General features: G+C 42.2%; 58 protein-coding genes, 1 pseudogene and 2 other annotated features (1 of these 61 running past the window's edge). Of the genes and pseudogenes, 49 read left to right on the top strand and 10 right to left on the bottom strand.

Annotated features, from left to right (window positions below; all coding sequences use genetic code 11):
* The 5 genes from BMZ78_RS10430 to BMZ78_RS10410 all read left to right on the top strand — a co-directional run.
* On the top strand, positions 1-1,029 hold the 3' portion of the coding sequence (locus BMZ78_RS10430) for a phosphotransferase (protein WP_093230150.1). The gene continues 21 nt to the left of window position 1, outside the view; the window shows 1,029 of its 1,050 coding nt (coding positions 22-1,050); its start codon lies beyond the left edge, outside the window; the stop codon is at positions 1,027-1,029.
* A gap of 817 nt (positions 1,030-1,846) precedes the next feature.
* Positions 1,847-2,075, top strand: a binding site (T-box leader).
* A gap of 40 nt (positions 2,076-2,115) precedes the next feature.
* Positions 2,116-4,770, top strand: a complete 2,655-nt coding sequence (locus BMZ78_RS10425) for a valine--tRNA ligase (RefSeq protein ID WP_093230258.1) — start codon at positions 2,116-2,118, stop codon at positions 4,768-4,770.
* A 129-nt stretch (positions 4,771-4,899) separates the two neighbouring features.
* Entirely contained in the window at positions 4,900-6,228 is a 1,329-nt protein-coding gene (locus BMZ78_RS10420) for a bifunctional folylpolyglutamate synthase/dihydrofolate synthase (protein WP_093230149.1), read from the top strand.
* A gap of 33 nt (positions 6,229-6,261) precedes the next feature.
* Complete coding sequence (gene murC, locus BMZ78_RS10415; protein ID WP_093230147.1) at positions 6,262-7,644, top strand: UDP-N-acetylmuramate--L-alanine ligase; 1,383 nt, start codon at positions 6,262-6,264, stop codon at positions 7,642-7,644.
* A 173-nt stretch (positions 7,645-7,817) separates the two neighbouring features.
* Complete coding sequence (locus tag BMZ78_RS10410) at positions 7,818-8,465, top strand: SCO family protein (RefSeq protein ID WP_245739818.1); 648 nt, start codon at positions 7,818-7,820, stop codon at positions 8,463-8,465.
* 98 nt (positions 8,466-8,563) lie between these two features.
* Here BMZ78_RS10410 and BMZ78_RS10405 read toward each other — a convergent pair whose 3' ends face one another.
* Both BMZ78_RS10405 and BMZ78_RS10400 read right to left on the bottom strand, forming a co-directional pair.
* Complete coding sequence (locus BMZ78_RS10405; RefSeq protein WP_093230146.1) at positions 8,564-9,784, bottom strand: ABC transporter permease; 1,221 nt, start codon at positions 9,782-9,784, stop codon at positions 8,564-8,566.
* A gap of 4 nt (positions 9,785-9,788) precedes the next feature.
* Positions 9,789-10,514 carry an ABC transporter ATP-binding protein gene (locus BMZ78_RS10400; protein WP_093230144.1) on the bottom strand — a complete coding sequence of 242 codons (726 nt, stop codon included), beginning with the start codon at positions 10,512-10,514 and terminating at the stop codon, positions 9,789-9,791.
* A gap of 312 nt (positions 10,515-10,826) precedes the next feature.
* On the opposite strand from BMZ78_RS10400, the gene pepF reads away from it, so the two are divergent.
* The 11 genes from pepF to minD all read left to right on the top strand — a co-directional run bounded on the left by pepF (position 10,827) and on the right by minD (position 21,917).
* Complete coding sequence (gene pepF / locus BMZ78_RS10395; protein WP_093230143.1) at positions 10,827-12,650, top strand: oligoendopeptidase F; 1,824 nt, start codon at positions 10,827-10,829, stop codon at positions 12,648-12,650.
* A 209-nt stretch (positions 12,651-12,859) separates the two neighbouring features.
* Positions 12,860-13,912 (top strand): type IV pilus twitching motility protein PilT, encoded by a 1,053-nt coding sequence (locus tag BMZ78_RS10390; RefSeq protein ID WP_245739817.1) that lies wholly within the window; start codon positions 12,860-12,862, stop codon positions 13,910-13,912.
* Positions 13,902-14,591: a prepilin peptidase gene (locus tag BMZ78_RS10385; RefSeq protein ID WP_175482408.1), complete on the top strand. Its 690-nt coding sequence runs from the start codon at positions 13,902-13,904 to the stop codon at positions 14,589-14,591. The genes BMZ78_RS10390 and BMZ78_RS10385 overlap by 11 nt, the downstream gene beginning before the upstream one ends.
* 10 nt (positions 14,592-14,601) lie before the next feature.
* A complete protein-coding gene (locus BMZ78_RS10380; RefSeq protein ID WP_139203308.1) occupies positions 14,602-15,591 on the top strand; it encodes a type IV pilus biogenesis protein PilM in 990 nt (329 codons plus the stop codon).
* Positions 15,591-16,226, top strand: a complete 636-nt coding sequence (locus BMZ78_RS10375) for a PilN domain-containing protein (protein WP_139203307.1) — start codon at positions 15,591-15,593, stop codon at positions 16,224-16,226. Before BMZ78_RS10380 ends, BMZ78_RS10375 begins: the two co-directional genes overlap by 1 nt.
* On the top strand, positions 16,223-17,122 hold the full coding sequence (locus tag BMZ78_RS10370; RefSeq protein ID WP_093230135.1) for a hypothetical protein: 900 nt from the start codon (positions 16,223-16,225) through the stop codon (positions 17,120-17,122). The genes BMZ78_RS10375 and BMZ78_RS10370 overlap by 4 nt, the downstream gene beginning before the upstream one ends.
* Positions 17,123-17,250: 128 nt before the next feature.
* Entirely contained in the window at positions 17,251-18,318 is a 1,068-nt protein-coding gene (locus BMZ78_RS10365) for a hypothetical protein (RefSeq protein WP_093230134.1), read from the top strand.
* A gap of 608 nt (positions 18,319-18,926) precedes the next feature.
* Positions 18,927-19,541 (top strand): Maf family protein, encoded by a 615-nt coding sequence (locus BMZ78_RS10360; protein ID WP_093230132.1) that lies wholly within the window; start codon positions 18,927-18,929, stop codon positions 19,539-19,541.
* A gap of 67 nt (positions 19,542-19,608) precedes the next feature.
* Positions 19,609-20,301, top strand: a complete 693-nt coding sequence (radC, locus tag BMZ78_RS10355) for a RadC family protein (protein WP_245739816.1) — start codon at positions 19,609-19,611, stop codon at positions 20,299-20,301.
* 111 nt (positions 20,302-20,412) lie between these two features.
* Positions 20,413-21,084: a septum site-determining protein MinC gene (locus BMZ78_RS10350; RefSeq protein WP_093230131.1), complete on the top strand. Its 672-nt coding sequence runs from the start codon at positions 20,413-20,415 to the stop codon at positions 21,082-21,084.
* Positions 21,085-21,122: 38 nt separating this feature from the next.
* On the top strand, positions 21,123-21,917 hold the full coding sequence (gene minD / locus BMZ78_RS10345; protein WP_093230129.1) for a septum site-determining protein MinD: 795 nt from the start codon (positions 21,123-21,125) through the stop codon (positions 21,915-21,917).
* A 10-nt stretch (positions 21,918-21,927) separates the two neighbouring features.
* Here minD and BMZ78_RS10340 read toward each other — a convergent pair whose 3' ends face one another.
* Entirely contained in the window at positions 21,928-23,253 is a 1,326-nt protein-coding gene (locus BMZ78_RS10340; RefSeq protein WP_093230127.1) for a polysaccharide deacetylase family protein, read from the bottom strand.
* Between the two features lie 456 nt (positions 23,254-23,709).
* Here BMZ78_RS10340 and BMZ78_RS10335 point away from each other — a divergent pair, with 456 nt between their 5' ends.
* From BMZ78_RS10335 to obgE, 7 genes are all read left to right on the top strand, one after another.
* Complete coding sequence (locus BMZ78_RS10335; protein ID WP_093230125.1) at positions 23,710-24,435, top strand: M23 family metallopeptidase; 726 nt, start codon at positions 23,710-23,712, stop codon at positions 24,433-24,435.
* Complete coding sequence (locus BMZ78_RS10330; protein ID WP_093230123.1) at positions 24,428-25,297, top strand: M50 family metallopeptidase; 870 nt, start codon at positions 24,428-24,430, stop codon at positions 25,295-25,297. The genes BMZ78_RS10335 and BMZ78_RS10330 overlap by 8 nt, the downstream gene beginning before the upstream one ends.
* 52 nt (positions 25,298-25,349) lie before the next feature.
* Positions 25,350-25,427 (top strand) — a sequence feature (ribosomal protein L21 leader region).
* Positions 25,428-25,438: 11 nt separating this feature from the next.
* Complete coding sequence (rplU, locus tag BMZ78_RS10325; RefSeq protein WP_093230122.1) at positions 25,439-25,750, top strand: 50S ribosomal protein L21; 312 nt, start codon at positions 25,439-25,441, stop codon at positions 25,748-25,750.
* Positions 25,750-26,088, top strand: a complete 339-nt coding sequence (locus tag BMZ78_RS10320) for a ribosomal-processing cysteine protease Prp (RefSeq protein ID WP_093230120.1) — start codon at positions 25,750-25,752, stop codon at positions 26,086-26,088. Before rplU ends, BMZ78_RS10320 begins: the two co-directional genes overlap by 1 nt.
* 21 nt (positions 26,089-26,109) lie before the next feature.
* Positions 26,110-26,418, top strand: coding sequence for a 50S ribosomal protein L27 (gene rpmA / locus BMZ78_RS10315; protein WP_093230118.1), 309 nt, complete (start codon positions 26,110-26,112; stop codon positions 26,416-26,418).
* A 171-nt stretch (positions 26,419-26,589) separates the two neighbouring features.
* The gene (locus tag BMZ78_RS10310) at positions 26,590-27,321 is read left to right on the top strand and encodes a Spo0B domain-containing protein (protein ID WP_175482406.1); all 732 of its coding nucleotides are present in this window, start codon (positions 26,590-26,592) and stop codon (positions 27,319-27,321) included.
* A 25-nt stretch (positions 27,322-27,346) separates the two neighbouring features.
* Positions 27,347-28,654 carry a GTPase ObgE gene (obgE, locus tag BMZ78_RS10305; protein WP_093230114.1) on the top strand — a complete coding sequence of 436 codons (1,308 nt, stop codon included), beginning with the start codon at positions 27,347-27,349 and terminating at the stop codon, positions 28,652-28,654.
* 88 nt (positions 28,655-28,742) lie between these two features.
* Here the strand turns inward: obgE and BMZ78_RS10300 are convergent, their stop codons facing one another.
* On the bottom strand, positions 28,743-29,213 hold the full coding sequence (locus tag BMZ78_RS10300) for a low molecular weight protein-tyrosine-phosphatase (protein WP_093230112.1): 471 nt from the start codon (positions 29,211-29,213) through the stop codon (positions 28,743-28,745).
* A 148-nt stretch (positions 29,214-29,361) separates the two neighbouring features.
* Here BMZ78_RS10300 and BMZ78_RS10295 point away from each other — a divergent pair, with 148 nt between their 5' ends.
* Together BMZ78_RS10295 and pheA are read left to right on the top strand one after the other, a co-directional pair.
* Positions 29,362-29,811 carry an ACT domain-containing protein gene (locus BMZ78_RS10295; protein WP_093230110.1) on the top strand — a complete coding sequence of 150 codons (450 nt, stop codon included), beginning with the start codon at positions 29,362-29,364 and terminating at the stop codon, positions 29,809-29,811.
* 21 nt (positions 29,812-29,832) lie between these two features.
* On the top strand, positions 29,833-30,711 hold the full coding sequence (gene pheA, locus BMZ78_RS10290; protein ID WP_093230108.1) for a prephenate dehydratase: 879 nt from the start codon (positions 29,833-29,835) through the stop codon (positions 30,709-30,711).
* Positions 30,712-31,083: 372 nt separating this feature from the next.
* Here pheA and BMZ78_RS10285 read toward each other — a convergent pair whose 3' ends face one another.
* From BMZ78_RS10285 to BMZ78_RS10275, 3 genes are read right to left on the bottom strand one after another with little or no spacing between them, the layout of a single operon-like run.
* Positions 31,084-32,067, bottom strand: coding sequence for an ABC transporter permease (locus BMZ78_RS10285; RefSeq protein ID WP_093230106.1), 984 nt, complete (start codon positions 32,065-32,067; stop codon positions 31,084-31,086).
* Positions 32,060-32,989 carry an ABC transporter ATP-binding protein gene (locus BMZ78_RS10280; protein ID WP_093230105.1) on the bottom strand — a complete coding sequence of 310 codons (930 nt, stop codon included), beginning with the start codon at positions 32,987-32,989 and terminating at the stop codon, positions 32,060-32,062. Before BMZ78_RS10280 ends, BMZ78_RS10285 begins: the two co-directional genes overlap by 8 nt.
* Entirely contained in the window at positions 32,979-33,785 is an 807-nt protein-coding gene (locus BMZ78_RS10275) for an SGNH/GDSL hydrolase family protein (protein ID WP_093230103.1), read from the bottom strand. The genes BMZ78_RS10280 and BMZ78_RS10275 overlap by 11 nt, the downstream gene beginning before the upstream one ends.
* Positions 33,786-33,930: 145 nt before the next feature.
* Here BMZ78_RS10275 and BMZ78_RS10270 point away from each other — a divergent pair, with 145 nt between their 5' ends.
* From BMZ78_RS10270 to BMZ78_RS10245, 6 genes are all read left to right on the top strand, one after another.
* Positions 33,931-34,617 (top strand): LysM peptidoglycan-binding domain-containing protein, encoded by a 687-nt coding sequence (locus BMZ78_RS10270; RefSeq protein WP_175482405.1) that lies wholly within the window; start codon positions 33,931-33,933, stop codon positions 34,615-34,617.
* 22 nt (positions 34,618-34,639) lie between these two features.
* A complete protein-coding gene (locus BMZ78_RS10265) occupies positions 34,640-35,587 on the top strand; it encodes a phosphotransferase (protein ID WP_093230099.1) in 948 nt (315 codons plus the stop codon).
* A gap of 69 nt (positions 35,588-35,656) precedes the next feature.
* Complete coding sequence (locus tag BMZ78_RS10260) at positions 35,657-36,511, top strand: nitrilase-related carbon-nitrogen hydrolase (protein ID WP_093230097.1); 855 nt, start codon at positions 35,657-35,659, stop codon at positions 36,509-36,511.
* Complete coding sequence (locus BMZ78_RS10255; RefSeq protein ID WP_245739815.1) at positions 36,512-37,360, top strand: NAD+ synthase; 849 nt, start codon at positions 36,512-36,514, stop codon at positions 37,358-37,360.
* 23 nt (positions 37,361-37,383) lie between these two features.
* Positions 37,384-38,136 (top strand): YebC/PmpR family DNA-binding transcriptional regulator, encoded by a 753-nt coding sequence (locus BMZ78_RS10250; RefSeq protein ID WP_093230095.1) that lies wholly within the window; start codon positions 37,384-37,386, stop codon positions 38,134-38,136.
* Positions 38,137-38,397: 261 nt separating this feature from the next.
* Positions 38,398-39,135, top strand: a complete 738-nt coding sequence (locus BMZ78_RS10245; RefSeq protein ID WP_175482404.1) for a sporulation protein — start codon at positions 38,398-38,400, stop codon at positions 39,133-39,135.
* Between the two features lie 437 nt (positions 39,136-39,572).
* On the opposite strand, the gene BMZ78_RS19365 is transcribed toward BMZ78_RS10245, so the two are convergent.
* The gene (locus tag BMZ78_RS19365; RefSeq protein ID WP_281244558.1) at positions 39,573-39,695 is read right to left on the bottom strand and encodes a hypothetical protein; all 123 of its coding nucleotides are present in this window, start codon (positions 39,693-39,695) and stop codon (positions 39,573-39,575) included.
* Positions 39,696-39,908: 213 nt separating this feature from the next.
* On the opposite strand from BMZ78_RS19365, the gene BMZ78_RS10235 reads away from it, so the two are divergent.
* From BMZ78_RS10235 to BMZ78_RS10185, 11 genes are all read left to right on the top strand, one after another.
* On the top strand, positions 39,909-40,763 hold the full coding sequence (locus tag BMZ78_RS10235) for a polysaccharide deacetylase family protein (RefSeq protein WP_093230089.1): 855 nt from the start codon (positions 39,909-39,911) through the stop codon (positions 40,761-40,763).
* Positions 40,764-40,909: 146 nt separating this feature from the next.
* On the top strand, positions 40,910-41,785 hold the full coding sequence (locus BMZ78_RS10230) for a YitT family protein (RefSeq protein WP_093230253.1): 876 nt from the start codon (positions 40,910-40,912) through the stop codon (positions 41,783-41,785).
* A gap of 131 nt (positions 41,786-41,916) precedes the next feature.
* Positions 41,917-42,465: a hypothetical protein gene (locus tag BMZ78_RS18795; protein WP_093230087.1), complete on the top strand. Its 549-nt coding sequence runs from the start codon at positions 41,917-41,919 to the stop codon at positions 42,463-42,465.
* A gap of 135 nt (positions 42,466-42,600) precedes the next feature.
* Positions 42,601-43,101 carry a crossover junction endodeoxyribonuclease RuvC gene (ruvC, locus tag BMZ78_RS10220; protein WP_093230085.1) on the top strand — a complete coding sequence of 167 codons (501 nt, stop codon included), beginning with the start codon at positions 42,601-42,603 and terminating at the stop codon, positions 43,099-43,101.
* Positions 43,098-43,715, top strand: coding sequence for a Holliday junction branch migration protein RuvA (gene ruvA / locus BMZ78_RS10215; RefSeq protein WP_093230083.1), 618 nt, complete (start codon positions 43,098-43,100; stop codon positions 43,713-43,715). The genes ruvC and ruvA overlap by 4 nt, the downstream gene beginning before the upstream one ends.
* Positions 43,716-43,727: 12 nt before the next feature.
* The gene (ruvB, locus tag BMZ78_RS10210) at positions 43,728-44,726 is read left to right on the top strand and encodes a Holliday junction branch migration DNA helicase RuvB (RefSeq protein WP_093230081.1); all 999 of its coding nucleotides are present in this window, start codon (positions 43,728-43,730) and stop codon (positions 44,724-44,726) included.
* Positions 44,723-44,941, top strand: a complete 219-nt coding sequence (locus BMZ78_RS10205) for a DUF2905 domain-containing protein (protein ID WP_093230079.1) — start codon at positions 44,723-44,725, stop codon at positions 44,939-44,941. The genes ruvB and BMZ78_RS10205 overlap by 4 nt, the downstream gene beginning before the upstream one ends.
* 67 nt (positions 44,942-45,008) lie before the next feature.
* Complete coding sequence (gene queA, locus BMZ78_RS10200; RefSeq protein WP_093230077.1) at positions 45,009-46,043, top strand: tRNA preQ1(34) S-adenosylmethionine ribosyltransferase-isomerase QueA; 1,035 nt, start codon at positions 45,009-45,011, stop codon at positions 46,041-46,043.
* Positions 46,044-46,135: 92 nt separating this feature from the next.
* The gene (gene tgt, locus BMZ78_RS10195) at positions 46,136-47,272 is read left to right on the top strand and encodes a tRNA guanosine(34) transglycosylase Tgt (RefSeq protein WP_093230075.1); all 1,137 of its coding nucleotides are present in this window, start codon (positions 46,136-46,138) and stop codon (positions 47,270-47,272) included.
* A gap of 23 nt (positions 47,273-47,295) precedes the next feature.
* Entirely contained in the window at positions 47,296-47,658 is a 363-nt protein-coding gene (yajC, locus tag BMZ78_RS10190) for a preprotein translocase subunit YajC (RefSeq protein ID WP_425263927.1), read from the top strand.
* Between the two features lie 102 nt (positions 47,659-47,760).
* The gene (locus tag BMZ78_RS10185) at positions 47,761-48,363 is read left to right on the top strand and encodes a lysophospholipid acyltransferase family protein (RefSeq protein WP_093230071.1); all 603 of its coding nucleotides are present in this window, start codon (positions 47,761-47,763) and stop codon (positions 48,361-48,363) included.
* A 52-nt stretch (positions 48,364-48,415) separates the two neighbouring features.
* On the opposite strand, the gene BMZ78_RS10180 is transcribed toward BMZ78_RS10185, so the two are convergent.
* Positions 48,416-48,808: a TIGR04086 family membrane protein gene (locus BMZ78_RS10180; protein WP_175482403.1), complete on the bottom strand. Its 393-nt coding sequence runs from the start codon at positions 48,806-48,808 to the stop codon at positions 48,416-48,418.
* A 160-nt stretch (positions 48,809-48,968) separates the two neighbouring features.
* On the opposite strand from BMZ78_RS10180, the pseudogene BMZ78_RS19480 reads away from it, so the two are divergent.
* Positions 48,969-49,703, top strand: a pseudogene (locus BMZ78_RS19480) (DUF421 domain-containing protein).
* Here BMZ78_RS19480 and spoVB read toward each other — a convergent pair.
* Entirely contained in the window at positions 49,700-51,277 is a 1,578-nt protein-coding gene (gene spoVB / locus BMZ78_RS10170; protein WP_093230068.1) for a stage V sporulation protein B, read from the bottom strand. The pseudogene BMZ78_RS19480 and the gene spoVB sit on opposite strands and share 4 nt — an antisense overlap.
* A gap of 148 nt (positions 51,278-51,425) precedes the next feature.
* Here spoVB and BMZ78_RS10165 point away from each other — a divergent pair, with 148 nt between their 5' ends.
* The 6 genes from BMZ78_RS10165 (at position 51,426) to BMZ78_RS18780 (ending at position 57,536) form a co-directional block, all read left to right on the top strand.
* Positions 51,426-51,719, top strand: a complete 294-nt coding sequence (locus BMZ78_RS10165) for a post-transcriptional regulator (RefSeq protein ID WP_093230066.1) — start codon at positions 51,426-51,428, stop codon at positions 51,717-51,719.
* 232 nt (positions 51,720-51,951) lie between these two features.
* Positions 51,952-53,184: a protein translocase subunit SecD gene (gene secD / locus BMZ78_RS18790; RefSeq protein ID WP_175482402.1), complete on the top strand. Its 1,233-nt coding sequence runs from the start codon at positions 51,952-51,954 to the stop codon at positions 53,182-53,184.
* Positions 53,174-54,091 carry a protein translocase subunit SecF gene (gene secF, locus BMZ78_RS18785; RefSeq protein WP_245739811.1) on the top strand — a complete coding sequence of 306 codons (918 nt, stop codon included), beginning with the start codon at positions 53,174-53,176 and terminating at the stop codon, positions 54,089-54,091. Before secD ends, secF begins: the two co-directional genes overlap by 11 nt.
* 138 nt (positions 54,092-54,229) lie before the next feature.
* Positions 54,230-56,635, top strand: coding sequence for a single-stranded-DNA-specific exonuclease RecJ (gene recJ, locus BMZ78_RS10155; RefSeq protein WP_093230064.1), 2,406 nt, complete (start codon positions 54,230-54,232; stop codon positions 56,633-56,635).
* The gene (locus tag BMZ78_RS10150) at positions 56,574-57,086 is read left to right on the top strand and encodes an adenine phosphoribosyltransferase (protein ID WP_093230063.1); all 513 of its coding nucleotides are present in this window, start codon (positions 56,574-56,576) and stop codon (positions 57,084-57,086) included. The genes recJ and BMZ78_RS10150 overlap by 62 nt, the downstream gene beginning before the upstream one ends.
* A 300-nt stretch (positions 57,087-57,386) precedes the next feature.
* On the top strand, positions 57,387-57,536 hold the full coding sequence (locus tag BMZ78_RS18780; protein WP_175482400.1) for a hypothetical protein: 150 nt from the start codon (positions 57,387-57,389) through the stop codon (positions 57,534-57,536).
* Positions 57,537-57,671: the final 135 nt, after the last annotated feature.

The raw sequence follows: 57,671 nt of genomic DNA, 5'->3' as shown, positions 1-57,671 counted from the left end.
GATCCCGAATTAACTCAAGTGATCAGTCAGTATGGTTGGAATCCAACTGCTGTACACCCTGTGGGCTCGATCTATCAGGTGGTAGAGCCGGATGGAACAGCTTATGCCTTGAAAAGAACTAAGAAATCAAAGGAAAAGCTGTTATTGCTTCATCAGTTTCTTGAACAGACTCGGGAAGCAGGGTGTCAGCATATACTTCCATGGATACAAACCCTGGCAGGAGAAGCCGTTGTTACGACAGATTCCAGAAATTGGTATGCTACCCCGTGGATTGATACAAAGGAAAAACAAACACTTACACCCAGCCAGTTAATCCGTTCATTGGGCATATTTCACCGATTAGCTGAGCCTGTGGTTCAACCTTATATCAAACTGGCAAACCATGTGACCGAAAAGCTGCCACGAGGTTGGCGTGGAAAAAAAGAAGAGATTTTTCAACTTGTTGAGCAGGAGGAACGCGGATTTCTTTCTCCATTTGAAAAAAATCTGATAAAAAATCGGAAGCAATTGGAACAGACCTTTCACTTTGCCATTAGTGGAATGGAGAAATTCCTGGAGCACGAATCTGGAAAAGCGCCACGTTATACGCTCTGTCATCGCCGGCTCCACTCCAGTAATATTTTACCTGGAGATGAAGGATTTTATTGGATTGATTTTGATCATGCTCAAGTAAATACACCCGTACGGGATGTAGCCATGTTTTTCCATCGATTGGTGTCTGATCAAGGAGATGTCGAGGAGCATGCCCGTCTGTTGCAGGAATATGAACAGGAAAACCCTTTGTTACCCAAAGAAAAAAGGTTGCTTGCCGTTTATTTGGCTTATCCAGAGCGGTTGGTGAAAATTGTAAAGGCATATATGCATGAACCCAAGTTGTCCTATGAATCCACTTATGTTCGACAATTGGATAAAGTATTCCGGCAGATCGATGTTTTGCAGGAATGGAGTAAAGAATTATGGGTGACGAAAGTTCGGAAACAGGTACAACAAGCGGCAACAAGACCAAAAAAGGGAAAATATAAAAGATAATCCAGAGACTCCTGTAAGATGAATCGAGGAATCTCTGGATTTGAGACCGCTCTACAAACCCGGTTTTACTTTTCCAGTTGAACGGCTTCTTGCTCGTATTGATTGGGCGGGAGTGAAACGGAAAAGGTAAACCGGCATATAAAGGATACTTTGTCAACAAGCTGGAATCCAGGAATCCCTGGATTTTTTATTTGTTTTTGTGATACCTCTGCAGGGCGATTTTTAGGATTTTGAGTGTAAGACCAATGCCAACTATACAAAAAAATGCTTTTAACATGAAAACCCCCTTTAATCTCATTTTTGGCTTAAGGCAATAAATTTGTTGTTAGTCAAAATATATGCACATAAAATAAAAAGGTTTGGGCCAGTGTGGATAAAATCAGGAATATCATAAGGGTTTCAAGAATCGTTCACTAGACAGATTGGTACAAAACAGGCAGAATAAGAATATGTTAAAATGAAAGTTGCAGGATGATTTAGGAAGGGGATTGGCAATTGGTGAAGACCTTGATTAGGAAAGTCTACCGTGGTATTTTCTTTATCATCTTTCTCAGCGTCATGATGTTGTGTACCGTTTTATTATTGGCATTTCTTGCGGATCCTCAAATGATGTATGATACCATCAAAAAAATCTTTGGCATTAATCATTGATTATTTTGATAGGTTTAGATAAAAATAAAAAAAGTGGTCTATATTATCAAATTTGATAAAAATGCGGCTGGCTTTCAAAAATGGGTACCCAATGGATAATGCCGCCCCCGAGATATTTGACTTCGCAAAATAACAAGTGTAGAATAATATAAATAAAATCGGATATGGGTTGGCTATGACAGGGAGGAGTAAGCAACGTACCACCTTCAGAGAGAGAAACCCTTGGCTGGAAGGTTTCTTAGGATCGGTGTTGCTGAAGGTCGCCCTGGAGCTGTTAGTCTGAAACGATCAGTAGTAAGGCTAACCGGATGGATCTCCGTTACGGAATAGAGGGCACTGTACATATGTACAGTGAACAAAGGTGGTACCGCGAAAGTAAGCCTTTCGTCCTTTGGGATGGAAGGTTTTTTTGTTGGAAAAAAAGGAGGTTTAGAAATGACAAGAGAAGAAAAGAGTCATTTGCCATCCGTTTATGATCCAAAGAAAACGGAAGAAAAATGGTATGATTTCTGGTTAGAGGGAAAGTTTTTTGAAGCAGGAAAAGACCCGAATAAAAAAACATATACGATTGTGATTCCGCCACCAAATGTGACAGGTAATCTTCATATCGGACATGCACTAAACAATACACTCCAGGACATTTTGGTTCGCTTTAAGCGTATGCAAGGTTATGATACCTTGTGGTTACCAGGAATGGACCATGCTGGAATTGCAACGCAAGCGCGGGTGGAAGCGAAACTGCGTGAAGAGGGAATTAGCCGTCATGATATGGGACGCGAAAAGTTTGTAGAAAAAGTCTGGGAATGGAAAGAAACATATGCCAAAAATATTGCCCATCAATGGAGAAAAATAGGGATATCGGTTGATTATTCAAGAGAACGCTTTACTCTGGATGAAGGGCTTTCCAATGCAGTCAGGGAAGTGTTTGTTCGTTTGTATGAAAAAGGCCTGATTTATCGGGGGAAATACATTATTAACTGGGATCCTGTCGCGCGGACCGCTTTGTCTGACATCGAAGTGATTTACAAAGAAGTAAAAGGTGCTCTGTACCATATGAATTATCCGCTCAAGGATGGTTCTGGGTTTATCCGGGTAGCAACCACACGTCCGGAAACGATGTTGGGAGATACTGCGGTAGCGGTACATCCGGAAGATGAACGATACAAACATCTCATTGGCAAAACGGTCATCTTGCCGATTGTGGGACGTGAGATCCCGATTATTGCCGATGAATATGTGGATCCGGAGTTTGGCAGCGGGGCAGTTAAAATTACGCCGGCTCATGACCCCAATGATTTTGAGATTGGCCAGCGTCACAACTTGCCACAAGTCGTTGTCATGGATGAAGCAGGTAAAATGAACGAAAACGCAGGTAAATACCAAGGAATGGACCGTTTTGACTGCCGGAAGCAAATTGTGAAGGATTTGCAGGAAGCAGGCGTATTGGTTGAGATTGAAGAACATGTGCATTCTGTTGGACATAGCGAACGTTCCGATGCTGTTGTAGAGCCCTATCTGTCCACGCAGTGGTTTGTCAAAATGAAACCACTTGCTGAAAAAGCCATTGAGATCCAAAAGAACGGTAAAGGGGTTCGTTTTGTTCCTGAACGCTTTGAAAAAATTTATCTCCATTGGATTGAAAATGTACGTGATTGGTGCATTTCACGTCAATTGTGGTGGGGACATCGCATTCCAGCCTGGTACTGTGACGATTGCGGCGAAATGACAGTTGCCCGTGAAGAACCCAAAACGTGTCCAAAATGCCAAAGCCAGCGTTTAAGACAGGATGAGGATGTGCTTGATACCTGGTTCAGTTCTGCACTGTGGCCATTTTCTACCTTGGGTTGGCCAGAAGAAACTGCGGATCTCAAGCGTTATTATCCAACCGATGTATTGGTTACAGGTTTTGATATCATTTATTTCTGGGTAGCTCGCATGATTTTCATGGCACTCGAGTTTGTCGAGGAAAAACCGTTCCAGGATGTGTTGATCCACGGGTTGGTAAGGGATGCTGAAGGCCGTAAGATGTCCAAGTCTTTGGGGAATGGCGTTGATCCGATGGAAGTGATTGAGAAATATGGTGCAGATGCCATGCGCTTTATGCTCTCAACTGGCTGTACTCCTGGAAATGACCAGCGCTTCCGCTGGGAACGTGTGGAGGCAGCCCAGCACTTTGCCAACAAGATTTGGAATGCTTCCCGTTTTGTCTTGATGAATCTGGAAGGTGTCACCCCAGAAGAGCTCAGCCTATCGGATAAAAAGCTGTCCGCTTCGGATCGCTGGATTTTACACCGCTTAAATGAGACCATTCGTGATGTGACGCAGCTGTTAGAGCGTTACGAATTTGGTGAAGTGGGTCGGATTTTGTATAATTTTATTTGGGATGAATTCTGCGATTGGTATATTGAGTTTGCAAAATTGCCACTGTATGGCGAAGATATGGAAGCAAAACGGACCACCCAAGCTGTATTGGTTCATGTACTGGATCAATCATTGCGTTTGCTTCATCCAATCATGCCATTCATTACAGAAGAAATATGGCAGCACCTGCCTGTTGCAGGCGAGAGTATTACCATCGCCAATTGGCCTACAGAAAATCCGGCCTATCATGCTCCAGAAGCTGTTCGAGATATGCAGATCCTGATTGAAATGATTCGTGCTGTACGGAATATCCGGGCCGAAATGGAAGTCGCTCCAAAACATCAAATTGAGTTATTTGTTCGTCCTGGCATGGATGTACTCCCTGCGATACAAAATAATGAAGCAGCGATCAAACGACTGTGCGGTGTGAAACAACTGCATGTAGATCCCGCAATGGAACGCCCTGAAAAAGCGATGACAGCAGTCGTCACAGGAGCGGAGTTATTCTTGCCGCTGGCGGGATTGGTCGATATTGAGCAAACCATTGCACGTTTACAAGCAGAATTAAAGAAATTGAATGCCGAAGTCGAACGAGTGGAAAAGAAACTGGCTAACCCCGGCTTTGTTGCTAAAGCACCGCAACATGTGGTTGAAGCGGAACGGAAAAAAGGAGAAGAATACAAGGCGAAAAGAGAAAAAGTATTGGCTAGACTTGCGGAAATGCAGTAAAGACAGGGTAGGCATCATACCTACCCTCTCTTTTTGTTATTGACAAAGCCCAAACTTCACAGGCAAAATGAACAAAGTATAGATCTTTGTATTTTCCACAGAGATCTTTATGAAGGGAAGCGAAGAAGGATGAGCAACACATCTGTATTTGGAAATGTGGAAGATGTTTTTCAATGGATGAAACAGAATTGTGTAGCAAGGATTCAACCTGGCTTGGAACGGATGGAATGGATGTTGGAAAGGCTGAACCATCCGGAGCGAAGATTGAAATTTATTCACATTGCTGGAACCAATGGGAAAGGTTCTACAGCGGCCATGATTTCGACTGTATTGGTGGAAGCCGGATATAAAACAGGCTTGTTTGTGTCTCCCTATGTCACAAAATGGAATGAACGCATTCAAGTGGATGGTGAACCCATTTCAGATGAATCCCTTGTAAAATGGGCCAATCATCTCTATCCGCTGTTCGTCGAAATGATGGAGGAAGGTCCTGGGGCACCTTCACCCTTTGAGTTTTGGACCTTGGTAGCACTCTGTTATTTTGCCTATGAAGCCATTCCATGGTTTATCGTTTGGGAAACAGGTTTGGGTGGCAAATGGGATGCAACGAATGTGGTCTTTCCATTGGTTTCTGTCATTACCCAAATTGGAATGGATCACAAAGAGTTTCTGGGAGATACCATCACTCATATTGCGCAAGAAAAAGCGGGCATCATCAAACCGGGTGTGCCTGTAGTTTGTGGTACCACTTGCCCTGAAGCAACACAGGTGATTGTGGATGAAGCAAAACAGAAAAAATGTCGACTGTATGTGATGAACGAAGATTTTCATATTGATCTCATTGAAAGAACCATGGACTCTCAAACATTCCGTTTTTCAAATATATATCGCTCTCTCGATGCTTTAAAAATCCCGCTTGCTGGTGAGCATCAACTGCAAAATGCCGCTACTGCCATTATGACTTTGGAAGTGCTCAGGCAATATTATGCAACAATCCTGGAGGATTTCCATTTTGAACTCGGATTGAGAAAGGTAAGCTGGCCTGGCCGTCTGGAGAAAATCAGTGAACAACCGTTCATCTTGCTGGATGGGGCACATAATCCGGATGGGATGAATGCACTGGTAAAAGCTGTTTCGGCATTTTATACATATGATCGTTGTTTGGCGATGGTCGCCATGATGCGAGATAAAGAGGTAGACGAAATGTTAAAGCCGTTATTGACCATAACGGATCAGATCCTTGTGACCGAAGTGGCAGATGCTCCACGTGCTTTACCGGCAAATGAATTGGCAGAGCGGATTAAACAGATGGCACCGGAAAAAAACGTTGAAGTCGTTTCTTCCGTAGAAAAAGGACTTCAATGTCTGAAAGAGTGGGCTGCAGCCAAAGATCTTGTATTGATTACAGGTTCTTTATATTTGGTTTCCGAGGCACGTTCCTTACTGGTTACAGAGTAAATTGAGACAACATGATAAAGGTTGGTGATTGTGATGGAACAAAAACAACATGTGCATTTTATTGGTATTGGTGGTTATGGCATGAGCGCTATTGCTCGTGTGTTACTGGATTTGGGTTATAAAGTCTCTGGCTCGGATGTGGCGCGGAATAAATTGGTGGAAAAACTGGAAGAGCGCGGAGCGATTGTGACCATTGGTCATGACCAGGCCAATATTGAAGGAGCCAAGGTGATTGTTTACTCTTCAAGTATTGCGCAAGATAACATAGAGTTGGTGGCGGCACGTGAAAAAGGAATCGAAACTTTACATCGTTCGCAAATGCTGGCTCGGCTTCTGAATAACAAAAAAGGGATTGCGGTTGCCGGAGCACATGGCAAAACGACGACTTCTTCGATGATTGCACAAACAATGGAGATTTGCGGAACAGATCCAACCTATATTATTGGCGGCGAAATCGTGAGCCTGAAGGGAAATGCCAAAGCAGGGCAAAGCGACTATGTCGTGGCAGAAGCGGATGAAAGTGATGGAACCTTCCTGGAGTATTTCCCTTATATAGCTGTAGTGACCAACATTGAGCCTGATCATCTGGAGAATTATGGTGGCGATTTTGCAAACCTGAAGCAGGCTTATCTCAAGTTTTTAAGTCAAGTTCGTCCGGATGGGGTGGCCATTTTATGTGCGGATGATCCGCATGTGCGTGATTTGATGAAAGAAACCAGTAAAAGATGCATTACATATGGATTGGATCACCCGGCCGATTATTGTGCGACAAACATCCGGTTTAATCAGCGCGAAACCTCTTTTACAGTCATGCGTGGAGAAGAAATTTTGGGGGATGTAACTTTACAAATACCCGGGCGTCATAATGTTTCCAATGCTTTAGCGGTTATCATTGCCTGTTTGGAAGTTGGTTTGACATTTGCAGATATTTCCAAAGCTTTATATGAATTTCAAAGTACCAAACGCCGTTTCCAGATCATTGGCGAAGTGGAAGATATACTCGTTGTGGATGATTATGCTCATCATCCAACAGAGATTCAGGCGACACTGAAAGCTGCCAAAGCGCTAAATCGGCGAATAGTTGCCGTTTTCCAGCCACAAAGGTACTCACGGACTCATCTTCTTTTTCATGAATTCAGTCAAGCTTTTGCTGATGCAGATGAAGTCATTATCAATACCATTTATGCGCCAGCGGGAGAGAAGCCGATTCCTGGTGTAAGTGCAGAAAAATTGGCAGAGTTGATTGTAAAAAACAGTAATCCCAATACCCGGTTTATTGATTCAAAAGAAGAAATTATTGATTACCTGTTAACACATACCAAACCTGGCGATTTGGTTTTGACAATGGGTGCTGGCGATATTTGGCGTGTTTCTCATGGACTGATCCCGGAATTGGAAAAAATGCGTGTGAAATAAAAAATTTTACAGGAGATTGATCGAACAGGGCAACCCAACATTCCTGTAGTACAGGGATGTTGGGTTTTGAAGTAAAGAAGAGAGGACGGATTTCTGTCACGACTTTGTGACAAAGCTTTTGTTTTTGTTTATTTGTGATATCTTAATAAAGAGATTGAAGGGAGGATCGACCCGTGCGAAAGAAATCGTCATTATGGTTGGCTTTACTTCTCATATCGAGTATACTCGCTGGCTGTGCTACTCAACCTTCTGGTGAGGCTTCAAATACACAAAGCAATACCGTAACGACTCCACAATCGAATGATGTATCAAGTTTGAACTGGAAAGTACCTGATTTCAAGTATACGGATCATAATGGGAAACCCTTTGGCTTGAGTGATCTGAAGGGGAAAGTATGGTTAGCTGATTTTATCTTTACACGTTGTCCCAATGTTTGTCCGCCCATGACCGCCAATATGGCCAATGTGCAAAAAGAGTTGAAAAAGGCGGGCGTGAATGTGCATCTGGTCTCTTTCACGGTGGATCCAGAATACGACAAGCCTGAGGTATTAAAAGCGTTTGCGGAAAAACATGGTGCTGATTTGTCTAACTGGTCTTTGCTAACGGGTTACAAGTTCATGGACATTCAGAAAATGGCCAAGGATACCTTTAAAGGAAGTATTGATCAAGTAAAAGGTCCTTCACCGGATGTTGTCTTGTTTAACCATCCAACCCAGTTTTATTTAATCGATCAGACTGGAAAAGTCGTTAAATTCTACGACGGATTGAAGCCAGACATGAAGCAGATGATTCAAGATATACAAAAGCTGCAGAAAAAATAGGGAAAGCAAAGTACCAATGCTGTTACAGAAAGGTATCTTTTGAAAATCGCTGCCTGAAATTGGATGCTTGTTCAGGCAGCGATTTTTTGTTCAAGGGGTTATGATTTCTCCCTGATTTGCTTGGGAATGTAGACATAGCTTAGGAAATAACCAAGCAAGCAGCCTGCAGTTCCGATTAGCAGGAGATAGAGAACAGGAACGACAGTCATAGCTCCGACCATTACCATCATAAGAGTAAAAGAAGCAAGCAAGAGCCAGCACATCCGGGAAAAACAGCTGATTCGTTCTTCTTGGGTAATGGGGTAGAGCTGGGTAATCAGTGGATATCGTTGTAATAAAGCGATTTGTGGCAGTTGGATGGCGATGAGCCAGATACTGAATAATAGGGTTGCGAGAATTATCCATAAGTTTGGTAAAAATAGAATGATCACCGTAGCCCAAAGTAAAATGCGTAGATAAATGGCAAAAAGATCGCCATGCCGGAAAAATGTGCGCCAATAGAGATAAGAAAAAGCTTTCTGTCTGGGAGCCAATTTTTCCAAAAACCAGGTGAGCCATTTTCTCTCTTTCACTGGAAAGCGAATATGAGGAAGATCGACGAACCATCCGGCGATGGAGTAATATTTCATTAACGTTTTACGCTCCCGCTCGCTAAGCAGCATCCACGGATAGGGATAACCGGATATCATGGAACGAAGATAAAACAGATGCAGGATTGGGACCACAAAAGAAAACAGGCTGATCCATTCATGTTTGGTCAGCAGGAAAAAAGAGATCCATCCATTGATTAACCAGCGAAAGAAAAGCAAAGTATGTACATATCGAGAGGATTGAAATGAAGTGAGTCGGTCTTCCAGCCAGCTAATATAGCTGTTCCACACCTGTAATAAACAGAGCAGGATAATGGTGATCCCAAATGATGTGGTGTTTCCCAAACGTAACTGGTAAAGAGGGAATAGGATAAAGCCCACCAAGAGCAGTCTGATTAGATGAATACTCGTACTATAAATGAAGCTGTACCGGAAATAGTTCTTCATCTTTGTTTCCAAAGGCAATAAAAAAGTAAGATCAGCTGGCTGAATCCATGTGCGCAGGCGGCTAAAGGTTAGAGGTAAAGAGAGAAGAAATGCAATGGCATAGGAAATGGGAACATCTTTTGGCAGCCATAGTAAAAAGCGTGAGTAAGCGATGGACAGGAAGATCACCATGGCTCCAACCACAATCGGTGTTCCGCCGCCTCCGATAATCAATGAGATGATACGGATCGCTTGTCGCCACGAAGAGGACATCCGTTGAATGAAGAGTTGTTCTGTTTTCATTTGTTCAATCCTTTACCACTTGGATAAATAGCTCTTCCAGAGAAGCATTTGGCAGCCCAATCTGTTTTCGCATGTCCTCCAGTGTTCCGTAAAGGGCGACTCTTCCTTCATGAAGTAAAACGAAGCGATCGCAATACTTTTCAGCCATGGTAAGAATATGTGTTGACATCAGAATGGCTGTCCCTGCTTTTTTTCGCTGTAGCAGTAAATCGAGCAAGGCCTGGATGGCCAGAGGGTCAAGCCCGACAAAAGGTTCGTCTACAATCAAGAGAGAAGGTTCAACCAAAAAAGCACACAATAGCATGATCTTTTGTTGCATGCCTTTGGAAAAGGTGTGTGGAAACCATTTGGCAACTTTTTTCATACGAAATACATCCAGCAAGTACTCGGCTCTTTGTTTAAACTCTTCGGGTGGAATCTGATAAGCCCGTGCAGTTAATTCCAAATGTTCCCACAAGGTCAGTTCCTCATAAAACTGGGGAACTTCAGGAATATAGGCAAGATGGGAACGGAATTGTACAGGATTTTCCTGTAAGGTCGACCCCTGGACGGTAACTGATCCACTTTGAGGGGTTAATAATCCAAGAATATGCTTGATGGTGGTACTTTTACCTGCACCATTTACGCCAATCAAGCCGACAATTTCCGCAGGCTGCACTTCCAGGGAAATTTGGTGGATAACAGGTTGATGCCTGGAATAACCGCCTGTTAGATCTTTCACTACCAGCATATTTTGCTACTCCTTTCTCCTTCTCCATTGTGTTTGATTATGGAGAGGATTGCAAGTGATCGGCTATCGATTTACGGGAAAACATCGATCCAGGTTGAATCATGAGATGAGAAATGAAAAATGGCTGATTTGTTTCTTCAATAAACAGAAAAGCTTATAATAAATAATAAGGACGTTGGAAACGAAGGATTCCTTTTCCATTCTCTTTGCAGTTTAAGATTTCTGCCATCAGAGGTTTAGGCTGATATACGATGGGCTGGCGCTCATTGGAACAGTATGATCGTGATCACTTTGAATGAAAGAGGCGAGATCATGGCAAGCAAAAAAGCTGTCAAAAAATTACCAACCCGTTCGGAGATTCCGGCTGAATACACTTGGCGATTGGAGGACATATTTGCAACAGACGAAGAGTGGGAAAAAGAATTTGAAGCGGTAAAAAACGGTGTGCCAGAATTGCAATCTTATCAGGGGAAATTGGGGCAATCAGCTGATCAGTTGCTTGCTGCCCTCAAGTGTAGCGATGAGATTTTTCAGCGGATCGAGAAATTGTATACTTACGCCCATATGCGTTTTGACCAGGACACCACCAATGCGTTTTATCAAAGCATGAGAAGTCGCATTATCAGCCTGTATACGGAAGCGAGAAGCGCAAAGGCGTATCTGGTACCTGAAATTTTGGCCATCGACGAACAAAAACTCAAATCCTTCCTTGAAGAAAATCCGGAACTGAAAGTATATGAATATGCATTACAAGTGATTAATGAAAAAAGAGAGCATGTTTTATCTCCTGATGAGGAAGCATTGTTGGCTGGTGCTTCAGAGATAATGGATGCATCCAGACACACAGCTGGACTGTTAAGCAATGCGGATCTTAAATTTCCAACGATTATCGATGAAGACGGAAATGAAGTAGAGTTGACACAAGGGCGTTATATCCAGTTCCTTCGCAGTCATGATCGCCGTGTGCGCAAAGACGCATTTTTGGCCATGTATGGCACATACGGCCAGTTTGTTAATACATTTGCCAGTACCTTGAGTGCGACAGTGAAAAAGCATAATTACATGGCGAAAATACGGAAATACAATTCTGCACGGCATGCTTCACTCAGTGAAAAACAAATTCCTGAAGTTGTGTATGATCAATTGGTGGAAACGATCAATGAACATCTGCATCTGCTGCACCGTTATATGGAAATGCGAAAACGGGCCATGGGCTTGACGGAATTACATATGTATGATGTTTATGCCACATTGGTCGAAGATGTCAAAATGAAAATCACTTATGATGAAGCAAAAGACATCTTACTTCAAGGGTTATCCCCCATGGGTGAAGATTATCTGTCCATTGTTCGAGAAGGGCTCCAGAATCGTTGGGTCGATGTCTATGAAAACAAAGGAAAGCGAAGTGGAGCTTACTCTTCAGGTGCATATGGTACGAATCCGTATATTTTGATGAATTGGCAGGATAATCTGGATAATTTATTTACCCTGGCTCACGAATTTGGTCATTCAGTTCATAGTTATTATACGAGGAAAACGCAACCTTACGTATACGGTGATTATTCGATTTTTGTAGCGGAAGTGGCTTCTACCTGCAATGAATTGTTATTGAATGATTACCTGTTGAAAACAACCAATGACAGGAAAAAACGCATATATTTGATCACACATCAATTAGAGGATTTTCGTGCGACGGTGTTTCGTCAAACCATGTTTGCAGAATTTGAACATCTCATCCATCAAAAAGCGCAGCAAGGTGAGGCATTGACTGCTGAACAGCTCACTTCCTGGTACTATGCATTAAATCAGAAGTATTTTGGAAAACATGTTGTTTCTGACCAGGAGATTGGAATAGAATGGACCAGAATTCCGCATTTTTACTACAACTATTATGTGTATCAGTATGCCACAGGCTTTAGTGCAGCCGCAGCATTGTCAAAGCAGATCCTGACGGAAGGAAAACCCGCTGTTGATCGTTATATTGATTTCCTCAAAGCAGGTAGCTCGGCCAGTCCGATTGATGTACTGAAAAAAGCCGGAGTGGATATGACTTCCCCCGAACCGATTCGTGCAGCACTCCAGGTATTTGAAGAAAATCTGGATGAACTGGAAAAGCTCTTGTTTGAAAAAGAATAAATGCACAAGAAAGGGGTTCGTTTCCAGTTGAACGTCTTCGCCCAAACTCCCGCGACTGGAAAGCAGAATCTTTGTTGTACAATCTGGCGGTTTCGTTATGAAATCGCCTTTTTTTTCTGGATTCATTAATGTAAAAATATTGTAAAATAAAGCGTGTTGGAGATTCGATAAGATATACTAGAAAGTAAATAATTGTTGGGGGAATGTTTTTGTATATATTCAATTTGATTGAAATGGCTTATCGTGCCAAGGCTTCCGATCTTCATCTGTCAAGCGGAAAGCCCCCTTATATGCGTGTCCAGGGGCGGCTTATGCCCATGGATTATACGTTCATATCTGTACAAGAAATGGAACTGTTTCTTGCACAAATTTTAAAGCAAAAGGAACGGGAAGATGTACAGCGAGGGAAGGAAACCGATTTAAGCCTGGTACACCCAGAAGGGATCCGATTGCGTTTGCACATCTATTCTCAACAAGGGTTACCGAGTATATCGATTCGGTTATTCCCAAAAGAGATACCGCTTCCGCAGGATTTAAGGCTTCCACCCATTCTGCTGGACCTCATTTGCGAAGAACATGGATTGATATTGGTTACAGGTCCTACCGGGAGCGGAAAAACGACGACTTTGGCCTCTCTCATTCATTATTTGAACCAGCAAGAGACGCTCCGCATTATTACATTGGAAGATCCTGTTGAATATATACATACCCCTATATGTTCCATGATTGAACAGCGAGAAATTGGTTTGGATACAGACAGTTTTTTGGCCGGGATCCGTTCAGCTTTACGGCAGGATCCAGATGTCATTTTGATCGGCGAATTACGAGACCGTGAAACCATGCAGGCTGCCATTCGTGCAGCTGAAGCGGGAAGACTCGTATTGGCAACTGTGCATACAAGTCGAGCTGTATCAGCTATTTACCGCCTGATTGATGCGTTTCCACCTGTCCAACAATCTCAAATCCGTTCCCAATTGGCTCTGAATTTACTGGCAGTTACCTCCCAACGCTTGCTTCCGTTAAGCCATTCTCCTTATGAACGAATTGCTGCTGTAGAAGTACTGATCAATACTTCGGCTGTCAGTCATTTGATTCGAACAGACCAGCTGCACCAGATCGAGTCGGTCATGCAGGCTGGAAGAAATTATGGCATGCAGTCCCTTGAAATGGCTTATCAGCAGTTGCAAGAAGAAGGGTGGATTGATCCAGGCATTGTTGTTGGAAAGAAGAGCAAAGCAGGGTTGGAATTGCATGAGCGGTAATGTACAGGAATGGATTTATATTTTGATCAGTATGGGCTTGGCGTATCATTCACCCTCGATCGTTGAGAAGGCTTTACATTGGAAAATGAAACAGCTGTCTCAAGATCCATGCTTCTTGATCCCAAAAACAAAAAGAATCCATCTGTCCGTTTGTTTCATTACAGGCATTGCTGCTTATTTTTGTTATGAAGCTTATGCTTATTCACCTGAGAAATGGCTTGGTCTTTTTTTTATCTGGATTTTGGTCATGGTCTCGTTGACCGATATATGGTCCGGTTTGATCCTCAATCTATTTACTTATAGCGGTTTTGCCTTTTTTTTCTGTTTTCGCCTGTTTGTTCACGATGAGCGGATTGATCATTATCTAATGGCCGCTTTCTTGGCTGGAATAGGCAGCTGCCTCCTCAGTTGGTTGACAAAAAGTTTGGGTTATGGAGATGTGAAGCTGCTTGTCATGGGCGGGATAGTCACTGGATGGCCAAATGTCTTGATTGCTTTTTGGCTTGCTACCCTGGTGGCCAGTCTGTATATTGGTTGGCAATGGTTTTGGGGACGTCCAGTGAGCAGAAAAACGGAAATCCGGTTTGGCCCTCATTTGTCTTTCGGCTTATTTATCGCTTATCTTTGGGGTGAAAAAATCCGTATTCTCTATTTTTCATACATTTATTCACTTGTATAAAAAGGAGTTGATGAATTACTTGTTTCAGAGGAGGTTTCTAGGGATCGAAATTCAAGATCATTATTTTAAAATGATCGAGCTGCATAAACGGAAGACGTCACCTGTGGTTCAACATGTGATCACACATTCAATACCTTGGGAAACCAGTGGGGCAGATCACCTCCTTGATCGGGAAAAATTTATCTGGCTTTTGAATCGATTGAAAGAAGAACAGCATATATCAGCACGAACCGTTCATCTGGTCATGGATAGTCAGTTTATCAGTGTATATAAGCAGCCTGTGCCAATCCGGATCAAAGATCATGAATTGAGATCATGGCTAAAGAGAAATGTGGTCTCCAAGTTAACAGAGAAAGAAGTTATTTTCGATTTTTTTCCAATGCGCTCAGACAGTCTCGCCGAACGTAAAGTGATGCTGTTCATGGTCTCAAAAGAATTCATCGTTTCCATTGAAGAAATATTGGCCTGGTCTGGCCTGGAATTGGTCGCTGTCCATTTTTCTTCCCTTTCTCTTAATGATTGGCTTCAATTTGTGCGAAATGATTTACCTTTTCACTTTTGTACCTTCCGTTTTTCGACAAACGGTTTGGAATTGTGCTGGTTTAGGAATGGTCAGCTGGAAGGCATGAAATATCTAACTTTTCCACTTGTTTCATTTTGCAATCGTGTGATCTATCCACAATCGGATCTGTTAGAGCCTATTTTGACAGAACCGAGTGAAATTGCCCGTTTTGGAGAAGCGATGTTGGCCAGGGTTGATCAGGAGATGGAGCGTTGGTTTCAGGAATATCACTGGCTTCCAGACGAATGGATTTTAACGGGGGAAGGAGTCGATTTGGAGCTGTTGCGGGAATGGCTATATGGCCATATTCCAGCTAAAATTTCGGTCGATCAGTTGCCGGATTATATGCTTTCTCGAAAACTGCGAAAGGTTTCCAGCAAACGTTTGGGAGCTTCCTTATCGATATTAATCGGGTCATTACTTAGCGGGAGGAAATAATGATGAAGATTAATTTGATGGAGCCCGCTCCCCCTTTCCGGCGATACTATCATTGGTGGGTTAGTGGAATTATTCTCTTTCATGTTCTTTTGATGATTGGAGCAGGTTGGTTATATTGGGAGCAATCAAGTCAGATTAAAAGATTGGAAAAACAGATTCAATTTCTTGAACCAATGGAAAAAGATATCAGGAAAAAAGTGGAACAGGAACAAAAGTTTCGCAAGCAGCATGGAGCTGTGTTGGATTATAAACAGGCAGTTGAAAAGTTGCAATCGGAAAATGTAGATTGGGATTTGGCTTTACAAGCGGTTGAATCTGCATTAACACCTGAGGCGAAAATTTTTAATCTGAAAGCAAAAGAACACACACTGTCAGGTATGGCCGTATTTATATCAGAGCAAAATATCAGTATTTTTGAGGGGAAAATGAAACAGAGTCCATATGTGAAGCAGTTTGTGATGGACAGCGTAGAAAAAGCTTCGAATGTAAAAGAGGTGCGTATAAAGCCGGAGACAGCAACAGTGGTTCGTTTTCATTTTACATTTAACCCGGTAAAAGTAGAGAAATCGAAAACAAGCAAAGAGAAGAATTCAAAAACATCAAATTCAGTCAATCAGAAGGGAGGAGGGGCATGAATCGTTCTTCTTCCCCTTGGTGGAAACAGCCACTCTGGTGGAAATCGAAAGAGTTTTTGTGGTCTCTGTTTGCTGGTTGTTTTGTAGTCGTTGGTGGAATTAGCGGACCTTTGCTCTATCTCAATCATGTGGAGTTAAGGGATGCAAAACAACGGTTAAATAATATGAAAACATATGTCACCGAACATGAATCAACGGTAAAACTCGTACAGCAAGGATTGCGCCCTCCTTCAGAAGAAGAGCTCCAGGCATTAAAGGCGAAAGTTCCGACAGAAATTAATGTTTCACGTGTAGTGAACGCTTTGCGTGGAAAAGCCTCTGCCGCTGGAGTGAAATGGAAGGGCATTCGTTTTGCAGCAAAGGAGAGCGAACTGAATCAATTAAAAGACGAACTGAAAATTTCGGATATCGAATCCATTGCCGATTTAAAAACGAGTTTGGAACACTATTTATACAATAAAAAAACCGAACCGAAAAAGTCTCTGCCACCCCATATGTCTGTGATCTATTCGGATGTATATATCGATGCGAATCCTGGCCAATTAAAATCCTGGTTTCAGGCCATCAAGGATTTGGACAGGATTATACATATTCGCGAATGGGAAAATCTGATATTGAATCAGGAGGAAAATAAATTAGGAAATACGCGTGTGCGCTTGATGTTATATGTATATCTGGATCCAAAGCTTCAACTTTCCCCTTCCATGGTTGGCAATACGGATGGTGGAACTCCCGTAACGCCACAGACAAAGATTGAAATTCTACCAAAACCGACCAAGAAAGAAGATCTGCTCCAACAACTGAATCCCAATGGGACGCATAAGGAAAAAAACGGAACGATTAATCAGGATAAAAGTACCCATACAAATGGAAATAGCGAAAACAACGGGTCGTAATGGATGAATGGAAACGGCACTTGGTAAAGGGAGGTGCCGTTTCTTTTTTTACTAAGGGAATGGTTCTATCTTCTCTATTAACTCCATACAAATTTAATAGTAGATGTGGAGAGGGCGGATGAAGAACCATGAATCACAAGAAAGTAAAGGTGTATGCAAATCAAAAAGGGTTGAAAGTGATCGTCAATCATCAAATGCGTAATCAAAATGACAAGCAGATGATAGAGTCGGACGAAACGGTGGAAACGAGTTTATCATCCGAACTGAAGCAAATATGGCAGAATCTGTTTCAGCCAAGGTTGGGACAGGAACAGCAAGGAATTGGCTGGAATTCACCCAGACAACCTTTTTTTAAACATAAGAAAGTCAAGATTCCCCAGCCTGTCATTCGACTTCTGGCTTCCATCAGTGGGGCAGTGATTGTGGGACTGATTATGGGAGGTGCTTTGCTCCAATTGTTTTTCTCGGATCCATCCACTCGTTTGTCTTCGATTGATTCCCATTTGCCCAAGCCATCCCCATCCGTATCCAACTCATCCACTGCCACGGAATCCTATTCGTTACCAGCCCTTCATGTTGTCATGTTACAAGCTGGAAACTTTCAGGATAAACAAGGAGCGAAAGAAAAATTGACAGCCTATCGAACACAAGGGATTATGGCAGTCATGTCAGAAAGAGCTCCTTACCGGATATTTCTTGGCGTAGGATTTTCAAATGATGAGGCCCTAAAGCTTTCAACGATGTATGGAAAAAAAGAGGTTGATGTTTATTTAAAGGAATGGAAAGTGGGGGGAGAGGTGTTTTCTGAACCACAGGCAAAAAAATGGATACAAACTGAACTCGTTTCGGCACTAAAAGCTGGCAATCAATTGGTCAAACAATTGGGGAATATTTCTGTTCAGAAAATGAAGCCCCATCTGAAGCAAGAAGATGTTTTTGCCCTGAATACAGAAACGTTTGCTGAGTATCAGAAATGGGTGACTCAAGTGCAACTTCTTGAATCGAAAGTGCCACCCGCTGCTAAAGAAGCATTGTCTGAAATGATTCGTGGATTGGATCAGGCGATACAGAGTGGGGGAGCAGCGGAAAAGAATTTGAGCCAGGCATTATTATGGCAAATACAAGAGGGATTGGTTCGCTACATTATTGGTTATGATCGGCTGATCCATGTATTGAAAAGTTCAGGTATCCAATGATTTTGGTTATCCTTTTCTCACGCGCTTCGGGATAGGTTCCTTCCTCCGTGACAACTTCTGTACCATCACAGTCACTCCGCAAGGAACCTATCCCTACGCTTTATAGAAAACAGAACACCTTTTTCATCTCTCTGATGGTGTTGCTTTGCAATATGTGAATCTATCTTGAAAATATCGCTTCGGGATGGATTCGTTCCTCCGTGACGACTACTGTACCATCACAGTCACTCCGCAAGGAACCCATCCCTTCACTTTATAGAAATCCCTCTGGTGGTGTTACAAGGCAACATGAGACTCTGTTGACAACCCCGGCATTTAACAGAAACTTTGCCAACAAGCTGATACTCTCTAGAAGAAATATTCAGTGAAATAGTTTCTTGTTGATTGTTCGTAACTTTGTTAAACTGAAAATAACTTCTTTAGAGGCTTAACACCTTCTACATGTGGGTGTTTTTTTTAATTATAAATATAGTAAAGTCTTTGGATATAATAATTTTATTATCGCGTTTTGCAACAACCCTGATGTCGGTCGTGTTGATAAGCCAGAATAAGGAAGTCCCACTTTTGGTAATTCGACACGACTGCCCCAATGTAGAAAGGTGAGAAAGATGACAAACAAAGAATTAATTCTTGCTTCTGGTTCACCTCGGCGCCAAGAGATCTTGGCAGATCTTCAGCTCGCTTTTCAAGTGAGAACGAGTGATGTGGATGAAACATTACCTCCTGGCATACAGCCTGATGAAGCAGTGAAATATTTGGCACTGAAAAAGGCACAAGCTGTGGCTTCCACTTGTTCATCCGCTCTTGTGATTGGAGCAGACACGATTGTTGTATTGGATGGGCAAATCTTGGGAAAACCGGCAGATGCAGCGGATGCGATCCGCATGCTTTCTCGTCTTCAAGGGCGTGTTCATCAAGTTTATACGGGAATTGCTTTGATCGAAGTCGAAGAAGGTCATATCATACGTGAAATCACCCGGGCACGCAAAACAGATGTTTGGATGAGAGAGCTATCCAGGGAGAAAATGGAGTGGTATGTCCGTACAGGTGAACCTTTGGATAAAGCAGGAGCTTATGGAATTCAGGGTTATGGCGCAATACTCATTGATAGGATTGATGGGTGCTACTTTAATGTCGTGGGAATGTCCATATCATTATTGGAACAAATGATGGAAGAACTAGGGTATTCGATGTTTGATGATTTTTCAAAGTCCAGAAAGTAGAATGAATACTCCTCTGCTGATCGCATCCGACTTTCTGGAACTATTTGATGCAGAGGAGGATACGGTCATGATGATCAAAGATGTACCTGCTGAAGAGAGACCGCGCGAACGTTTGATGAGGTTGGGAGCCGAAGCGCTTTCCAATGCGGAGTTGATTGCACTTTTGCTAAGAACAGGCAGTACCAACGAATCTGTGCTTGCCTTGGCGCAAAGAGTATTGGTAAAGACAGGTGGGTTGAAAGGACTGACTCGTGCCTCTCTGATGGAATTGACCAAAATTCGTGGTATTGGGACGGCAAAGGCTATCCAACTACTGGCAGGTGTGGAATTGGGCCTGCGCATTTCCCGTCAACTCCCTGAAGAAAGCATGGTGATTCGTACTCCTTATGATGCCGCACAATGTGTCATGGAAGAAATGCGATATTTGGAGCAAGAGCATTTTCTTTGTTTATTTTTAAATACTAAAAATAAAATCATTCATAAAAAATGTATTTTTATTGGCAGTTTAAACGTATCCGTCGTTCATCCGCGTGAAGTGTTTCGTGAAGCGATTCGGCATAGTTCAGCAGGAATTATATGTGTACATAATCATCCGAGTGGGGATCCAACGCCTAGCCGTGAAGATCTGGAAGTGACCCAACGCCTTGTGGAAGCAGGGAAGCTGATGGGGATTGAATTAATCGATCATCTGATTATTGGGGATCAAACTTATTTCAGTATGAAAGAAAAGGGATTAATCATTGACTCTTTCAATCGATAATGGCGCGCATTTTTGGTCTCCCCCACTCGGTTTCAACATGATACGTGGCAGTATAGAAGGAAAATGAAGGCAAATAGCGAAATCTAAAAGTTGAGGCGGGGTGACCGGAGTATGGGAAAGCTGAAGCCAAGTGTAACGGTCAAAGGGACAAAAGATGGTCTGCTTTTTATTCTGGATGATTCATGTCCCTTTTCAAATATATTGAATGAGTTGAAACAGCTGTTTGAGTATAACCGCTCTTCCTTATGGGATGGCCCAAAAACGAGAGTATTGATCAAATTGGGACAAAGGCAAATTACCAAAGAGGAAGAGATTTCCCTTCGCCAACTGTTTTCTTTGAAAAAGAATTTGATCATCCAGGGCTTTGAATCTGAAGGCAAGCATTACTTACTGAAACCTGCCGGGATTCAGGTGCTGGCAGGAACCGTACGTTCTGGACAAGTATTAACGCACGAGGGAGATTTGCTGCTTTTAGGTGATGTCAATCCTGGTGGTTGTGTTCAGGCAACAGGGAGTATATATGTTTTGGGAGCGCTCCGAGGACTCGCCCATGCGGGAAGTAGTGGAGATGAGACAGCACTGATCGCTGCTTCCACTTTCAAGCCTACACAGCTTCGAATTGCCGATGTTATATCGCGTCCGCCTGATGAATGGGAGTACACAGAGGTTGGCATGCGGTTTGCCTATTTGGTCAATAATCAAATTGCTGTCGATCAGATTCAACATCTGATCCAGCTTCGTCCTGATCTGGAATGGAAAGAAAAGGGGAAAAAGTTTTTTTAGAATAGATTTCAATGGAATGAAAGAAGGGAGGGGTAGAAGTGGGAGAAAGTATTGTGATTACATCGGGAAAAGGTGGTGTAGGCAAATCGACCACATCAACCAATCTCGGCACTGCCCTTGCCCTTACCGGTAAGAAAGTTTGTCTGGTTGATACCGATATCGGTTTGCGTAATCTGGATGTATTGATGGGACTCGAAAATCGCATTATTTACGATCTGATCGATGTAGTAGAAAAAACATGCCGGATTGAACAGGCCTTGATCAAAGACAAACGTTGTGATCATCTCTATCTGTTACCTGCTGCGCAAACGAAAGACAAAACCTCGATTTCGTCCCAGCAATTGCGTTGGCTCATTGCAGAACTGAAGGAAAAGTTTGATTATGTATTGATTGACTGTCCAGCAGGGATTGAAATGGGTTTTAAAAATGCGGTTGCTGGAGCGGATCAGGCGATTGTTGTTACTACACCTGAAAATGCCGCCGTCCGTGATGCAGATCGTGTGATCGGGCTTTTGGAAAGAGAACGGATTCATTCACCTAAACTGATTATCAATCGATTGCGGACACAAATGGCTAAGGAGGGCGGCATGCTGGATGTAGATGAAGTTGTTTCCATTCTAGCCATCGATCTTTTGGGGGTTGTCCCCGATGATGAACGAGTGATACGAGCTGGCCATACAGGGGAGCCGATTGTTTGGGACAGTAGATGCTCGGCTGGCAAAGCCTATCGCAATATTGCAAGAAGAATTCAGGGTGAAATGGTTCCGCTGTTGGTTCTTGAAAAACATCAGAGTATGGTATCGAAAATGAAAAAATGGTTCGGATTTGTTTGATGAACCAACCCTACATAACAATTGGTTGTTTATGTAGGGTCTTTTTATGCTGATTCATGAATGAATGGAAAAGCACACCTGAATGAGGTGTGCGTGAATGATAGGATGTGGTTGAGCCACTTTCTGTTTGATTCATTTCATTGCTGTTATTATTTTCCGTTTGCTGATTCTGCTTTTTCTTTTGTTTTTCCAAAATTTCTTCAACATATTTTACATGGGCTGGTCTATTTTGGCGATCAATCACCTGGTCTGCATCAAAAAGATCGAGGAAATATTTTTTTTGCAGCCGTAAACCCAGACCGTCTGCGTGCCTGCGGTCCTGAAAGATTACTTTTCCCAGATGCTCTACATATGTTTCATGCCCAACAGGTTGAAAATAACGGAAACCCATGTGATAGAGATGCTGAATATATGGGCTTTCAACGGACTCATATGGGAAAGTGAATCCTTGGGGAAAAACATAAATATCAGTTGGTCCAATCAGGGATTCTACTTCTTCTTTCCACAACCGGCTATCTTCTTTTAACTTTTCCAGTGAAATTTGATTGTGTGGCAAGTGATAGTAGCTGTGAGAAGCAAATTTCCAACCTGTTTCTTTCAATCGTTTGATAATCGGCTTAACCGCTCCCCTTTCTTTAAGAAAATGAGGGTTTTCTATATCGTAGCGATTGGTTGTTTCATTGAATTTTTTGCTATTGGTGCGATAGCCGAGAATACCGTCAAAGCCGGTGAGATTAATCGTTCCTTTCGCACCTTTATATGAAAAATCAGGATGTTTTTTCACGAAATCATCGAGTAGAGGAACAATTTCATTGTCACGACGGATTACCTTTTTTCCCTGATCGTTGATCGATAGGGTGGCAATTTCACCTCGATGCAGAACAAGCTTCAAGTTGGTTCCGTACTTTATCTGGTCCGAGGTATAGTAACTCAAGTCGTCGATTGAGAGAATAATCGGCTTTTTTCCTTTTGGGAGCATCAGTTTTTTTCGTTTTATTTTTTTCTGCCCGTTTTCCTCTACTTCCTCATAAACATCATGGATATGTACTAAAATAAAGTTCTTTTTATATAGGGATTCGATAATCCGATTAAATTCTGGTACGGTATTGAACCACATATCGATCTGTTCAGATTGGCTATCCCCTTTAAAAGCCCTTTTCGGGTAGGCAATCAGCGGGTGGAAAAACAAATGCTCCACTTTCCCTTTATACTCGACGTATTCGATCTTTTTTGGTTTTGCAATTTTTCTCTCTTCTTCAATGAAATAGAAGGAGCACCCAGCCGTTAGAAGGATGAAAGTTATTCCCGCGATCAGTGTAGAAAATCGTTTCTTCATTTTTCCTCCTTGGATTATATAATAATATTTTCTGTCATTGATTATATTTTCGAATAAAAGAGCCTTACAATAGGATATGGAGGAAAATTGTTAGGATTTTGTATCATTTTTTTGTTATCTGACATTCAATCATACTAAAATGGAATGGACTCAAGCGGAAGAATATCTCCTTTTTGTCCATAGTGGATGATCCGCAAATATTCACCATAGACGATGGAGCGATGTGCAGGATGATTCATCCATGTATCTTTGGTGACTGCTTTTTTATCGATCGTCGTATCCAGCTACTGCAAAAGTTAACCAAAAGAATGGATGCCACCAGATCCAATCGGTTTCGGTCCTGGTATCAAAATCGCTTCGAAAGTGGATGTTGGTGAGCGTGTTTTTATCATATTCCCTCTCGTTCTCTCGTATTTATGAACTAGAAAAAGGCTTGTCAGAGCGGAGGGATGGGCATTGACAGATTGGTATGAAAATATTCGAAAGCGGCGCGAGAAGCAGGTTCAGCTGATAAAGCAAGGACTCTATTCTTCAGTGAAAGAATCGAACTTGAAAGAGCAAGATTTTTCAATAATAAAGCAGAAAAAACCGATGAAAAAAAAGAAAGAAAACAAGACCCATAAATGGCTGATCCAATTAGCCATTTCCCTTTTTCTCCTGTGTGGGACTTATTTCATCTTTCATGTTCAAACCGATCGTGGCAAACAGCTGCAACAGTGGATTGCTCAAGTGATGACAGAGGAGTTTCAATTTAAACAGGTATCTGCCTGGTATAAAGAAGTGATAGGGGAAGCTCCCAGTATTTTGCCTGTATTTCAAACGAAACCAAAGCGGGTTGCATTGTATTGGAATTTTCCGGTAAAAGGAAAAGTGGTTTTACCATTCGATCAAAAGCGAAAGGGATTGGTACTCCAAGCTCCACCACAAGCACAAGTGATGGCGGCGACAGAGGGATGGGTGAGTTTTGTTGGTGAAAAAACAGGCTTGGGAAGACTGGTTATTATCAGGCATGCTCAAGGATACGAAAGTTGGTATGGTTTTTTGAAGAACACGGCAGTAAATGAAAAAGACTGGGTAAAAAATGGACAGGTGATTGGTGAAGGAGGAGAAAAGTATATCTATTTTGCTGTAAAAAAAGATGGACAGTTTATTTCACCTGTAGGCGTGATTCCATTTGAATAAATACCCGTGGCAGGGGATGGAGATCCGGATCCATCCTTTATTTTGGTTCATGATGTTTCTTTCTGTGTGGTCAGGCTATTTTTTGGAAGCCATTACTTTATTTGTGTTAGTGATCATCCATGAGTTAGGCCATGTGACTGCTGCATGGTCCTATGGTTGGCGAATTCGTTCCATGGAATTACTGCCTTTTGGTGGAATGGCGAAAACGGATGAATGGGGAACGGTATCTGCCAGGGAAGAGATTGTTGTAGCTTTGGCTGGCCCATTTCATCATGTGTGGTTAATCGTGATCAGTTATGTTTTTTACATGATGGGCTTTTGGTCACAGGATTGGATGGCTTATTTCATTCAGGGAAATTTGATGCTCGCTTTGTTTAATTTATTACCGATTTATCCTTTGGATGGCGGACGTGTATTCGCTGCAGTTCTAAGTTATTGGGTTCCTTATCGACAATGTCTCTATTGGACTGGGGTGATCAGCCTCTTTCTATCTGTGGGCCTGTTTGTATCTTCTTTTTTATTCCCGGGAGTTACCGTTCATTTTCCTTTGCTTCTCATTTCCTTTTTCCTGCTTTTTTCCAATGTAAAAGCGATCCGCCAGAAGCAGGTACAGTTTATCCGTTTTCTACTGCATCGTCATTATCAGGGAATGAAAGATGACTATGCTATTCAAAAAGTGATTGCAATGGCCAACGAACCGCTTGCCAAGGTGATCAAACGATGGTATAAAGAAAGATATCATGTCGTTGAGGTAGTGGATGAAAGAGGAAATATATTTGGCTTTTTGCCAGAAGAAATGGTTTTGCAAAAATATTTTCAGAATCCAAATGCACGGTTGGTCATTGATTTTCCAGATTTTTAAACCCATTTTTCATTGACAGGTCTACTTGGCTATGCTAAGATTGACGTTGTTGTTATGCATGAAACCGCTCATCGTTAGGATGACAAACAGGCCAAGTGCCTTTCCTAAGGTGGCGAGTCCTAATTCAGAGGAGGGTATATCATGTACGCAGTGATTGAAACAGGCGGTAAACAATATCGTGTAGAAAAAGACAGTGTATTGTTCATTGAAAAATTGGATGCACAAGAAGGCGAAACCGTTACTTTTGACAAAGTTCTTTTGGTAAATAAAGACGGCGAAACCATTGTTGGCAAACCCGTTGTTGAAGGCGCAAAAGTAACTGGAAAAGTAGTAAAACATGGTCGTGGAAAGAAAATCGTCGTGTTTAAATATAAACCGAAAAAGAATTATAAGCGGAAACAAGGGCATCGTCAGCCATTTACCAAAGTGGTTATTGAAAACATCGAAGCTTAATGATTAAGATTTTAGTTGAACGGGATAAAAACGGGCAAGTGAAACGAGTTTTGATCAAGGGTCATGCTTACTATGATGAGCCTGGGAAAGACATTGTATGTGCTGCTGTTTCAGGGATTACACATGGTATGGTGAATGCTGTGGAAAAACTGACAGGTATACAGATTCATGAAGATGACGTTCGACCAGGCAAGCTCGATTGTCAGATCCCAGGACATGTTACAGATGTCGAGACACTGTCCCGTATTCACTTGCTTCTGGAAGCGATGGTTATGTCGCTTGAAGATGTGGCTGATGAAGCTCCAGATTTTGTGAAGATTATCGAAAAACGTATATAATATGAGAAAGAGGTGATTATGATGTTGAAAATGAATCTACAATTTTTCGCATCGAAAAAAGGGGTAGGTTCCACAAAGAACGGTCGTGACAGCATCTCCAAACGTTTGGGTGTAAAACGTGCTGACGGTCAATTCGTATTGGCTGGTAACATTCTCGTTCGTCAGCGTGGAACCAAAATCCACCCAGGTGTAGGTGTAGGCCGTGGTGGAGATGATACCTTGTTTGCGAAAGTAGACGGTATCGTTCGTTTCGAGCGTGTAGGTCGTAACAAAAAGCGTGTATCTGTGTATCCAGTAGCACAATCTGAAGCAGCAGCTGCACAAGCTTAAGTCAGTGAAAGAGAAAATGGCGAATCAATATCTGATTGAAATCAAAGGCTAAGTCTTGCTACAGCATTTTGTAGAACTTAGCCTCTTTTATTGTTTTTCTTAAATATGACTCGTTTTTTTTACGATAAGTAGAATGAATATTGGTAACTTTTATACAAGGAGAGAATGGCAGTGAATCGGTTGGATCTATTAAAATGGAGATTTTTTCTTCCTGCTGTGGTAATTTTGAGCTTATGGGTGTTTCAACCTTGGGGGCGTATGGGCAGTGTCTGTTTCTTGATCCTCTCGTTATTATCCATCTTCCTGGGAGTGCACTACTGGCAAAAAGAGTGGCAGCGAATCATGGTGGTATCTGAAGCAGAACGAATCAGAGAGCTGATGAGTAAACAGCGACATGACTGGTTAAACCATATTCAAGTGCTGATGGGTTATCAAATGCTGAAAAAACCGGAACAGATCTCACGCTATTTGCAAAAACTGATGAAAGAGGCTGAAAGAGAGCGACAGATTTCCCGGATTCGCTACGCACCCTTGGCTGTGTTTTTATTGACATTGGGTGTAAAATATAAAGAATGGGAATGGGATGTAGAGTTGGCAGACTCCATGATAGTTGGTGATGAAACAGACGCAGTGGAACTTTTACGACTGCTTGAATGCATGGTAACTTGGCTAAAAAAACAGGGAGAAGAATATCTGGATTGGACCAAAATTCAACTCCGGATGTTTTCAGAGAAAAAAACGGTATCGATGGAGTGGAAACTTCTTGATGATGACGGCAACATTGTTCCTCTCGATTTTCCGCAAACGGAATGGGAAGAGATTCAGCAAAAAATGAGAAAACAGGGTGCACAGGTATTGGCAATGCAAGATCAGCAGCTGATATCGTTGCACTATGCCAGTTAGTACATACTTGGGTGGTGAACGTAGCATGTTTGTTGACATAGTAAAGGTATTTGCCAAGGGAGGAGATGGCGGCAACGGAATGGTTGCATTTCGCCGGGAGAAATATGTACCGTATGGTGGACCAGCGGGTGGCGATGGCGGTCGTGGTGGAGATGTGATTTTTGAGGTGGATGAAGGGCTTCGTACCTTGATGGATTTTCGCTATCAACGGGAGTTTAAGGCAGATCGGGGAGAAAATGGCCGTTCGAAAGGGCAGCATGGGGCCAACGCAGAGCCATTGGTAGTGAAAGTACCACCTGGAACGGTGGTGAAAGATGTTGAAACTGGAGAAATCATTGCTGATCTGACAGAAAAAGGACAGCGCGCCGTGATTGCGCGTGGAGGTCGAGGTGGACGTGGAAACATGCGTTTTGCCACATCTGTCAACCCTGCTCCACAAATTGCGGAGAATGGGGAACCGGGTGAAGAACGGTGGATTGAATTGGAGTTGAAATTACTGGCAGATGTTGGATTAATTGGTTACCCCAGTGTAGGAAAATCTACTTTGTTGTCGGTTGTCTCCAAAGCGAGGCCCAAGATTGCGGCTTATCATTTTACAACACTGGTCCCCAATTTGGGAGTTGTTCGCGTCGAAGATGGGCGTAGTTTTGTGATGGCCGATTTGCCTGGATTAATTGAGGGTGCTCACCAGGGTGTGGGGTTAGGCCATCAGTTTTTACGTCATGTCGAGCGAACGAAAGTATTGGTACATGTGATTGATATGGCAGGTTCAGAAGGGCGTGACCCCTTCGAAGATTATAAACAGATTAATGAGGAGATGCGGCTGTATCGGAAAGATTTGGTAAATCGTCCTCAAATTGTGGCTGCCAATAAGATGGATTTACCCGATGCCGAAGTTTATTTGGAAATGTTTAAGGAAAAGGTAGGACCCGATGTACCTGTTTATCCGATTTCAGCGGCAACGAGACAGGGAATCAAAGAGTTATTGTATGCCATTGCCGATCTCCTGGAGAAAGTGGAACAGGAAGAGGCTGAAACTCCGGTTATTGATCAGGCAGGACCTGAAGAACGGGTGATATATAGAAGTCAACTGGACGAGCCTGCCTTTACGATTCGACGTGAAAATGAAATCTTTATCGTTGAAGGAAAACGAGTTGAGAAATTGGTACAAATGACCAATTTTAATTACCATGATAGTGTGATCCGTTTTAGCCGGAAATTGAAAGAAATGGGCATTGAAGACGCACTTCGAGAGCGGGGAGCAAAAGAAGGAGATACAGTCCGGATTGGTGAATTGGAGTTTGAGTTCACGGAATCGATGGATTATGAGTAAAATAGAGGAGTGTTTCAGAAAAAAGAGAGACCCGCTGACCTCAAGGTCAGAAGTCTCTCTTTCACATTGGGAGATCTGGAAAGGACTGTTATTTTAACGGATGCTCTTTTATAATTTTATCCAAAAGATTTTTGCAACCAGCCTCCACCAAGCGATAGGTTTCGTCAAAATCGCCAGTATACCATGGATCTGGCACTTCCGTATAGCCGAACTCCGGAATGAAATCGACGAAACGATAAATGTTCGTCTGGTTATCCTTCGCCAAACGGTGTAAAGATTGGATATTATTTTCATCCATACCGATTATGTAATCAAATTGGTCAAAGTCTTCGATGGTCACTTGTCTGGCGTAAATCCCTTCATAGGAGATGCCTTTCTCCTTTAGTTTGGACCGTGTTCCATGATGAGGTGGTTCGCCTACGTGCCAATTGCCGGTTCCAGCGGAGTCAATCCGGATGTGTTTGGATAATCCGGCCTCATGGACATAATGGCGAAAAACAGCTTCGGCCATGGGTGACCGACAAATATTTCCGAGACATACGAATAAGACAGATACCATTTTTTCCAAAGCCCCCTTCGTTTCGATGTTATGGAATATCTTAACACAAGGTAAAAAACTTTTGAAAAACTATTGCATCGAACAGGGTTCAAAGGTTACAATGTCCGTTGTAAATAAACATTTGATTGTATATGGGGGACATTGTTGAATGTCAGAAGAACAGTTTGTTTTGGTACGATTGGATATGTTACCAGAAGCGATTCAAAAGACTCTGGAAGCCAAGCGACTATTGGAGACGGGAACGGTCATTACCGTACAGGAAGCAGTGGATCAGGTAGGTTTGAGCCGAAGCTCGTTTTATAAGTATAAGGATAGTGTATTCCCTTTTAATAAAATGGTCAAAGAAAAAATTGTAACCTTGTCCATGGTACTAGAACATCGGGCAGGTGTGCTCTCAAGTGTGCTCGGTTATCTGGCACAAAATGAAGCAAATGTACTCACCATTCACCAAACCATTCCTTTAAACGGGCAAGCCACTGTTACCATGTCGGTAGATACTGTTCACCTGAGTAAAGATCTGGATAAAGTATTGCAGGGATTACGGCAGTTAAGAGGAGTACATCGCGCGCTTGTCATCAGTAGTGGAGAAACTTCATAGCCTGAGTTGGGAGAGAAGAAAATGGTTGAAACAGTAGCATATTTGGGACCACAAGGGACATTTACACATGAAGCAGCACAGAGGCTGTTTCCAGAAAAAAATGTGGAACTGGTGTCTTATCCGTCCATTCCGGATGTCTTGGTTGCAGTTGATCAAGGCGTTTGTGATCGAGGTGTTGTTCCAGTAGAAAATGCCATTGAAGGAACCGTCAACTCTACGCTGGATTGGTTAATCCACCAAGTGGATATTCCAATTATTGGCGAATTGGTTTACCCGATATCCCAGTGCTTATTGGTGCATCCTTCACATGCAGGGCGGCCAAAAAAGGAGTTTACACGAATCTTGTCCCATCCTCAAGCCATTGCGCAATGTCAGTTAAAATTACGTCAGGATTTTCCGCAGGCTGAATGGGTTTATACAGAAAGTACAGCACAAGCAGCACGTATAGTGAGTGAAAATTCAGATGAATCATGGATCGCCGTCGGACCTCGCAAATCAGGAGAGATTAGCAAGTTATATGTTTTAGAGACCAATGTGCAGGACCATGCCAATAATATGACTCGATTTATCGTATTGGGAAGACAAAAAAAGCAGTGGGAGCATTTAACCTCTGAACGGTATAAAACAAGCATGCAGGTCACACTTGCTTCTGATTTCCCAGGTGCGTTATATCAAGTATTGGCCGCTTTTTCGTGGCGTAAGATTAACCTGTGTCATATTGAGTCAAGACCTACTAAAACCGGGTTGGGAAATTATTATTTTTTGGTAGATGCAGAAATGAAAGCTGAACATGTCCTTTTACAGGGAGCGATTGCGGAAATTGAGGCATTAGGCTGTCAAGTACGCTTGCTTGGATCTTATCCGTGTTTCAGACATGAGCTTGTACAGAAAAGAACATAACAAAGATCCGTGACTTATCTTATTCCGAAAATAGGGATCCGTTTCTTTCGCGCTTCGGGATGGGTTCCTTCCTCCGTGACGACTTCTGTACCATCACAGTCACTCCGTAAGGAACCCATCCCTCCATGTTATGGAAAACAGAACACCTTTTTCATTGCTCTGATGATGTTGTTCGGCAACATGAGGATCTGTTAACAACCGGCTTATAACGGAAACTTTGTCAACAAGCTGGATCCGTTTGAATGATGCTGGAGCCAAAAGTCCTCAAGATTCCATTTTAAAGAGGGGTTCCTGTTCCATTTTTCTGTACGGGCAAAAGTTGTGCAATGGAAAAGGAACCCCTGTTCTATTCAATCCATTTGGAGAATGCGATTAAGTGGTAACATCACGTCTGGTAAAAGCGATAAAGGCGATGATGATCGCAATCAGGGACCAGACAGATAATACAGCCAGCGAAAAAGGCAGATTCATTCCTTCCACGAGAATAGGATTTCCCGCTAGATAATCCGTCAAGCCTAAATTGATAAAGGCGATATATCTTAATTCATTCCAATTGGGAGCAATTTGGGTCAGCAAGCTACCCGCTACCACGGCAGCCAACATGGCCCCCATACTGGATGCCGTGCTACGTAGTAAAACGGAAGCCATAAAGGAAATGGTACCAACTGCGATGGAGGAAAACCATGCCAAACCAAAAGCCATCAGCAAGTATTTCCATTGTGGAACAATATGTACATAATCCGTGATCAAATGTTCTTTTTGCATTTGAAAGCCTGTAAGTACGGGAATATTCCAACCTTTATAGCCGAAAATCACACCCGAGATCAAGTAACCGAGAATCGCTGTTATGAGCAACATAAGGGATATGCCGAGTAACAAGGCAAAGTACTTGCTAAGCAGGATTTTCCATCTGGGAACGGGACGTGTTAATAAAAGCTTGATCGTTCCACCCGAATGTTCGGAGGAAACCAGATCAGCCGCCAAAACCACGACTAATAGTGGAAGAAAAAGGGAGATGGCTCCTTCAATAAACTCTCGCATAAAAGTAGGTGCGCCAGGAGCCGTTGGATTAATATCGTGGTCGAGATAATACTGCTGTTGCTTAATATTCAAGCGAATACGTTCTTTCCACTCTGGCGCCAATCGGCTGGAAGAGAGGCGATTTTGCTGATCAACGATTTGCTGTTGCAGGATTGCACGCCAATCAGAAGTCCCCAGTTGTTCCATTGCATTTTTTGCTGTTTTGTATTGGGCGTAAGTAAAAATGGGAATCAACACCAATAGAATCAAAGTAATCACGAACATTCTTTTTTTCCGAATCAGTTTAAAATACTCATTATAGACGAGATTAAACAATTTGATGTCCCTCCGTCATCTTTAAGAAAATATCTTCCAATGTTTGCTTGTATTGGCAGATTCCTGTAACTTTAATTTGATGTTGGATCATTTGTTGGTTCACCTCGGCAATTTTTTCAGGAGGCATACGAGTTAACACACGATGGTGATCCAGTTTCTCTATTTGTGAAATGTAAGAAAGTTTATGGAGTATCTGGATCCCTTGCTCCAGTGGCTCAAGAATCCATTCCACTTTGCTGTCTTGTTCGACTAACTGATCGACACTGCTTGTTTGAATGATCTTTCCATGATGAATGATAGCGACACGATCACACATTAACTGAACTTCATGCAATATGTGACTGGAAATAAATACACTGATTCCCTTTTCGTTCGCAAGATGACGAATGAAGGAGCGCAACTCGCGGATACCGGCAGGATCAAGACCGTTGGTTGGTTCATCCAAAATGAGCAGTTTGGGATCACCCAGTAAAGCTTGCGCGATGCCCAAGCGTTGGCGCATGCCGAGCGAATAGGTCTTGACAGGATCATCGATTCGTTCGGTTAACTCGACTAACTCCACGACCTCATTGATTCTTTGATCAGATATATCTGGAACCATTCGAGCAAAATGTTCCAGATTTTCTCTTCCTGTCAGATAAGGATAAAGTTCCGGATTTTCAACGATACAACCAACCTGGCGAATGGCGTTTAGGAAATCTTTCTGCAAGTCATGACCACCAATGTGAATGCTTCCTTTACTCGGACGGATTAACCCGACTAACATGCGAATCGTGGTTGTTTTTCCAGCCCCATTTGGACCCAGAAAACCAAAAATTTCTCCTGCTTTGACATCAAAGGTAATATCGCGCACAATTTCCCGTTTTCCGATGGTCTTGGAAAGTCCTTTAACAGATAATACAATGTCTTGGTTATTGATCATGGCTTTCTTCCCCTTCTTCTGTATCCTCCAGCACTTGCAGCAATCGAGTTGCCATTCGCTGATATCCCGCATCGTTTGGATGAAAATGGTCGGAGTATAAATATTTGCCTGGTTCTAATTGAAATAGGTCAAAAGTTGGAATCACGACGATTTGATTGAAGCGTGCGGATACTTTCTGCATGGTTTCGTTCCACTCTGCCACAAGTTGAGAGGAAATTTTTTCATCGGCCAGGTCACCAAAAGGGTTATATAGGCCAAACAGGAACACGGTTGCTTTTGAATTGAGCTTACGTATTTCGGTGAAGAGAGTTGTCAAGTTCTTTTCGTATATTTCTCTACTTTTTTTGGCTGCCTTCAAATCCAATTTTTCCAGACCACCACTACCTCGAAACAGATCGTTTCCCCCAATGGTTATAGTAATCCAGCGAGCTTTTGCAATCAGGATTCGAACTTTTTCTTGCTGGATCTGTTTGACTAAGTCCGTAGATGTTTGTCCATTGATCGCCAAGTTGACTGCACTGATTCTGCCAGGATTTTTTTTGGCCAGTTGTTCTCGAACCAGCCCAAAATAGCCCAAGCCTTTTGAATCTCCCACTCCTCTGGTCAAAGAGTCTCCCAGACCGACAAACAAGCCTTCTTGTGCCTGAGGAGTTGGAATTTGCTTTTTGGCAGCCAAAGCAGAGCTTTTAGATGGATGAGTCAGATCCCAAACAGCCAAGATAAAACCAATGAACAATATTACGAAGGAAACAATCGCACTCGAATAGAGGAGATAGGCAAATGTTTTTCTGTTCATTGCGTTCCCCTTTTCTATGATTGATGAATTGGATGTTTGAACATAAAAACGTTTGAAAGAAAAATTTATCAGTTGGAACAGCAAAAAATGGTCTATGGACGCATAGGATATGATGAAGAATATACTTCATCGAGGGGGGTCATGCATGAAGATCCATATTGTCCGTCCTGGGGATACGATTCATATCATTGTCCAGAAATATAATATTCCACTTGAGCGATTGCTTGAATTCAATCCACATTTGAACAATGCAGACTCATTGGAAGCAGGCATGAAAATACGTATACCAACTGGAAAGGTTCACGTTGGAACGAAGCTTGAGCAAACACTTGAATCTGATGAGAAACAAATTAACAAAGAAAGTGATTCCACTCTGGAATACGAAGAGCAGACAGAGTTCGATCAAGAAGAAAATGATCCTCTTTTAAATGAAGAAGCCAATCAGTCGTTTTCATCTCGTGAGCCCTTATATTCTTACTCTCCATTACCTTTCACTGACTATTCAAAGTGGTCATCGGAAGCGGATTATCATGAATCATCAAGTTTGGAGGAGTCTTCAGCGATCGATGGGGTTGATCCATATTCAATGAAATATTCATCACTGATGGGACCGCCCATGATGCCTTACCCTCCCTATCCTGAGCTGTTTCTGCCTCCTTTTTATTTTACCGCTCCTACAAGCCATGTTTCTGCACCGTACTTTTCGCAGGATCCCCATTTTTATCCGCTTCATGTACCACCATTTTATCCCATTCCGATGCAGGGTTATCCACCGGAATGTGCTTCAGGACATGCCAAGTTTCAAAAAGAAAGTTCCTCAAGAGAGGCTTAAGGGAACAAGGGGGTGAAAAGACATGCGTTTCCCAACTTATGAGCAGATGGAGAAATTGCTACAGCAACCTGTTCGACGAATTACGGAATATCGTAGAAATTGGTTGGTTCAAACGAATCAGCAGACATGGGTAGCCAAAAGAATGCAATCAAGTACAAAACTTCGCTGGTTGCTAAGTATTGATTCTGAACTTCGGAGTCGAGGTTTTACCGCCATGCCGCCAATTCGGTCTGATTTGAAACATTGGATACTTACCCCGTGGATTGAAGGGAAAACATGTCAGTATACCAACTTGCATGAAGTAAAGAAAGTCATTCGTGTCCTTGCAACTTTTCATCGTACCGGACGCCATTTACAAACGCCGCCAATAAAAGGGGCGGCTTTTCTTCTTACCCATCGCTTGTATGATCGCCTGGTTCAATTTTATCAAATCTTGAAAGAGCGAGATACGATTCCAGGGGAAGTGGGAGAACTCTTAAGAACGTATGGATCTGAATTTTACCAGCATGGTCTAAACGTCTGGGAAAAGTTACAGTCACTTCCTCTAGATGAGCTCAATTGGCGAGAGTATCAATGGCATTTTCTTGCGCATCGTGATTTGGCCAGCCATAATTGGTTAATTGATCAGGCTGGCAAGGTGTGGTTGATTGATTTTGAGACAGCCGATTATGATTGCCAATTGAGTGACGTTTGGCAGATTACTACTCGTATTTTATCGAGCAATGGGTGGAATGCTCAAGTTTGTAAACAAATTTTTTCTACTTATGAAGCGATTAGACCTTTAAATTCATTAGAAAAAACGATTATTTACATATTATTTTCTTTTCCGAATGAGTTTTTTCGTGAATGTATCGGTATCATCAAAAAGAAACGGGGGTATCGACCGGAAAATACCCTTCCCTATCTCAAAAGGATCATTCAAGATCAAGCAAATTGGCGGGAATTTCTTAAGCAGCTTCCTACTTGGTAGATCGATTGGCCTTGTGGTATGATGTAGAATGATTTGTACCAGCCTGTTAAAGTGCAAGGAGGCACAGTCATGCGAATCGGACTAGCACAAATGAGACCTGTTTTAGGGCGAGTAGACAAGAACCTGGAAATACATAGAGAAATGATTCAACGCGCCCGTGAAGAACAAGTAGATGTACTTGTATTCCCTGAACTCAGTTTAACAGGATACAATTTATTGGATCTTACCTACGATGTGGCTAGAAAAGGTGAGGCAGAAGAAATTCAGGCACTGGTTGCTGAAGCCACAGATATCGATCTGGTGTTTGGCTGGGTTGAACACAGTCCTGAACACCAATTATTCAATTCTGCACTGTATGCCAGCCAGCAAAAAATTCAATATATCCATCGGAAAGTCTATTTACCTACATATGGCATGTTTGATGAAGCGCGCTATTTTGCACAAGGGCAGACGATCCGTAGTTTTATGACCCGATTTGGACAAGTTGGTCTATTGGTTTGTGAAGATATCTGGCATGTCTCAGCACCGTATCTATTAGCTCATGATGGAGCCGAAATGATTATTGTACTGGCAAATGCTCCGGTGAAAGGAATGCAGGCTTCTGGTTTGGGCACGAAAGATTCATGGTATCAGATTCTAGAAAATCATGCGCAATTACACGGACTATATATTGCATTTGCCAATCGGGTGGGAGCCGAAGATGGAGTGACTTTCTTTGGAGGATCGGCGGTTGTGGATCCGTTTGGGAAAACCGAATCCACTGCTTCGCTGTTTAAAGAAGAGTTATTGGTGATTGATATCGATCTGGATAAAGTGCGAAAAGCCCGTTTTAAAATGCCCCTTTTACGTGATGAAAATATGGATTTGGTCCAACGGGAATTGACTCGAATTATTAAAAAGCGGTCTGGGGAAGGGCTGATATAGATGAAAATGGTAGAAGAACTGTTGCAACAGGCACCTTTTTTAAGGTTGGATGAAGAATTGGTCACCCATCTTTTGACAACAACGTTGCGTGAAGAAGTGGAAAAGGCAGGTTTTCAGCGTGTAATCCTGGGTTTGTCAGGAGGAATTGATTCTGCTGTTTCTCTTTATCTGGCTGTTCGTGCCTTTGGCAAGGAAAATGTAATTGCGGTACGAATGCCATACAAGACAAGCAGTCCAGCCAGTCTGGATGATGCACAGACAGCGATTGATGATACAGGAGTCCAGGCATTCACCATCGATATCACACCGCAAATCGATGCCTACTTTGAACGCATGCCTGAAGCGGATGCCCTGCGCCGCGGAAATAAAATGGCTCGAGAGCGGATGAGTATTCTATATGATTTATCAGCAGCACATCAAGCGCTTGTAGTAGGTACAAGCAATCGAACAGAGCTGTTGCTTGGTTATGGTACGCAATTTGGTGATGTTGCTTCAGCGGTCAATCCATTGGGTGATTTATATAAAACACAGGTTCGGCAGCTAGCTGCTTATCTCGGTGTACCTGAACAGATCATTACCAAGCCACCAAGTGCTGATCTATGGGAAAATCAAACCGACGAAGCAGAATTGGGCTTTAGCTATTTGGAAGTAGATTCTTTGTTGTATTATATGATTGATCAGCAGTATACACGTGAACAATTGAAAGCGTTGTTCCGTGAGGAACTGATTGAGCAAGTGGCTAAACGGATTGCTCGCAACCAATACAAACGGACTACACCGATCATCATAAAATTGGGAAATCGGACGGTAGGCATTGATTTTCGTTATTTGCGCGATTGGGGACTATAAATAGAGGGTAGAGGTGAAACAACGTGGCAGGACATTCCAAATGGAAAAATATCCAACATCGTAAAGGCCGGCAAGATGCGCTCAGAGGAAAAATATTTGCCAAGCTGGCAAGAGAAATTTATGTAGCTGCCAAACAAGGGGATAAGGATCCCGCCAATAATACGAAGCTCCGTTTAGCGATTGCTAAGGCAAAAGCACAAAATATGCCAAATGAAAATATTGAGCGGGCGATTAAAAAAGCAGCTGGTGGTAACAGCAGTGAACAATATGAGCAAATTACGTATGAAGGATATGGCCCAGGTGGTATTGCTGTCATGGTTGAAGCCTTAACCGATAATCGTAACCGTACGGCGGCAGATATTCGGCATATTTTTTCGAAACGAGGTGGAAACCTCGGTGAAACGGGTTGCGTATCCTGGATGTTTGAACGCAAAGGATTGTTGGTGCTTGACCGAAGTGAAGTGAATATGGATGAAGAGGAATTACTCCTTTTGGCACTGGAGAGCGGTGCTGAAGACTTTGAGACGACGGAAAAAGCTTATGAAATAACGACGGCACCGGAAAAATTTGAAGAGGTGAAGCAGGCTTTAGAAGAAGCTGGCTTGACATTTACCACAGCAGAAGTTACCTTCATTCCTTCAAATAAAGTGCATGTCCAAGGTGAGATCATTAAAGATGTCTTTAATCTGATTGAAGCGCTAGAAGATCATGATGATGTACAAAATGTGTATACCAATTTCGATATAGACGATGACGAGTTGGCAAGATATGTTTAGGAAAATCAGTTAATCAAGTAATCGAGGCCGCTCTATAAACCTGGTTTTCCTTTTCCAGTTGAACGACTTCTTGCTAGTATTTATTGAGCGGGAGTGGAACGGAAAAGGAAAACCGGTATATAACGAAAACTTTGTCAACAAACTTTATCCCTTGACTGTCTTGATCAAGGGATTTTTTATTTTAAATGACAAAATAGTTGATAATATCCAAATAAACATTAAAATAGTAATAAAATAACATCTATGGAAGGAGATACATCTATGTATAATCATGTAGTTGCTACTGTTTTAATGGGGAGTGCCAAAGCGGATACGCTTTTGGAGAAAACGCAATTTCGTCAAGGTGAGGTTATCAAGGGGTATATAAATTTGGAAGGAGGATTGTGTGAACAGATTGTCCGTGGTATGAATATAAGCTTGGTAGTGGAAAATCGTTTGGGATCCAAAAAAACACAAACGATTTGGCAGAAGGTTCAAGTGTGTGAACAAGTTTGTTTGACACCCAAAGAATCAAGAATTCTTCCTTTCTCGATACAGGTTCCAGAAATGATGCCCATCAGTTTTGCCAATCGCTTTTCTGTTTATTTAAAAACGCAATTATACATTCATCAATCTTGTACGTTTCGGGATGACGATGTCATCGAAATTTTGCCGCACCCTTATGTGGAAACGGTCTTTCAAGTATTGACGCGCATGGGCTTTCCTCTTATTTGGATGAATACCAATTGGATGGACTATTCTCTCGATTGCCCGTTTTATCAGGAATATAAATTTGGCATTCCTTATCCATACCATTTTTATCTCAGTGAATTTGCCATTACTTATTTGGGAAATGGAGACTTTATTTTGCAAGTGGACAAGCGTGTAAAAGGATTGATGACCGAAAAGAAATATCGTTTTACGATGACCGAAAGGGATTTGAAGGATGATGGTGACCGGTTCCATTATTTTTTGACCAAGATGTTGTATCGATTTATTGAAGAAAAACAGGTCATGTAATGGAAAAAGGAATGATGGTTTCTTATTTATTTAATAAATATTTTGAATAGAAATGAAAATATATGAATGGGGCTATTTTCCATCTTGTTCTCAATGCTTTATCAAAAAAAAAGATAAAACCATTTTATATGGAAAAAGTCCCTTTATTCATTTTTAATCAACCTTTAATAAACTTGTTTTTGTGTTTGAACCACTTTGGAAGTTCGATTTCGGCTAAAATCATTCCAAAGAGGATGAGCAAACATCCAATTATTGCACCTCGTCCGCCAATGGCATTTTGATTCCATACATAGTCCGTTAAAGCTGCGAATACGGGTTCTGAGAAGATCAGCCAACTTGGGTAGGAGTTGCGTATTTTTGTATATAGGTTTGAGCGATAAAGGCAAATGCTGTGGCAAAAATGGCTGTGATGATTAAAGCAGTTAGTACCGTTGAATTCAATAATACATTTGCGCTCCACATTTTTTGCCAGGGTTCAAATAGAAAAGGACAAAGGTAGCTCCCCAAATAAAACTGATGCTCGTGAGGGTGAGAATCGACAAGAGTCTCCTTTGCTTCATGGTTTTCCTCCTTTGTATCTATACTGGGAATTTTTCAATGAATGACTATTATATCACAACTTTTTGGAATGGTGACGATTGCGATAATTCGACTTTCCTTTTTTAGGATGGATAATAAAAAATTACAAAATAAAGCGAGGTTTTTTTGTTTGGATATAAATGCAAGGAAATGGAGGTGATCAGTCATACTAGTGAAAGATAGGAGTGAATCATATGAGAGTAGTGATGGCGATATTTGTGGCGAGCCTGTTTTTTTCCGGTTGCGCACTCAAAAAAGAGGGAGCATGGGAAGAAAGTACCAGGTCACAAAGTTTGGCAAGTGCGATCGTTTACCGTGACGGAGAAGCCACGCAATCATCCCCTGATCATATACAGCTATCGGAGCATCCATCCAGTCAAACGCCAAACAACCCGGCAAAACCAAAAAATTGGATTTATTATAAGGGAGCAAATTGGCCCAAACGGGTTGCACTCACCTTTGATGATGGACCGGACTACTATTATACGACAAAAATTCTGGATATATTAAAGCGTGAAAAGGTACTCGCAACGTTTTTTATCATGGGAAAAAATGCGAACAAGTATCCGGACGTTTTAAAGCGGATTGCTCGGGAAGGACATCTGATTGGAAATCATTCATGGAATCATGCTGATTTTTCCAAGCTTTCAGCTGAAAGGATGAAATGGGAAATCCGTTCTACAGAGGATCTGATCTATCGAACAATTGGTGTTCGACCTAATTTTTTTCGGCCTCCTTTTGGAGCAATGAGTAATCAATTGAAAAATTATATCAAGGATAGCCGTTATTCGATTATTTACTGGAATGTGGATACAAGAGATTGGACCGAAAGACCGGCATACAAGATTATGGATGTCATTCGAAAAAAAGTGAATTCGGGTGATATTGTTCTTTTACACTCTGCAGGCGGAGGGCAGAGCTTGCAAGGGACTCTTGATGCCTTGCCACAAGTGATACATTTTTTGCGTCAACAAGGTTTTCAACTTGTAACAGTCGATGAATTGCTCCAGCTTCCAGCTTATGCGGATCCAATTCTTCCTTCAAAATAGGAATAGCAAAATCTCCCTTAAAGATAAAAGGGGGATTTTCAATATATTTACTTTTCTGGTAGTGGTCATTTTTATTGGATAGGAGGGTTATGTGTTATAATTCTCATGTCGTGGAAGATTTACTGGAAAGGAGGAAAATATGGGAAATGGAACAAAGTGAGATGCAACATAGGAAGTTAACGATTCTCCAATTGGTAAAACGGGTGTTTTTTATTATCCTGGGTGCTTTGCTGGTATCGGTTGGATTGGAATTATTCATGGTACCCAATCAAGTCATTGATGGTGGGATTGTGGGTATCTCCATTATTCTTTCTTATCTCACGAAGTGGAAATTAGGAATTTTCTTATTCTTGCTGAATATTCCATTCTTTTTATTTGGATATAAACAAATTGGTAAAACTTTTGCTCTTTCCACCTTACTTGGTGTCACAACCATGTCACTTGGAACCGCTTATCTTCATTCTTTCCCGAAGGTAACAGAAAATCTTCTCCTGGCTGCTGTTTTTGGTGGAATTATCTTGGGGATCGGGGTTGGTCTGGTCATTCGCTATGGTGGATCATTAGACGGAACAGAAGTATTGGCCATCCTGTTTACGAAAAGACTGCCATTTTCTGTCGGGCAAATCGTGATGTTTTTTAACGTGTTTATTTTGGGGAGCGCCGGATTCATATTTGACTGGGATCGGGCTATGTATTCATTAATCGCTTATTTTGTCGCATTCAAAGTCATCGATATTACCATTGAAGGTTTTGATGAAACCAAATCGGTGTGGATTATTAGCGAAAAACATGAGAAAATTGGCGAAGCAGTCCTTTATCGCTTGGGACGGGGCGTTACTTATCTCAACGGCGAGGGAGCTTATACAGGAAGCATAAGGAAAGTGATTTTTTGCATCGTGACACGTTTGGAGGAAGCCAAGCTCAAGTCCATTGTAGAAGAAATTGATCCTGATGCCTTTTTGGCGATTGGCACGATTCATGATGTTCGTGGAGGACGTTTTAAGAAGAAAGATATCCACTAACATTCGGAATTCCCTTCTTTGTCAAAAAGAAGGGGATTTTTATGTTGTTCACACAATAGTCAAATTCTAAAACATGCTTTATGATTAGAATAAAATGGTTGAATGAAAGAATACGGGGAAAGAGGGTATCAATGATGAGTACTATTTCAAATGAACAGTTAATCGCAAGACTGAGCAAAAAATTACTTCGATATCATAGACACTTGGGATTAAACCATCAGCAGTATGTTCTTTTACATACCTTTATTCAATATGATGATATCGAAACGATTGAAGATATTACAGGGTTCAAGGAAGACAAAATTATTGCCATGCTGGAAGAAATGATGAATGCAGGTTTGATTGACCTGAATGAGGATAATGAGGTAGATCTGGAGCATTTGTACAATCGACTGGAACGGGTTGAAAAAGATATGACCCCACTTCGAGAACTGCTTGTACAGGAATATAAAAAATATTATGATCACCCCGATAAAAAATATTTTGGACATATTGAATTAATTCCCATGACAAAGGGGATTGGTGTTCGCTTGCAAGATGGAACCATGATGTCACTCAAACATGTGCGAGAGTTAAGTAAGGAACTGCTTATTTTCGCACAATCCACAACAGAAGAGGATTTAAAACAGATGAACTTGCGATTTCGCAAAGAAAAAGAACAGGGTAAAGAGAAAAAATAAGAGAACCAGAATCATCGTATATGCTCGCCCCAAAGCACAACGCTTACGAAAAAAAAGGATCAAGCGATCTGGTTGTTCATGTGTTATAATGAAAAAATGCGGAATAAGTGTTCGCTTGGAGAAAGGAAGAAGCACGTGCGAATTATGGGGATTGATCCAGGCATTGCCATTGTCGGCTTTGCGATTTTGGATCAACAGGGGAATGTACTTAAACCGATTGAATATGGGAGTATCCAAACGGAATCGAAACTTTCCACAGCAACTCGTCTGAAACAGATTTATGATGCATTGACTCATCTGTTTAAGGAATTTCAACCTGATGTAATGGCGATTGAGAAATTGTTTTTCAATCGGAATGTGACGACTGCTTTTACGGTTGGACAAGCCCGTGGTGTCATTATGTTGGCTGCAGAAGAAGCAGGTGTCGAGATATCAGAATATACACCCTTACAGGTGAAGATGGCAGTGGTCGGATATGGGCAAGCGGAAAAACGACAGGTACAGGAAATGGTAAAGGCATTATTGGCTTTACCCCGGATCCCCAAGCCGGATGATGTGGCAGATGCGTTAGCCATTGCCATTTGCGAAGCCCATTCATCCCAGGCAATACGTGGATTGAGAGGGGGAGAGCGATGATAGACTGGGTAAAGGGAAGAGTGGTTTATGTAGAAAGTGACTACGTTGTGGTAGATGTTCACGGAGTGGGGTATCAGGTTTTTGTACCGAACCCCTTTCGGTTTAAAAATGAAGAGATCATTGAGCTTTTTACTCATTTGATTGTGAGAGAAGATGCTCATTTGCTGTATGGTTTTAGTAACAAGGACGAACGGGATTTTTTTCGGTTATTGCTTGAAGTATCTGGGATTGGTCCAAAAGCGGGACTGGCGATGATTGCAAGCGGTGATCTACGCCAAGTGATTATGGCGATACAAACGGAAGATGTAAAATTTCTCACTCGTTTGCCGGGGATCGGTAAGAAAACGGCTGCACGGATTGTTCTCGACTTAAAGGATAAATTGAAGAAAATGGGTTGGGAATCAAGGCTTGGATTACTGTCAAGTGTATCCCCCTCCGATGTTTCCGTTGGTTCCTTTGATGATCAGCAAGATGTCATTGATGCCCTTTTAGGGTTAGGCTATACTGAAGAAGAAGCGAAGCAGTTTGCTGAAGAAGCCAAAGCATCTGCCAGCGAATCTTTATCCACGGAAGAATGGATTCGACGGGCTTTGCAAATTTCGATGAAAAGATAGGGAGGGTCGCATATGGAGGGACGGATCATCTCTGCGAAGATGGCAGCGGAGGATGAGACGGTCGAATTTAGTTTGCGCCCTCGGTATCTGAGTGAGTACATTGGGCAAACACAGGCAAAAGAGAATCTGAAAATTTATATAGAAGCGGCCAAAATGCGTAAAGAGGCATTGGATCATGTGCTGTTATATGGCCCGCCAGGCCTCGGAAAAACCACCCTTTCTCATATTATTGCAAATGAATTGGGAGTAAATATTCGTGCCACTTCTGGTCCAGCTATCGAGCGCCCTGGGGATTTGGCAGCCATTTTGACGAATTTACAACCGTACGATCTTTTGTTTATTGATGAAATTCATCGTTTGAATCGTTCTGTAGAAGAAGTGCTATATCCAGCGATGGAAGATTTTGCGCTGGATATCGTCATTGGAAAAGGGCCCAGTGCCCGATCGGTACGGATTGACTTGCCTCCTTTTACTCTGGTGGGAGCAACCACACGAGCAGGTTCGCTTTCTTCACCGTTACGGGACCGATTTGGTGTAGTGAGTCGCTTGGAGTATTATACTGTCGAAGAGTTAACGTTGATTGTGATGCGTTCGGCTGATCTCCTGCAAGTGGGGATTTATGAAGAGGGAGCAGTAGAAATTGCTTCAAGAGCTCGTGGGACACCACGGATTGCCAATCGTTTGCTCAAACGTGTTCGGGATTTTGTGCAAGTTGAAGGTGACGGCATTATTACCGGAGAAGCCGCGCGTTATGCATTAGATCGCATCCAGGTGGACAAACTGGGATTAGATCATGTGGATCATCGCTTGTTAAAAGCGATTATTGAAAATTTTCGGGGTGGACCAGTGGGTCTGGATACCTTGGCTGCAGTCATTGGTGAAGAGCCACATACCGTAGAGGATGTATATGAGCCGTATCTGATGCAGATCGGCTTTTTGCAGCGAACGCCACGTGGTCGAATGGTTACGATGAAATGTTGCCAACATTTTGGAGTGGAGTGGCCGAAATGAATCCAGTGGCAAAGTTCTTCATTATCATTGGTGCTGTTTTGATTGTGATCGGCTTGTTGTGGCAAATGGGAGGCAAATGGATTCCACTTGGAAAATTGCCTGGAGATATCGTCATTGAAAGAGAGAATGTGAAATTTTATTTTCCGATTGTAACCTGTATTGTGATTAGCCTGATCATGTCTTTGCTTGTCTATTTATTTCGCCTGTTTCGTTAAAACGGGCGTTTTCTTTTTTGCGGTCGAAACAGGTAGAACATCAAAAAGAATGGATTGGAGGCAAACGATGGACGTATCACTCTTTGACTTTGATTTACCAAAAGAATTAATTGCGCAAAAACCGAATAAAGACCGGGCCAGTTCTCGCTTAATGATTGTCAATCGTGCGGCGGAAGAAATTACACATACCCAATTTCCTGAGATCGTTCATCAATTGAAACCGGGAGATGTACTCGTACTCAATGATAGTCGGGTTCGTCCAGCACGGTTGATTGGAATCAAAGAGCAAACGGGGGCAAAAATTGAACTGCTGCTACTGAAGCCACTGGGAGAAGATCGTTGGGAAGCGCTCGTAAAGCCCGCAAAAAGGGTACAGGAAGGAACGGTCATTACCTTTGGAAATGGACAGCTTCAGGCCATTGCTGAAGAAAAGACGGAAGTGGCTGGTGGACGCATTTTTCGCTTGCAATATGAAGGCAATGATATAGAGGCGTTATTTCATGAATTGGGTCAAATGCCTCTTCCACCTTATATCCATGAGCAGTTAGATGATCCAGAGCGTTACCAAACGGTTTTTTCAAGAGTCATTGGTTCAGCAGCAGCTCCAACAGCCGGATTGCATTTTACAGAAGAGATTTTGGAGGAAATCAGGAACAAAGGGGTTCATGTCGTATTTATTACCTTGCATGTAGGATTGGGAACATTTCGGCCTGTGACAGTGGAACGAGTTGAAGAGCATCAGATGCATGCGGAGTATTATGAGGTTAGTGAAGAAACAGCACGTACAATTCAGGAAGCGAAACAGTGTGGAGGACGTGTGATTGCTGTAGGAACGACCTCTGTTCGAACACTTGAAACCGTGGCGGGGCGTTTTGGTGGCGAAATTCGTGCTTCGAGTGGGTGGACGGATATTTTTATTTATCCAGGCTATCAGTTTCAGGTCATTGATGGTTTGCTGACGAACTTTCATTTACCACAGTCTACTCTGTTAATGCTTGTGAGTGCTTTCAGTTCACGAGAACTGATTCTTCATGCTTATCAAGAAGCGATTAAACATCGCTATCGGTTTTTTAGCTTTGGTGATTGCATGTTGATTCTTTAAAAACTTGTGTCTGTCTGTCATTCCTGACTATAATGGGGTAGCAGAGACCAACAGCGATTTTGTATAATGGATAACAATAGGGGGAAGCATCTTTGGCTATTCGGTATGAACTGATCAAGGAATGTAAGCAGTCCGGTGCCCGATTGGGGCGTATACATACACCACATGGAACGATTGATACCCCCATTTTCATGCCGGTCGGAACACAAGCAACAGTAAAGACGATGAGTCCTGAAGAATTGAAAGAGATGGGGGCTCAGATTATTTTAAGCAATACTTACCATCTTTTTCTGCGACCAGGCCATGAGATCGTCAAAGAAGCGGGTGGTTTACACTCGTTCATGAACTGGGATCGGGCGATCCTGACTGATAGTGGAGGCTTCCAGGTATTTAGCCTCAGCCAGTTCAGAAATATCACAGAAGAAGGGGTAACGTTTCGCTCGCATCTAAGTGGTGAAAAATTGTTTATCAGTCCGGAAAAAGCGATGGAGATCCAGAATGCACTCGGATCAGACATTATGATGGCATTTGATGAATGTCCGCCTTATCCGGCTGAACGTGAATATGTCGAAGAATCGACAGAACGTACATATCGTTGGGCGAAGCGTTGTATAGAGGCACACCAGCGACCGGATGAGCAAGCCTTGTTTGGGATTGTCCAGGGAGGCATGTATCAGGATTTGCGCGAGCGGAGCGCCAAGCAGTTGGTGGAATTGGACCTGCCTGGTTATGCGGTCGGAGGACTCAGTGTCGGGGAACCCAAAGAGTTAATGTATGAGGTGTTATCCTATACAACTCCACTTCTCCCCAAAGATAAGCCACGCTATCTGATGGGAGTGGGTTCTCCAGATGCATTGATTCATGGGGTCATTCATGGTATTGATATGTTTGACTGTGTACTCCCGACACGGATCGCACGCAATGGAACCACGATGACCAGTCAAGGGCGTCTGGTGATCCGGAATGCGAAGTTCGCACGTGACTTTACCCCATTGGATCCTGCCTGTGATTGTTATACTTGTCGGAATTACACCCGAGCTTATTTGCGTCATTTGATTAAGGCAGATGAGACATTGGGAATTCGACTTACCACTTATCACAATCTGTATTTTCTTCTGAGACTGATGGAGAAAATACGGCAAGCGATCCGTGAGGACCGATTGTTGGATTTTCGAGATGAATTTATGCTTCAATACTATGGTTCTCTTACTCCACAGTCTGCTTTTTAATGAATATGAGGAGGTACTTGTCCATGAATGTTCAAGCATTGCAATCCTTTATTTTTCCAGTCTTGTTGCTGGTCGTTTTCTACTTCTTGTTAATCCGTCCACAACAAAAAAGACAAAAAGAACGAAACATGATGTTGGCATCCTTGAAAAAAGGAGATAAAGTCGTAACCATCGGCGGACTGCATGGCTCAATTGTTGACCTGACGGAAGACAAAGTAACCTTGAAAGTAAGTGACAATACTCGTTTGGTTTTTGAGCGTTCTGCGATTAACGCCGTATTGAATGCAGATGCGGCATCAACCAAACCGGAAGAGAAGAAAGAAAAGAAAGAAGCAGAAAACAAGAAAGAAGAGAAAAAAGAAGAGTCAGTGGCAAAGGCTGAATAGTTTTTTCCTTGAAATATTCCCCCAAGCAAAGAGTCCCTCACTTGGCAGGGACTCTTTTTCCGACCTAAAGGTCAGCTAAATATGGACTGACAGGTGGTTGATATGTATCGGTTTGCAGCTGTTATTGTTTCCACTTTTTTAAAGTTGTTTTATCGGTTTAAAGTGGTAGGTAGGGAAAATCTGCCTGCTTCGGGTGGATTTGTTATTGCTTGCAATCATACAGGATGGTTAGATATTTTATCCCTGGCGATCGGAATATTGCCCTATCAAGTTAACTATATGGCGAAAAAAGAATTATTTACGAATCGTTTTGTTGCTTGGTTTTTAAGTAAATTAAAAAGCTTTCCTGTGGATCGCGATAATCCAGGGCCCAGTTCGTTGAAAGTCCCGATTCGCTTATTAAGAAACGGGGAAGTTGTGGGAATTTTTCCGAGCGGAACCAGGACACAAGAAGAAGTCCCACTCAAACGTGGCGCTGTGTTTTTATCAGAAAAAGCAAAAGTTCCACTGGTTCCTGCCATTTATGTAGGACCTCCTGCGATCCGCTTTCGTGACCTGTTTCGGCGTAAAAAAATCCTGGTTCTTATCGGTCAACCCCTAGATCCTAAGGAATATGCGCAAACAGAGGATAAACAGGCCTTTTTGCATCGTTTTAATGAGGAATTTGCAAAACTGAATGAAGAAGCAAAAAAACAGGTTTCATAGGCATATATTTGATAAAGACACCTTTTTGAAATGAAAGGTGTCTTTTTTAGTCCTACTTTTTCAGATTAACACCCAGGATCCCTCCCACGGCGCTAATCAGAAAGGCAGTACCTATAAAAAGAATCGCATGTGATTGAACGGATATATCAAAACCGAGAAAGGCAATGAGAATGAGAAGCAAACTATAGATACACCCTTGCAATCCTCCAAAATACCATCCTTTTCTCCCTGCCTTTTTGCCAGCTGTATATCCACCGGCAAAGAGGGCAATCCCATTCATGGCATAGGCCATTTGAGTCAAGGAACTGGTTTTGAGAGAGGAATAGGTAACAAGTAGCGCTGAAATGAGAGATAAGAGAAATACCATGAACCAAATGGCCAGTTGTCCGGCAATCCAAGGGGATGAAAGTTTGTACTTCAGCTTGGAATAAACAGATCCTTTCATGCCATGTCCTCCTTTTAGGTTATGGTACATGGTATGAAACGGCTCAGATTTGTATGATCGGATAAAAAAGGGGGCATTGGTAAAAATAAAGGTAACGATCTAACAAGGAAAGGAAGAAAAACGTGTGGATTGGTGGACGATTTTCTTTCGCACCCTTTTCATGTATTTCTTTTTGTTATTGATGTTACGATTAATGGGAAAACGTGAAATCGGTAAATTATCCATTTTTGATTTGATTGTCTCTTTGATGATTGCAGATCTCTCAGCAACCGTGATAGAAGACCACAAGTTACCAGTGATGGCAAGTGCTTTTCCGATTGCGTTACTCGTGGGTTTACAAATCTTGATGTCCATTGTCTTATTGAAGAGTAGAAAAGCCAGGCAGATCGTGGATGGGGATCCTACCATCATTATTAAAAATGGAAAAATTCAACCCGAAGCAATGGCAAAACATCGCTATAATATGGATGATTTGCTCATGCAACTAAGAGATAAAAATATTGCCAATGTAGCAGATGTAGAATTTGCTATATTGGAAACTTCTGGAAAATTAAGTGTTTTTCCTAAAGAAGAGAAAAAACCTGTAACAAAAGATTCACCACAGTCCTAGGGCTCATCATGTAAACCAGTTGAGAGGATTAGCGATTTTGGACACGAATTTCGAAAAGAAGATATTACTTTAAATCATCCTTTAAAACCCTTTTCTTTGCCGGTTCCTGTTATTCTGGACGGAGAGGTGCAAGATAAAGAGCTGAGTTCGGTTGGGTTCAATCGCTTTTGGCTGAAAAAAGAACTGAAAAAACAAGGGTATCATCAATTTAAGGATGTTTTTTTTGCCTCCGTCGATAGCAAAGGAAAATTATATGTAGAAGGCCATCGAAAACCGAAGAATTAGTGAAGAAAGATACGGGTAATCCATTTTCCCAAATAAGGAATGCGAACCAAATCATTTTTTCGGATGAGCGACAAAAAGATCAAGAGAATCAGATAAACGCCCAAGCTGCTTGTAAATGAAAGGATGACGCGTAGAAACAGGGACAGGTGATCCAAATTCATGACCTGATGTAAAACGCCTCCCATGGCGACAAGAGCAATTGCTAATTTTAGCAGATCCCTAAAATAAATGGTTAGCGGTATGATTCGGGCTATGCTGATGAAATGAAGTGTGGTAACCATAATCATTCCACCATTCACAGCGATCGCTACACCATCGATCCCGAGTTGCGGTTGGGAAGCGAGAATAAAAATCAAAAGCGTTTTGACGATCGCTCCCCAAATGGAATTTTTCATCGCTACACTTGCTTGATCCAAGCCTTGCAGTACAGAAGCCAGGGGACCTTGCAGATATAAAAAGATGGCGAATGGGGCCATAATTTTCATCAGATGTGCCACGTCTGTTTGGTGATATAATAAAAGGGACAACGGCTCTGCCAATACAAAGATCATAATGGCACAGGGGGCGCCAACAATCAAAGACAGCCGAACGGCTTGTTCGAGACGATGTGTCACAAGGGTTGAGTTATTTTGAGCAGCAGCCTCACTGATTGCAGGAACAAGTGATACAGAGAGTGCGTAAGTGATAAAAGACGGGAAGAAAACAAGCGGGATCGCCATTCCTTCCAATTGCCCGTATAACGCTGTAGCTGTTGTAGTTGCAATTCCAGCGATGGCTAGACTTTGAGCTACAACAATCGGTTCAATGGCGTAAGATAGTGAGCCAACCAAGCGACTTGCTGTGACAGGTAATCCGATTCGCAATAAATCTTTGCATGTCTTCCATATCATTTTTCCTTGTAATGCTTTTTTTATTTTGAGAGCCGGTCGGATGAGTGGGCGATGAGGATCTTTTTTAAATGAATAAATCAGATAAAGCATGCCCGTAAATTCCCCAATAACCATACCGATCATCGCACCGGCGGCAGCATATTCAATGCCTAATGGTAAAAGATATTGCGCCAGAAACAGGACGGTAAAGATACGTACAAGCTGTTCGATAATGGTTGATAATGCATAGGGATTCATGTGTTGTTTCCCTTGAAAGTAACCACGAAAAATGGATGATATGGAGATGATCGGAATAATGGGAGCGATGGACAAGAGAGCATAAATCGCCCGTTCATCCGTTAACAGGAAATTGGCGATCACGGGAGAAAAAAACAAAATCAAACTGGTAAAAAGAATACTCGTGAATGTTACAATTATTATTGATACAATAAGAATGGAACGGATCCGATGTTCTTCGTTTTTGGCAGCTGCTTCTGATACAAGTTTGGAGATGGCTACAGGTAAGCCGACTGTTGTGACAACCATAAAAAAAATTAAAATGGGAAATGCCATTTGGAACAATCCCATACCTTCTGCACCAATAATACGGGAAAGAGCAATCCGATAAACAAAACCAAGTACTTTGGTAATGAACCCTGCACCAACTAAAACCAGTGTTCCATATAAAAAACTGTTTTTGCTCATTCCCTCTCCTCCTTGAAATAGGTTGTTGATACCAGCGTATGCCTTGTCCTGCTTAACCATGACAGAAAAATACATGGAGCTTTGAAAGGAAAATCGTTAACAAAAATCGAAAGAAACATTTTATCTATAAATAGGGAGGTGTTTTAGGATGAGACATGGAAATCTTAGATCAGTCAGTCGCTTACAAAGAAGACAGCCTGAAGTAGAATTGCTCCGTGATCGTGAATTAATGCAAGCCATTGAAGATTTATGCAATAGTAAAGCGGAAGAATTTCGGATGTATGGATATGAAAATGTGACAGGTGAACAGATTTGGGCTTGTGTATCTGAGAACTATCGTCGTGGTTGGCCACGATTAAATCGCTTGGTAAATGATATTCTTTCTTTGAAAGCCAATCGCTTCATGAACTGGCTGATGCTTAGCGTCTATAAAGATCAATAAAGAAGAAGCCATCAGTTCTGGACTGATGGCTTTGTTTCTTTACTAATTTGAAAATTGACATGAACTTTTTTAGTTGGGATAATTAAGCGTGATGACCTGATGGTTTATCCACATCACAATCAAAGAGATCGAATGCTGCAAAACTTGAAATGATTTTCAGATAAGACAAATAAAGGAGGGGCAAAGCGCAATGAAAAGAGCCAACTAAAATAAGGCTCTTGCGCTACAGAGAATGAGAGCTCGTAAGTCCAAATTCGTATTATTTGTGGTACTGCTAATTGCCATGTTTGCTATCATTGCAGCAACGACCAGTGTGATTGTAAAAGGGATTACACTTGGTCTGGACTTGCAAGGTGGCTTTGAGGTGTTATATGAAGCGGCACCTGGCCAAAAGGTAACACCTCAAATCTTGAACGATACGCAAGAAGCTATCCGTAAACGGATTGACGTACTCGGAGTAGCAGAACCGGACATTACCATTGAAGGAACCAATCGCATTCGTGTCCAATTGGCAGGAGTTAAAGATCAAAAGAAAGCACGTGAACTTTTAGGCAAACAGGCTGAACTCACCTTCCGTGATCCATCTGGTAAACAAATTTTATTAAGGGGAAAAGATTTGCAAGAAGGTGGAGCCAAATTGGATTATGATCAAGCCAATCAACCAGTGGTTACGATCAAGCTGAAAGATGCGAAAAAGTTTGAGGAGATTACGAGAAAATATGTGGGACATCCGATCCCTATTTATCTCGACAATCAACAGCTTAGCGCACCTGTAGTTCAAGAGCCGATCGCTGGAGGAAATGCCCAGATTACGGGTCAGCGGACGGTAGAAGAGGCACAGGAATTGGTGGATCTGCTCAATGCTGGGGCTGTTCCAATCAAGCTGGTTGAAAAGCAAAGTTATGCAGTCGATGCCAGTTTGGGTGCCAAGTCGTTGCGTGATAGCCTGGAAGCAGGTGTGATAGCCGTGTTGGCCATCTTTATCTTTGTTATTGGCTATTATCGTCTGCCAGGCTTGATTGCAGTGATTACCTTGATTGTTTATTCTTACTTGGTATTGGTTACGTTCTATGTGTTAGATGTCACTTTGACTCTGCCAGGAATTGCTGCCTTTATTTTGGGAATTGGTATGGCAGTGGATGCCAATATCATTACAAGTGAGCGGATCAAAGAGGAAATTCGAGTCGGACGAAGTGTGTCAGCAGCCGTACGAGCTGGTTCCAAAAGATCATTCTTGACCATTTTCGACTCCAACATTACGACCATCATTGCTGCAGTGGTTCTTTTTATCTTTGGGACAGCAAGTGTTAAAGGTTTCTCTGTGTCTTTGATCGCTGGAATCCTGGTAAGCTTTTTAACCGCTGTCGGTCTTTCGCGTTTATTGATTTACCTGTTAGTCCGTTCCAATATGGTCAACCGTCCGACCTTGTTTGGTGTAAGAGAGGATGAGATTAGTGACTTATAGAATTGATTTTGTTAATCGCAGAAAAATGTTCTTCCTCATCTCTGCCATTACCATTTTAATCGGGGTCATTTCCCTTTTTGTTCAAGGATTGAATTTGGGAATTGATTTTGTCAGCGGAACTCGGCTCGACTTTCAATTTGCCAAAACGATTGATCTGGAAAAAGCCAAAAAGGAATTAAGTGATTTGGGTTATGAAAACCCCAATGCACGTCTGGGTGGTAATAACAATAACATTTTAATTGTTCGTGTCGATAAAAAGTTAGAGAAGGCAGATGTTGATCGGATTGCTGAGAGGTTAAAGCAAACCTTTCAGATGACTCCTCATGTGCAGGAACAAACCGTTGATCCGATTATTGGAAAAGAGATTGCCAAAAATGCATTCTATGCTGTTTTGATTGCTTCGCTCGGTATTATTGTTTATGTGGCATTGCGGTTTGAATACCGTTTTGCTGTGTCGGCGATTATTGCATTATTCTACGATGCGTTATTTACGATCAGTTTGTTCTCTATTTTCCAATTGGAAGTAGACCTTACGTTTATAGCAGCGATATTGACGATTGTCGGTTATTCCGTTAATGATACCATCGTGATCTTCGACCGCATTCGTGAAAATTTGGATGCGATGAAGCCAAAAAAATGGGAAGAACTGGTTGAAGTCGTCAATACCAGTATTGGACAAACTCTTGTTCGTTCTATCAATACCGTTATCACCGTCGTATTTGGTGCATTGGCTCTGTGTATATTGGGAGGAGAAAGTATTCGTAACTTTTCGCTCGCTCTCCTGTTTGGACTGGTTTCGGGCGCTTATTCATCCATTTTCATTGCCAGCCAAATTTGGATCGGTTGGAAATGGAAATCCATGCAGGGAGAAAATGATCGAGCGAGAGAAACAGCTGTGGCGGAATGAGTTGTTGACAAATCCATTCCGGTTCACGGTTCACCATGAATGTTGCATAAGCCGTATCCAAGTACGGCTTTTTTTTTACAGAAAAACGGATCCCAGTTTGTGCTATAATGAATAGCGCAAAGCGAGGTGAACGGCATTATGTTGCGTTCGAAAACGCGCTGGCAAGTGGATAGCGTCAATGATGAACAAGTCCAGCGTTTGTCCAAAGAGCTAGATATTCATCCATCGATAGCCCGCTTGCTAGTTCGGCGTGGAATCGCTGAACCAGAGGCGGCACGTCACTTTTTATCTCCTTCCCTGACAGATCTTCATGATCCTTTTTTGTTAGATGGGATGGAGCAAGCGGTTGGACGGATTCGTCGTGCGATAGAAAGACAGGAAAAGATTTGGGTTTATGGAGATTATGATGCAGATGGTGTGAGCAGTACCAGTTTGATGATGAAGCTGTTTCGCCATCTTCAGGCCCATGTAGATTACTATATTCCCAATCGTTTTCGGGAAGGCTATGGCTTAAATAAAGATGCTTTGCAACAAGCAGCCGATCAGGGAGTACAATTAATCGTAACGGTTGATACAGGGATTAGTGCTGTAGAAGAAGCGGCTTTTGCCAAGTCATTGGGTTTGGACTTGATTATTACCGATCACCATGAGCCCCCACCCACTTTACCTGAAGCTTTGGCCATTCTGAATCCGAAAAAGCCGGGATGTCCATACCCTTTTGATATGCTGGCAGGAGTGGGGGTGGCCTTTAAGCTGGCAACCGCTCTACTCGGTAGAATCCCTGAGGAATGGTTGGAGATCGTCGCTTTGGGCACGATTGCGGACTTGGTCCCATTGGTAGATGAGAACCGGGTGATCGCCAGCCTGGGACTCAAACGGATGAATCAACGTGAACATGTGGGAATTACTGCATTACTTGAAGTATCGGGGATTGATGGAGAAGTAACAGCGGGGCATGTTGGTTTTTCGTTAGGACCACGAATCAATGCAAGCGGACGGCTTGATTCTGCCAATCTGGCGGTTGAATTAATGTTATCGGATCATTGGGAAGAAGCCCGTCGAATGGCGGAAGAATTGAATATAATGAATCGGGAAAGACAACAGTTAGTTGATCAAATTACGCAAGAAGCGATCGAGCAAGTAGAAAACAATCCCGAACAGCATCGCTATGTGATTGTTGTAGCAAAAGAAGGCTGGAATGTGGGAGTTATCGGAATTGTAGCCTCCCGATTAGTGGAAAAGTATTATCGTCCTGCCATTGTCCTTGGTATCGATGAAGAAACAGGAATGGCAAAAGGCTCGGCGCGTAGCATTGTCGGTTTTGATATGTATCAGGCTTTGACTCATTGTCAGGAGTTTTTGGAGCACTTTGGCGGGCATGTTATGGCGGCAGGGATGGCATTAAAAAAAGAGAATATCCCATCCTTTCATCAAAAATGCTCTTTGCTTGCTTCGGAATGGCTGACAGATGAAGACTATATTCCTATCACAACGGTGGATGATGAACTGAAGCTGGAAGAGATTACGGTCAGCTTCGTGGACAAATTGCAAGCACTTGAGCCGTACGGAATAGGAAATCCAACTCCTCATTTTGTTGTGAGGGATGCACGTATCTCCCGTATGCAACGCATGGGAGTGGATCGAAATCATTTACGCTTGCAGTTGAATGTCGATGGGAGAACACTGGATGTAGTGGGATTTCGTCAGGCGGAGCTGGCTGAAGAAATTGCTGAAAATGCGCGTGTCAGTATTTTAGGTGAACTGCAGATGAATGAATGGAACGGGAAACGCTCACCTCAACTGATTTTACGTGACTTGATGATTCCACATCTGCAGATCTTTGACTGGCGAAGTAATCGTTCAAGAAAGGAATATGTATCCAAGTTAAAGGATCGGAACTGCTTGTTCATTTGCCAGAAAAGATGGAATGAAATTCCTGATGGACGTGAGCTGTTGTGGGATGAGATTAAAACAGACGGGTGGGAAGAAAAAGTAAAAAGTGCTCCTTATTTTGCTTTAGTGGATCCCCCACCTTCTATGGAACGATTTCAACAATTTTTTGCCCAGATTCAACATGCAGAACGTTTGTATTTCGTCTATGGAGATACTGATTTTGAAGATCTCTTGGTAAAAATGCCAACGCGTGACCATTTTAAACAGCTATATAAATTGTTGCTCAGTAAAAAATCGATTCATTCTGTCCGGCATTTACCTGCTTTAAGTCGAGTTATGGGATTGTCAAAACGCTCTCTTTCCTTTATCATTTCAGTGTTTGAGGAATTGAAATTTATTAATATACAACAGGGGAATATTGTAGTTGTTCCCAATCCAGTCAAGCAGCCATTGGAAAACTCGCAACTTTATCAAAAGCAGTTAGCAAAAGAAGAGGTATTTCAAAAGCTTGTTTATTCCTCTTACCGTGAACTGTGTGACTATTTATTTGCATTTGTTCAATCTAGTTGGCAAATTGGAGGAACTGACAATGGATTTCAAAGAAAAGATCAGAGTCATTCAGGATTTTCCGCAGCCGGGCATTCGTTTTAAAGATATTACTACACTTCTAAAAGATGGTAAAGCCTATAAAGCAGCGATTGACAGCATGATCGAACAATTGAAAGGGAAAGAAATTGATCTGATTGTAGGGCCAGAAGCACGGGGATTTGTAGTGGCTGCCCCATTGGCTACTGCCTTGGGAGTCGGTTTTGTTCCTGTACGCAAAAAAGGAAAATTACCGGCTGAAACCATCGAAGAAAGTTATGGTTTGGAATATGGAAAAGATGTTTTAGCCATTCATAAAGATGCCATTCAGCCAGGACAAAAAGTATTGATTGCCGATGATTTACTGGCGACAGGTGGAACGATTGGCGCAACCATGAATCTGGTTCAAAAGCTCCAGGGAGAAGTGGTAGGTGCTGCTTTCCTCATTGAGCTTACCTATTTACAAGGACGAGAGAAACTGAAAGGATTAGACATTATTTCTCTGGTGAAGTATTGATCGAATCTGAACCCATTGAGCAATCGGTGTGGGCATCGAAGCTGTTGACAAGTCCGGTTTTCCTTTTCCAGTTGAACGACTTTTGCTTGAAAAGGAAAACCGGCATATAACGAAAACATTGTTAATAAGCTGACATCCTTTCGAATGAAAAGGATGTTTTTTTTATACAAAAGTTGTGATATAACAGTTGCAAAAATAATGATGGTGTATTACAATAAGAATAGAACAGATAAGTGGAAATTGAATATGAATTCGATAAAAATCATGTGTATTTGTCATATGACAGGAGGGGGAGATACCATGAATCATAAATTGAAAGAAAAGGAATTCGAATATCGCTGTGAGAATTGTGGCTCTGAAATGAATGCAAATACAGAAGCAAAAACCGTTTACGAAGATGATTTGGAATGGATTCGGGAAAGCATTTTTCATCTCTATCAATATCGATAAATAATGAAATTCGGTGGGTTTCTACCGGATTTTTTTTTGCCTGTGTGCCCAGCAAGCCGTTAATTGCTAGTTGGTGAAAGTCCAACCGAGGTAAGAGCCAAGTCGCCTCGTAGCTGATAGACAACTGGTGGAGAA

Origin of the sequence: Thermoflavimicrobium dichotomicum, from assembly GCF_900114055.1 — a bacterium.
GTDB classification, from domain to species: domain Bacteria; phylum Bacillota; class Bacilli; order Thermoactinomycetales; family Thermoactinomycetaceae; genus Thermoflavimicrobium; species Thermoflavimicrobium dichotomicum.
This window is presented reverse-complemented; position numbering and strand designations above follow the sequence as displayed.

What these genes read in the sequence shown, in the direction of transcription:
- BMZ78_RS10425 (WP_093230258.1), top strand. Translation starts at nt 2,116, where the DNA reads ATGACAAGAGAAGAAAAGAGTCATTTGCCATCCGTTTATGATCCAAAG.
- BMZ78_RS10420 (WP_093230149.1), top strand. Translation starts at nt 4,900, where the DNA reads ATGAGCAACACATCTGTATTTGGAAATGTGGAAGATGTTTTTCAATGG.
- murC (WP_093230147.1), top strand. Translation starts at nt 6,262, where the DNA reads ATGGAACAAAAACAACATGTGCATTTTATTGGTATTGGTGGTTATGGC.
- BMZ78_RS10405 (WP_093230146.1), bottom strand. Translation starts at nt 9,784, where the DNA reads ATGAAAACAGAACAACTCTTCATTCAACGGATGTCCTCTTCGTGGCGA.
- BMZ78_RS10400 (WP_093230144.1), bottom strand. Translation starts at nt 10,514, where the DNA reads ATGCTGGTAGTGAAAGATCTAACAGGCGGTTATTCCAGGCATCAACCT.
- pepF (WP_093230143.1), top strand. Translation starts at nt 10,827, where the DNA reads ATGGCAAGCAAAAAAGCTGTCAAAAAATTACCAACCCGTTCGGAGATT.
- BMZ78_RS10385 (WP_175482408.1), top strand. Translation starts at nt 13,902, where the DNA reads ATGAGCGGTAATGTACAGGAATGGATTTATATTTTGATCAGTATGGGC.
- BMZ78_RS10380 (WP_139203308.1), top strand. Translation starts at nt 14,602, where the DNA reads ATGAATTACTTGTTTCAGAGGAGGTTTCTAGGGATCGAAATTCAAGAT.
- BMZ78_RS10375 (WP_139203307.1), top strand. Translation starts at nt 15,591, where the DNA reads ATGATGAAGATTAATTTGATGGAGCCCGCTCCCCCTTTCCGGCGATAC.
- BMZ78_RS10370 (WP_093230135.1), top strand. Translation starts at nt 16,223, where the DNA reads ATGAATCGTTCTTCTTCCCCTTGGTGGAAACAGCCACTCTGGTGGAAA.
- BMZ78_RS10365 (WP_093230134.1), top strand. Translation starts at nt 17,251, where the DNA reads ATGAATCACAAGAAAGTAAAGGTGTATGCAAATCAAAAAGGGTTGAAA.
- BMZ78_RS10360 (WP_093230132.1), top strand. Translation starts at nt 18,927, where the DNA reads ATGACAAACAAAGAATTAATTCTTGCTTCTGGTTCACCTCGGCGCCAA.
- radC (WP_245739816.1), top strand. Translation starts at nt 19,609, where the DNA reads ATGATGATCAAAGATGTACCTGCTGAAGAGAGACCGCGCGAACGTTTG.
- BMZ78_RS10350 (WP_093230131.1), top strand. Translation starts at nt 20,413, where the DNA reads ATGGGAAAGCTGAAGCCAAGTGTAACGGTCAAAGGGACAAAAGATGGT.
- BMZ78_RS10340 (WP_093230127.1), bottom strand. Translation starts at nt 23,253, where the DNA reads ATGAAGAAACGATTTTCTACACTGATCGCGGGAATAACTTTCATCCTT.
- rplU (WP_093230122.1), top strand. Translation starts at nt 25,439, where the DNA reads ATGTACGCAGTGATTGAAACAGGCGGTAAACAATATCGTGTAGAAAAA.
- BMZ78_RS10320 (WP_093230120.1), top strand. Translation starts at nt 25,750, where the DNA reads ATGATTAAGATTTTAGTTGAACGGGATAAAAACGGGCAAGTGAAACGA.
- rpmA (WP_093230118.1), top strand. Translation starts at nt 26,110, where the DNA reads ATGTTGAAAATGAATCTACAATTTTTCGCATCGAAAAAAGGGGTAGGT.
- obgE (WP_093230114.1), top strand. Translation starts at nt 27,347, where the DNA reads ATGTTTGTTGACATAGTAAAGGTATTTGCCAAGGGAGGAGATGGCGGC.
- BMZ78_RS10300 (WP_093230112.1), bottom strand. Translation starts at nt 29,213, where the DNA reads ATGGTATCTGTCTTATTCGTATGTCTCGGAAATATTTGTCGGTCACCC.
- BMZ78_RS10295 (WP_093230110.1), top strand. Translation starts at nt 29,362, where the DNA reads ATGTCAGAAGAACAGTTTGTTTTGGTACGATTGGATATGTTACCAGAA.
- pheA (WP_093230108.1), top strand. Translation starts at nt 29,833, where the DNA reads ATGGTTGAAACAGTAGCATATTTGGGACCACAAGGGACATTTACACAT.
- BMZ78_RS10280 (WP_093230105.1), bottom strand. Translation starts at nt 32,989, where the DNA reads ATGATCAATAACCAAGACATTGTATTATCTGTTAAAGGACTTTCCAAG.
- BMZ78_RS10275 (WP_093230103.1), bottom strand. Translation starts at nt 33,785, where the DNA reads ATGAACAGAAAAACATTTGCCTATCTCCTCTATTCGAGTGCGATTGTT.
- BMZ78_RS10270 (WP_175482405.1), top strand. Translation starts at nt 33,931, where the DNA reads ATGAAGATCCATATTGTCCGTCCTGGGGATACGATTCATATCATTGTC.
- BMZ78_RS10265 (WP_093230099.1), top strand. Translation starts at nt 34,640, where the DNA reads ATGCGTTTCCCAACTTATGAGCAGATGGAGAAATTGCTACAGCAACCT.
- BMZ78_RS10260 (WP_093230097.1), top strand. Translation starts at nt 35,657, where the DNA reads ATGCGAATCGGACTAGCACAAATGAGACCTGTTTTAGGGCGAGTAGAC.
- BMZ78_RS10255 (WP_245739815.1), top strand. Translation starts at nt 36,512, where the DNA reads ATGAAAATGGTAGAAGAACTGTTGCAACAGGCACCTTTTTTAAGGTTG.
- BMZ78_RS10245 (WP_175482404.1), top strand. Translation starts at nt 38,398, where the DNA reads ATGTATAATCATGTAGTTGCTACTGTTTTAATGGGGAGTGCCAAAGCG.
- BMZ78_RS19365 (WP_281244558.1), bottom strand. Translation starts at nt 39,695, where the DNA reads ATGAAGCAAAGGAGACTCTTGTCGATTCTCACCCTCACGAGCATCAGT.
- BMZ78_RS10235 (WP_093230089.1), top strand. Translation starts at nt 39,909, where the DNA reads ATGAGAGTAGTGATGGCGATATTTGTGGCGAGCCTGTTTTTTTCCGGT.
- BMZ78_RS10230 (WP_093230253.1), top strand. Translation starts at nt 40,910, where the DNA reads ATGGAACAAAGTGAGATGCAACATAGGAAGTTAACGATTCTCCAATTG.
- BMZ78_RS18795 (WP_093230087.1), top strand. Translation starts at nt 41,917, where the DNA reads ATGATGAGTACTATTTCAAATGAACAGTTAATCGCAAGACTGAGCAAA.
- ruvA (WP_093230083.1), top strand. Translation starts at nt 43,098, where the DNA reads ATGATAGACTGGGTAAAGGGAAGAGTGGTTTATGTAGAAAGTGACTAC.
- ruvB (WP_093230081.1), top strand. Translation starts at nt 43,728, where the DNA reads ATGGAGGGACGGATCATCTCTGCGAAGATGGCAGCGGAGGATGAGACG.
- BMZ78_RS10205 (WP_093230079.1), top strand. Translation starts at nt 44,723, where the DNA reads ATGAATCCAGTGGCAAAGTTCTTCATTATCATTGGTGCTGTTTTGATT.
- queA (WP_093230077.1), top strand. Translation starts at nt 45,009, where the DNA reads ATGGACGTATCACTCTTTGACTTTGATTTACCAAAAGAATTAATTGCG.
- yajC (WP_425263927.1), top strand. Translation starts at nt 47,296, where the DNA reads ATGAATGTTCAAGCATTGCAATCCTTTATTTTTCCAGTCTTGTTGCTG.
- BMZ78_RS10185 (WP_093230071.1), top strand. Translation starts at nt 47,761, where the DNA reads ATGTATCGGTTTGCAGCTGTTATTGTTTCCACTTTTTTAAAGTTGTTT.
- BMZ78_RS10180 (WP_175482403.1), bottom strand. Translation starts at nt 48,808, where the DNA reads ATGAAAGGATCTGTTTATTCCAAGCTGAAGTACAAACTTTCATCCCCT.
- spoVB (WP_093230068.1), bottom strand. Translation starts at nt 51,277, where the DNA reads ATGAGCAAAAACAGTTTTTTATATGGAACACTGGTTTTAGTTGGTGCA.
- BMZ78_RS10165 (WP_093230066.1), top strand. Translation starts at nt 51,426, where the DNA reads ATGAGACATGGAAATCTTAGATCAGTCAGTCGCTTACAAAGAAGACAG.
- secD (WP_175482402.1), top strand. Translation starts at nt 51,952, where the DNA reads ATGAGAGCTCGTAAGTCCAAATTCGTATTATTTGTGGTACTGCTAATT.
- recJ (WP_093230064.1), top strand. Translation starts at nt 54,230, where the DNA reads ATGTTGCGTTCGAAAACGCGCTGGCAAGTGGATAGCGTCAATGATGAA.
- BMZ78_RS10150 (WP_093230063.1), top strand. Translation starts at nt 56,574, where the DNA reads ATGGATTTCAAAGAAAAGATCAGAGTCATTCAGGATTTTCCGCAGCCG.
- BMZ78_RS18780 (WP_175482400.1), top strand. Translation starts at nt 57,387, where the DNA reads ATGAATCATAAATTGAAAGAAAAGGAATTCGAATATCGCTGTGAGAAT.